Genomic DNA, 55,885 nt, shown 5'->3' on the forward strand with positions numbered 1-55,885 from the left:
CGCCGGTTTCGTGCGGGACATCTGATCGCGTTGTGCAGCCTCGACGCGCCCGGGCAGCGTGGCGGCAATCGCCGCCGTCACCTCGTCCTGGATGGCGAAGATGTCGTCCAGCCTGCGATCGTAGCGGTCGGCCCAGACATGGGCATCGTTGATCGCATCGACGAGCTGGACCGTCACGCGCACCCGGTCGCCGATCTTGCGGACGCTTCCCTCCACCAGATATTGCGCCCCAAGCTTGCTCGCCACCTCGCGCATGTTAACCGGCTGGTTCTTGTAGACGAAACTGGAGTTGCGCGAGATGACGAAGAGCTCGTGGCGGCGGGACAGCTCGGTGATGATGTCTTCGGTCAGGCCGTCTGCGAAGAACTCCTGGTCGGGATGGCCGCTCATGTTGTTGAACGGCAGCACCACGATGGTGGGCTTGGAGACGGTGCGCTTCGCATCGGCGTCATCCGGAGCGTCCGGCAGGACGTTGCCTTCCAGGCCGATGCGGTAGAGCCGGACCGGGCGGCTGATGTTCTTCAGCATCTTCTCGCCCAGGTCCTCGATGGGGACCTCGAGGCGGTCGACGATCTGCGTCGCCACGGCCGCCGTTATGCAGACGCCGCCGACATCGGCGAGTTGCTCGATGCGCGCGGCGATGTTAACGCCGTCGCCGAAAATGTCGCCCTCGTCGAAAATGATGTCGCCGAGATTGATGCCGATGCGGAATTCGATCCGACGGTCGTCCGGCACGTCGGCATTGCGCCGCTTCATGCGCTGCTGCACCTCGATGGCGCATTTCACCGCGTCGGTGACGCTCTGGAACTCGACCAGCATGCCGTCGCCGGTGGTCTTGATGATCCGGCCCTTGTTCTTGGCAATGGCAGGATCGATCAATTCGATTCGATGCGTCCTGAGACGGGCGATCGTGCCGGCTTCGTCGGTCTCCATCAACCGGCTGTAACCTGCCATGTCGGCGGCCAGCACTGCTGCGAGTCTCTGCTCCATCGGCTTGCCAGAAAGAGAGTTGCTTTTGCGAAGGACCGGCAGGGTCCAGGGCGAGTCTAACCCAGCCCGGCTCGATCGCCTATATAATTTAGCCGAAACTAATGGAGTGGTGCCACACGGGTTTTAACCGTCCGGCCCCGCCGTTGCGGCCATCGAGCACGCAGGGCCGCCGCTCCGCCGCGGGCCTTCAGCGTGTCGCGCGCTGCCGTGCCGGGGCGGCCACGGAATTGCGCACCACGAGGTCGGGCCGAAGCAGGATCTCCGTCTCGGCCGGCGTCGCGTCCGACAGCATTTCCAGGAGCAATGCCATGGCGCGCTTGCCGATGGCGGTGCGCGGCTGGCGGACGGTCGTCAGCGACGGCGTCATGAAGCTCGCCTGCGGCACGTCGTCGAAGCCGGTGACGGAGAAGTCGCGGGGAATTTCGTAGCCGCGCGCCTTCAGTCCGATCATCACGCCGAGCGCGGTCTGGTCGTTGACGCACATGAAGGCGGTCGGCAGGTCGTCGCGCACAAAAAGCTGCTCGAGCGCCAGCCGGCCACTCTCGATCGTGCCGTCGCCTTCCATGACGATGCGGCCGCCCGGCGGAATCCCGGCCGCGTCCAGCCCGGCATGATAGCCCATCCGCCGGCGATTGTAGGCGAGCCGGGTGCGCGAATCGCCGACGAAGGCGATCTTGCGGTGCCCCTCGGCGATCAGCAGGTCGACGGCCTTGCGGGCCCCTTCAATGTCGTCCACGCCGACATACGGGATGCCGCCGTTGAAGACCGGCTCGAAGACGCCGACGCTGGGCGGCAGCCGCGCCGTCATCGCCTGGTGTCCGAAGGGCAGGATGCCGGTGAACAGGATCAGCCCGGCCGCCTGGCTGGAATTGAGGAACTTCAGGTATTCGAGGCCCCGCTGCGCGTCATTCTGGGTATGGCCGATCAGCACACCGTAGCCGTGGGCGCGGGCCTCGTTTTCCAGGCCGACGAGGATGTTGGAAAAGTTCGGATCGCCGATGTCGGGCGCCACCACCAGGATCATGTTGGAACGGCCGAGCCTGAGGCTGCGCGCCATGGCGTTGGTCGTATAGCCGGTGACCGCGATCGCCTGGTTGACCTTCAGCCGCGTCGACTTCGCCACCTTCTCCGGCGTGTGGATGGCCCGCGACACCGTCGCGATCGACACTTCGGCGATTCGGGCGACATCTTCGATGGTTGCGGGGGAGGAATTCGACACTGCGTCCTGCCTTGGGCTCAAGTTGCGGGGACACTACACAGACTTGTCCGGCGGTCAAACGCCGCCCTTGCAAAAATTCCAGGTACCGCACGATGTAAACCTTTACATTCGGCTCTGTAAAGGTTTACATCGTTCCAGATGCGGTCGGGAGAGCCGCAGGGGAGGACATCATGAATCCGGAGGCTGTCGACGGGGCGCCCGTCGTCCTGTCGGCGCGGCGCGTCAGCAAGTCGTTCAGCGGCGTGCAGGTGCTGTTCAGCGTGGATTTCGAGCTGCGCCAGGGCGAAATTCACGCGCTGATGGGCGAGAACGGCGCGGGCAAGTCGACGCTGGTTAAGATCCTTTCCGGCTTCGAGCAGCCGACCTCGGGCGAGATCCTCCTCGACGGCCAGCCGATCAAGTTGCCGCCGAACGGCGGCGCCGAAGCGCTCGGCATCGTCATCATCCACCAGGAACTGAACCTCGCCGAACACCTCACGGTGACGGAAAGCCTGTTCCTCGGCCGCGAGGTGACCCGCTTCGGCGTGCTCGACCGCAAGTTCATGCGCGCCGAGACGCGCCGCGTGCTCGACCTGCTCGGCTCCCACGTCGACGAGAACGCGCCGATCGCCTCGCTGTCCATTGCCGAAAAACAGATGGTCGAGATCGCCAAGGCGATCAGCCGCGACGCGCGCGTCGTCATCATGGACGAGCCGACGGCGGTGCTGTCGCGCGAGGAAACCGGCATCCTGTTCCGGCAGGTGCGCAAGCTGCGCGACAAGGGCACCAGCTTCATCTTCGTTTCGCACAAGCTCGACGAGGTGATGGAGCTGACCGACCGGGTCACGGTGCTGCGCGACGGCCAGTGGATCAAGACCTCGCCGACGGCGATCCTCGACGGCGAGGCGATCGCCCAGCTGATGGTCGGCCGCGAGCTCTCCAGTCTCTATCCGGCCAAGACGGAGCCGGACGTGGACGAGGCGATCGCGCTGCGGGTCGAGGCGGTTTCGACCGGCTACGTGCGCGACGCCAGCTTCGAGGTGCGCAAGGGCGAGATCCTCGGCTTTTCCGGCCTGATCGGCTCGGGGCGGACGGAACTGATGGAGGCGATCGTCGGCCTGCGCCCGCGGCTTTCCGGCGATGTCTTCGTCGAGGGGAAGGCTGTGCCTTCCGGCGACCTGCATGCGGCGAACCGGAGCGGACTTGCCTACATGACCAAGGACCGCAAGGCCAAGGGGCTGCTGCTCAACGCCGGCATGGCGGCCAACCTCACCCTGCAGTCGCTCGAGCGTCACAGCCGGCTCGGCTACCTCGACCCGGGCAGCGAGGCGGCGGCGCTTGCCAGGGCACGGCGGCGGTTCGACATCCGGGTGCGGGACGCCAACATCGTGGCAGGGCGCATGTCCGGCGGCAACCAGCAGAAGCTGCTGCTCGCCAAGGTGATGGAGACCGAGCCGCAGATCATCATCATCGACGAGCCGACCCGCGGCATCGACGTCGGCACCAAGCAGCAGATCTACCACTTCATCTCCGCACTTGCCCGCGACGGCCGGTCGATCATCGTCGTCTCGTCGGAGATGCCGGAGATCATCGGCCTGTGCACCCGGGTGGCGGTGATGCGCGAGGGCCAGATCGTCGGCATGCTCGAGGGCGACGAGATCAGCGAGCATGAGATCATGCGCTATGCCGCGGGGCTGAAAAAGAAGGCTGCCGCCTGACGGCAGACGCCGCAGACGTCGGCAAAAAAGGATGGTCCTCGCTGGAGCGGGACGGGAGGTTGGACTTGGATATGAGCGTGAACGAGGAAAGCAGCCAGAACGGAATTCGCCGCCGCAGTTGGCGCGATGTCGATCTCAGGGCCGTGGCGCCCTTTGCGGCGCTTGCCCTGCTCCTGATCATCGGGGCGATGGTCAATCCGAACTTCATCGGCGTCAACAACCTCGCCAATGTCGCCACACGCAGCGCCTTCATTGCCATCATCGCCGTCGGCGCGACCTTCGTGATCTCGGCCGGAGACCTCGACCTGTCGGTCGGGGCGATGGTGGCCTTCATCGCCAGCCTGATGATCCTGTTCATGAATTCCGGTGCCATCGCCGATCCGGCGCTGATGCTGGCGGCGGCAGTCGCCTTTGCGGTCGCCGCCGGTGCCGCCTGCGGGCTTGCCAACGGGCTGATCACCACGGTCGGCCGGATCGAGCCCTTCATCGCCACGCTCGGCACGATGGGCATCTACCGCGGCCTCACCACCTGGCTCTCCCAGGGCGGCGCGATCACGCTGCGCGAGCCGCAACTGCAGGAGATGTACCGGCCGGCCTATTTTGGCTCGATCCTCGGCATGCCGGTGCCGATCGTCGTCATCCTCGCCGTTACCGCGGTCGCCGCCTTCGTGCTCTACCGGACCCGCTACGGCCGGCACGTCGTTGCCGTCGGCTCCAACAGCGACGTGGCGCGCTACTCCGGCATCGCCGTCAACCGCGTGCGCACCATCGCCTTCGTCATCCAGGGCCTGTGCGTCGCCGTCGCGGTCCTTCTCTACGTGCCGCGCCTCGGCTCCACCTCGGCGACTACGGGCATCCTGTGGGAGCTGCAGGCGATCACCGCCGTCGTCGTCGGCGGCACGGCGCTGAAGGGCGGCGCGGGCCGCGTCTGGGGCACGATCTGCGGCGCCTTCATCCTCGAGCTCGTCGGCAACATCATGCTGCTGTCGAACTTCGTCAGCGAATACCTGATCGGCGCCATCCAGGGTGCGATCATCATCATTGCGATGCTCGTCCAGCGCTCGCTGGTGCGCAAGTCGTGAGCCAGGCAATTCCGGACAACCGTCCGGAATTGCGGCAAGCAAAGGAACGGAGCATGTCCGGTTCTCGGAGGGAAACGGAGATGCTCGGGCCGGGTCTGCAGGTCTCCCGGCATCGTGGACTGACCTGTTTTTTTGGGAGGTATTTATGCGCAAGAGATTTCTGGCTCTGACGGTTGCGGCCGTGGCAGCCTTCGCCGGCATCGGGCACGCCCAGGACAAGAATGTAACCATCGGCGTCTCGATTCCCGCCGCCGACCACGGCTGGACGGCCGGCGTCGTCTTCCATGCCGAACGCGTCGCCAAGCTCCTGATGGAGCGGCACCCCGGCCTCAACGTCATCGTCAAGACCTCGCCCGATCCGGCCAGCCAGGCCAACGCCGTGCAGGACCTCGAGACGCAGGGCATCGACGCGCTCGTCATCCTGCCGACTGACCCGGATCCGCTCGTCAACGCCATCAAGGAGGTCAAGGGCAAGGGCACGTTCGTCGCGCTCGTCGACCGCGCGCCGTCGGTCAACGACAACTCGGTGCGCGACCTCTACGTCGCCGGCAACAACCCGGCGCTCGGCCAGACCGCCGGCGAGTACATCAAGGCAACGACGCCGGACGCCGAAGTGGTCGTCATCCGCGGCCTGCCGATCCCGATCGACCAGCAGCGCCAGGACGGCTTCGACAAGGGCATCGAAGGCTCGAACGTCAAGGTTCTCGACCGCCAGTACGGTAACTGGAACCGCGACGACGCCTTCAAGGTCATGCAGGACTACCTGACCAAGTATCCGAAGATTGATGTGGTTTGGTGCCAGGACGACGACATGGCCGTCGGCGTGCTGCAGGCGATCGACCAGGCCAAGCGCACCGACATCCAGTATGTCGTTGCCGGCGCCGGCTCCAAGGAGATGATCAAGAAGGTCATGGACGGCGACAAGATGATCCCGGTCGACGTCCTCTATCCGCCGGCGATGGTCGGCACGGCGCTCGAGATGACCGCCGCCAACTTCTTCGGCCAGGTGCCGGTGCGCGGCGTCTACACGATCGACGCGACGCTGATCACCAAGGACAACGCCAAGGACTTCTACTTCCCGGAATCGCCGTTCTGATCCGGACCGGATGACCGCCGCCCGGGCGGAAACGCCCGGGCGATTCATACTCTCCGATCGTTCCCCATCGGGACGATCGGCGTTGCCCGGGAAACATCGTCAGCTTCAGCAGCGTTTCATGGGCGCGAAATCGGGCCTCACGCCCGCAGACGGAAAATTCAAGGCGCGGCACCCGCAAAGGCCCGCGATGGGAGGAAGCACGAGATGAAGACGATCAAGGGACCGGCGCTGTTTCTGGCGCAGTTCGCCGGCGACACGGCGCCGTTCAACTCCTGGGATTCGATCACCAAGTGGGCCGCCGACATCGGCTACAAGGGCGTGCAGGTACCGTCCTGGGACGGCCGGCTGATCGATCTCAAGAAGGCGGCGGAATCGAAGACCTACTGCGACGAGTTCGCCGGCAAGGCACGGGAGAACGGCGTCGAGGTGACCGAGCTCTCAACCCATCTCCAGGGCCAGCTCGTTGCCGTGCACCCGGCCTATGACGAGGCCTTCGACGGCTTTGCCGCCCCGGAGGTGCGCGGCAATCCCAAGGCGCGGCAGGCCTGGGCGGTCGAGCAGGTGAAGCTGGCGCTGACGGCGTCGAAGAACCTCGGCATCGGCGCACACGCGACGTTTTCCGGCGCGCTCGCCTGGCCCTTCGTCTATCCCTGGCCGCAGCGCCCGGCCGGCCTCGTCGAGACCGCCTTCGACGAGCTGGCCCGGCGCTGGAGGCCGATCCTCGACCATGCCGAGGACTGCGGCGTCGACGTCTGCTACGAGATCCATCCGGGCGAGGACCTGCACGACGGCATCACCTACGAGATGTTCCTGGAGCGCACCGGCAACCATACGCGGGCCTGCATGCTCTACGACCCGTCGCATTACGTGCTGCAGTGCCTCGACTATCTCGACAACATCGACATCTACAAGGACCGCATCCGGATGTTCCACGTCAAGGACGCGGAGTTCAACCCGACCGGCCGGCAGGGCGTCTATGGCGGCTATCAAGGCTGGGTGAACCGGGCAGGACGCTTCCGCTCGCTCGGCGACGGCCAGGTCGATTTCGGCGCGGTGTTCTCGAAGATGGCGGCGAACGATTTTGCCGGCTGGGCCGTCGTCGAGTGGGAATGCGCGTTGAAGCATCCCGAGGACGGCGCCCGCGAGGGGGCGGAGTTCGTCCGACACCACATCATCCGCGTGACGGAAAAAGCCTTCGACGACTTTGCCGGCGCCGGCACCGACGAGGCCGCCAACCGCCGCATGCTGGGGATTTGAGGCGTCAGGCGGCCCGGAGGGCAGCGAGATCGGCACGTTCGAGCGCAGCGATGTTGCGTTCGATCTTCGCCGCATCCCAGTCCCACCAGGCAATCTCGAGGAGGGCAGAGGTCACATCATCGTCGAAGCGCTTGCAGACGGGGGCGGCGGGATTGCCGGCAACGATCGTGTAGGGTTCGACGTCGCGCGTGACGACCGCGCCGGCGGCGATGATAGCGCCTGCACCGATCGTGACGCCGGGCATGACCAGCGCGCCATGGCCGAGCCAGACGTCGTGTCCGATCACGGTGTCCTTGAAGGGCAGGTCGGCATAGCCGCCGGTCGCGGCGAGATCGAAGATGCGGAAGGGATAGGTGGTCAAGCCGTCCATCGGATGGTTCGCCGAGCTGGTGACGAAGCGCACCCCGTGAGCGATCTGCACGAAGCGGCCGATCACGAGCTTCTCCCGGCTGAAGTCGAAGAGATAGGGGGCAAGCGTCGCGGCCCAGTCGTCGGGGCAGCTGAAGTCGCTGGCATAGGAATAGTCGCCGACCTCGATCCTGGGGTGGTCGATGACATTGCGGAGATAGACGGTGTTCCTGATGACCGTACCGTCAGGTGCCGTGATCGGGTGGGCAAGGATGGGGTTGAGCAAAGGCATGGAGAAGATCTCGCGGATGGAAGAATGGATGCGGCCGCCGCGGCGACCGCATTGATCCCGGATTGAACGGCCTGGAGGGAAGCCAGGTCCCGACCGCAGTCGGGCCGCTGCGACGACGTCAGCTCCCCCGTACCGGAGCCTGATTTGACCCAGGCGCATGATTGAAGATGATCCAGCCCCGCGCGGGGAAAGGCAAGGAGGAAACGGAATGGCAATTGAAGGAAGTGTTGTCGAGGCGCGGCAGCCGCGTATCCGGCTCGGCATGGTGGGCGGCGGCGCCGGCGCCTTCATCGGCGCGGTGCACCGCATCGCCGCCCGGCTCGACGATCACTATGAACTCGTGGCCGGCGCGCTGTCGTCGACGCCGGAAAAATCGATCGCCTCGGGCCGTGAGCTCGGGCTCGATCCGGCGCGTTGCTACGGCAGCTTCAAGGAGATGGCCATCCGCGAGGCAAGGCTGAAGAACGGCATCGAGGCGGTGGCGATCGTCACCCCCAACCACGTGCACTACGAGGCGGCGAAGGAATTCTTGAAGCGCGGCATCCATGTCATCTGCGACAAGCCGCTGACCTCGACACTGTCCGACGCAAGGAAGCTGAAGAAGCTCGCCGACGAAAGCGACGCGCTGTTCGTGCTGACCCACAACTACACCGGCTATCCGATGGTGCGCCAGGCGCGGCAGATGGTGCAGGACGGGGTGATCGGCCCGGTGCGGCTGGTGCAGATGGAATACCCGCAGGACTGGCTGACGGAGAACATCGAGCAGACCGGCCAGAAGCAGGCGGCCTGGCGCACCGATCCGGCAAGATCGGGTGCCGGCGGCTCGACCGGCGACATCGGCACCCATGCCTACAATCTCGGCTGCTTCGTCTCGGGCCTCGAGCTCGAGGAACTGGCCGCCGACCTCGACAGCTTCGTGCCCGGCCGCCAGCTCGACGACAATGCCCATGTGATGATGCGCTTTGCGGAGAAGGACGGCGTGCGCGCCAAGGGCATGCTCTGGTGCAGCCAGGTGGCGCCGGGCAACGAGAACGGCCTGAAAATCCGCGTCTACGGCACCAAGGGCGGCCTGGAATGGGTGCAGACCGACCCGAACTATCTCTGGCACAGCCCCTTCGGCGAACCGAAGCGGCTTTTGACCCGCAACGGCGCCGGCTCGGATGCGGCCGCCGGCCGCGTTTCCCGCATACCCTCCGGCCATCCGGAGGGCTACCTCGAGGGCTTTGCCAACATCTATACGGAAGCCGCCCGCGCCATCCTCGCCAAGCGGCAGGGCACGAAGGTCGATCCGGCCGTGTTCTATCCGACCGTCGATGATGGCCTGAAGGGCATGATCTTCGTCGAGGCCTGCGTGCAGTCTTCGAAGAGGAACGGCGCCTGGGTCAAGGTCTGATCGCCGGCGGGCGCGCCAGAGCGTAAGCGGCGTGGCGTTCAGAACCTGTCTCCCGAAGCGGGAACTGGTTCGGGATCCAAGACCTTCAGTGCAGAACGGCGGCGGCGCAGCGTTGCGCCTCCGCCGCCCGTCGCGCGATCGCTGTTTGCGAGCTGGGAGTGTTTTCAGGTTCTGTTCTTTGACCGTCTGGCCGACGGTTGCCGCTTTCCAGGGAGACATCGGGCAGGCACGCCGGCCGACCTGCTTCCGGAGCGTTTTGGCCCGCGGCGCCGCTCTGAGCTTCACCCCCGCCGCGCCGCCTCGATGGCGTCGACGTCAATTTTTTTCATCGTCATCATCGCATCGAACGCGCGTTTTGCTTCTGCGCCGCCGGCTGCCAGCGCCTCCATCAGGACGCGCGGCGTGATCTGCCAGGAAATCCCCCACTTGTCCTTGCACCAGCCGCACTCGCTCTCCTGGCCGCCGTTGCCGACGATGGCGTTCCAGTAGCGGTCGGTTTCCGCCTGATCGTCGGTGGAGATCTGGAACGAGAAGGCTTCGCTATGCGTAAAGGCGGGGCCGCCGTTCAGGCCAAGGCAGGGAATGCCGGCAACGGTGAATTCGACCGTCAGCACGTCGCCAGCCTTGCCAGAGGGGTAGTCGCTCGGCGCACGGTGTACGGCACTTACCTTGCTGTTCGGAAAAGTCTCGCAGTAGAAGCGGGCCGCAGCCTCGGCATCCTTGTCGAACCAGAGGCAGATCGTGTTCTTCGCCATCGCGTGTCCCTTTCGTTTCGAAGCCGGTCGGCCCTGTCCACAGCCGCTTTCCTTCGAAATAGGAAGCCGATCGCATTTCTCCACCCCTGATGTGTCCGTCTTGCCGGGGCGATCGAACGAGGCGTTGACGCCGCGGTCCCGGCAGCCACGCCTCCACACCGGCAGCGCGCGGCCGCGCCGCCTCGGCATGCAGTCGTCGTCGACAAGACGTGATTACAATTGCCGGCCCGGTAACCCGGCTACTTGCCGAGGTGCCGCTCGCCGCGCCGGCGGGCCAGGTCCATCTGCTTCTGCCTTTCGCGGAAGCGAATCCGGTCTTGCTCGGTGCGGCTGTCGTGGCAGTGCGGGCAGGAGACGCCGGCCTCGTAAGTCGGCGCGGCGACTTCCTCGGCGGTCAGGGGATGGCGGCAGGCGCGGCAGAGGGTGTGCTCGCCCTCCTCGAGGCCGTGGGTGACGGAGACACGCTCGTCGAAGACGAAGCAGGCGCCCTCCCACAGGCTTTCTTCCGGCGGCACCTCCTCCAGATATTTCAGGATGCCGCCCTTCAGGTGATAGACCTCGTCGAAGCCTTGCTCCTTCATGAAGGCCGTCGCCTTCTCGCAGCGGATGCCGCCGGTGCAGTACATGGCGATCTTCGGCTTGTTGTGCAGCCCGGTGTGGTTGCGCACCCATTCGGGGAATTCCCGGAACGTCTTGGTCTGCGGATCGACGGCGCCCTTGAAGATGCCGATCGCCGTCTCGTAGTCGTTGCGCGTGTCGATGACGATCGTGTCCGGATCGGAGATCAGCGCATTCCAGTCCTTCGGCGCGACATAGGTGCCCACCACCCGGTTGGGGTCGATGTCCTCCACCCCCATGGTGACGATTTCCTTCTTGAGCCGCACCTTCATGCGCAGGAACGGCATTTCAGCGGCGCCGCTTTCCTTGTGCTCGAGGCTTGCGAACTCCGGTTGCGCGCGCAGGAAGGACAGCACGGCCCGCACCCCGGCCTCCGGGCCGGCGATCGTCCCGTTGATGCCTTCATGGGCGAGCAGCAGCGTGCCGCGCACGCCGTTTTCCTCGCACAACGCCTGCAGCGGTGCCCGCAGGTCGGCAAAGCGGGGCACGGAGACGAAGTGGTAGAGGGCGGCGACGAGGTACGCTGCCTCGTTCGGGCTCGGATCGGCGGTCGGGATCTTGATCATGGCGGCTGGAATACAGCTTTGCGAACGCAGGCGCAATCGGCCGGTTCGCGGCAGGCCGAGGCTCAGCCGGCGTGCCGCCACAGCAGCGCGATCCGTTCGGCATCCTGCCTGGCGTCGTCCGGAAAGAGCGTGGCGGCAAGGGGCAGGGCTTCCTCGCGCAGCCGGGTCTGTTCGGTGCTCATGACGGCGACCAGGTGCGCCAGGTCCTTCGGGCCGATTCCGTCGGGGTCGGTAGCCGTGAAATTGCTCAACAGGGCGATGTCCTGGTTCTCGCCGAGAAGCTTGACCAGTCGGCCGGCCTGGGTGCGTGTGCCCAGCAGTGCCACCGGCCAGGCCTCGGCCAGGAAACGGCAATGCACCCAGCGATCCTGCGTCCGCTTGCGCAGATCGTGAAAACGCTGCGCCGCACCGGATTCACGCGCAAGCCTGAGGGCGAGCGCGGCCCGCTTTCCCGTCTTGTACCAGCCCCGGCCGAGGATCTCGGCGGCGCGCTTGTGGCCGTCGCCGAACCGGAAACGATCCAGCGCCTGTTCGGCTTCGTCGCAGGTGGTGATCGCCTGGCGGATGAGATCGTCGATCGCGGCGGTGGCCGCAAGGGCGTCACGCCGCTCGACCAGCCGCTGGTGGACGCGTTCGAGCGCCATGTGCTGTTGCGCCGTCGCGGCAGCCCCGGCCAGGCGGCGCGCCGTCTCGACGAGCGAGGTCGCGTCGCGGCTGGCGGAAAGGCTGCGCCCCATCGCGCCGATGCGCTCGTTCTCGGCTTTCTGAAAGGCCTTGTCGGCCGCCGCCACCAGACGGTAGAGGCTTCGGATGCGCTTGAACTGCTTGCGGGCGGTGTGGATCGCCTCGTGCGGCCCCTCCGGTTGGTCCTCGAGCTGGGATCTCGCCCGGCCGAGGTAGTGCGAGGCAATGCGCCGGACCTCGCTGTCGAGCGGTTCATCCGGTTTGATCGTGCGGCTCATCGGCGAATTGGCATGCTCCTTCGGACAGGGCCAGGGCCTGGTTGGAATAGCGTTCGTCACCTGTCACCTCGCGCCCGATCCATGCGGGGATGGCCGGGAGATCCGCTTCGCTCTCGAGTTCCACCTCCGCGACGACGAGACCGCTGTGGCGCCCTCCGTAGACGTCGATTTCCCAGGTGAATTCCTGCTGAACGACCTCGTAGCGAACCTTCGTGATCACTGTGCCGATCGACTGGCTCAGCATTTCCTCGGCGATCGCCGGATCGATGTCGAATTCGTATTCATCGCGGGCCATGGCCGTATGCCCGATCTTCAGCGTCAGGCAGGCGCGCCCGTCGCCATAGGCGCGAACCCGCAGCGACCGCTCGTCCGAGGCGATCAGATAGCCCTGCCGGATCGAAACGCCGGCGTTGGCAAGCCGCCGCCACGAGGTTCCCAATACCAGAAACTTTCTCTCGATTTCCTTGGCCATGCCCACTCGCTTTCGCATGGTGGAGGGTAGGCAATAAAATTCTACACGATGAGGCGGCCGTGACAAGGTGAGCGGAGGCGCAGCAGTCCCGATATTCATTAGCCGGATAAGGAGGTTTTCGCTCGACATGGCCGCGGGGAGGGAGTATTGCACCCGCACCATTTCAATCGTTTTAAGAGGTGCCGCGATGAACAGCAAAACCGAAAAGCTCTTGTCCGTGCTGAAGTTGCAGCCGGTGGTTCCGGTGCTCGTGGTCGACGACGCCGCAAGTGCGGTCCCGCTGGCACGCGCGCTCGTGGCGGGTGGGCTGAAGGCGATCGAGATCACCTTGCGCACGCCGGCGGCGCTGGAGGCGGTGCGGCGGGTGGCGAACGAGGTCGAGGGCGCCGTCGCGGGCGCCGGCACGATCCTGAATGCCGCGCAGTTCGACCAGGCTGTCGCGGCCGGAGCGCAGTTCATCGTCAGCCCCGGCAGCACGCCGGACTTGCTGGATGCCGCAGCCCTGTCGGCGGTGCCGCTGCTGCCGGGGGCGGCAACGGCCAGCGAGGCGATGGTGCTGCGCGAGCATGGCTACGAGGTTCTGAAGTTCTTTCCCGCCGAGCAGGCCGGCGGTGCTGCCTACCTCAAGGCGCTGTCCTCGCCGCTCGCCGGAACGCTGTTCTGCCCGACCGGCGGCATCTCGCTTGCCAACGCCAGGGACTATCTGACGCTGCCGAACGTCGTCTGCGTCGGCGGCTCGTGGGTCGCGCCAAAGGAACTCGTCGCCCGCGAGGACTGGGCCGGCATCACCCGGCTCGCCGCCGAGGCCGCCGCCCTGAAGGGCTGACGCGTCAGGCCGGCCGATGATCGCCGCCCCACCGGTGACAGGTGACAGGCGACCGCAATTCGGGCGGCGCGTTTGTATTCGGTTCGTCGCGTTCCTATGTCTCTTTCCGTTTCAACACACGGCTAGGAGAGATGCGATGTTTGATGCGAAGAAGTTGCTGGACCAGTTTCTCGGCTCGCAGATCCCCGGCGCCGGGGGCACGGTGCGCGATCGCGCCGGCCAGGTGGGGCAGATGGCCAAGGACAATCCGCTGGCCGCCAGTGCGATCGTGGGGGTCCTGCTCGGCACCAAGGGCGGCCGCGAGGTCGCGGGCTCCGCACTGAAGCTCGGCGGCCTGGCGGCGATCGCCGGCCTCGGCTACCAGGCCTACCAGAACTACAAGGCCGGACAGGCGCCGGCGGCCGAGCCCGCTGCCGCCGGGAAGCAGCCGGAGCTGCTGCCGCCGCCGGCAAATTCCGGCTTCGAAACCGAAGCCGTCAGCCACGACTTCGCGCTCGTGCTGGTGCGGGCGATGATCGCCGCCTCGCGCGCCGACGGCCACATCGACGACGCCGAGCGGGCGCACATCATGGACAAGCTGAAGGTGTCGGGCATCGGCGGCGATGCGGCCGCCTTCCTCGAACAGGAACTGGCCGCCCCGATCGATCTCGACAGCATCGTCGCGGCCGCCACCACGGAGGAGCAGCGCGTCGAGCTCTACACCGCCTCGCGGCTGACGATCGAGCCCGACAGCCGGGCCGAGCGCGGCTACCTCGACCTGCTTGCCGGCCGCCTCGGCTTGCCGGACGCGCTGGTCGAACACATCGAGGCTACGGTGGCGACGGCCAAGGCGCCGGCCAGTCCGCCAGCGCCTTCAGGCCCGTGGGCTTGATCGGTCCCATCACCACTTTGCATTTGTGTCGCTGCCGGCTCTGGCCTATGGCTGGGCCGGCGCCTTCCCGGACTTGACGGGGCGGGCGTCTTGCTTGCATGTTTGGGAGGAGGCACGATGCGCGACCTGAGCAACTGGAAACCCTGCCCGGCGCCGGCGCCGGTGAAGCTCGAGGGGCGCTTCGTCCGCATCGAACCCTACGAACGGGACAAGCACCTCGCAGCGCTCTGGAACGCCTTCGGCGGAATGGGCATCAACCCGCTTCTGAAATATTTCACGCAGGACGACTTTTCCGGCATCGAGGATTTCGATGCCTGGTCCGAGGCGGTGATCCGCTCCGGCTGGGTGCGTGAGGTGATCGTCGACAAGTCAAGCGGGGAGGTCGTCGGCATGGCGCACTACATGCGCCCGGACCCGGCCAACGGTGTCGTCGAGATCGGCGGCATCGCGCATGGGCCGGCCATGTCGGCAACGCCGCTGTCGACCGAAGCGCAATACCTGCTGGCACGGCACGTCTTCGAGGATCTCGGCTACCGCCGCTACGAATGGAAGTGCCACAACGACAACGAGGCCAGCAAGCGCACGGCGCGGCGCCTCGGCTTCACCTTCGAGGGCGTGTTCCGCCAGCACATGCTTTCCAAGCGCGCCAACCGCGATACCGCCTGGTTTTCGATGATCGACGGGGAATGGCCGTTGCTTGCCAAGGCGTTCGAGGCCTGGCTGGCGCACGACAATTTCGATGCGCAGGGACGGCAGAGGCGCCGATTGGAAGACATCCGCGCCGAACTCAAGGAGACGAGCGGGCAATGAGCGACCATGACCAGAAGGGCAGCCGGTCCGCCGCGATCGCCGCCGCCGTCATCCTGCTCGTCACCGGGCTCGCCTTCTTCGTTCTGCCTGATGTGATGATCGCGCTCGGCAACATCTCGCCGTGGCTCGCAGCCGCCGTGGGCGCGGCTCTGGTACTGGCTTTCTTCCTGCTGTTCTGGCTCAGGGCGCGCTACCAGCGCGGGCGCGAATAACGCGCCCGCGGGCCCTCAGGCCTGCAGCGAGGCGCCCAGCAGCACCAGTCCCAAGACTAGAACCAGCAGTGCGCCGAGGATCTCGATGGCATTGCCGACGCGAAGGGCGGCGCTGCCGCCGCCGGCAAAGCGCATGGCCGCTCCCTTGGCGGTCACGGCGAGCGTGGCGAGGATCGAGACGGTGATCGCGGTGCCGATCGACATGGCCAGCACCGACAGGATGCCGCCGAGATAGAGCCCGTTCAGGAGCGCGAAGGACAGCACGATCAGCGCGCCCGAGCAGGGCCGCAGGCCCACCGCGATAATGGCCGACCAGGCCTCGCGCAGGGCGAAGCGCTCGCCCTTCAAAAGCGCCGGATCCGGGGCGTGGGAATGGCCGCAGGTCGAGCATACCTCCCCGATCGCATGGGCGTGGCCATGATGGTGATCATGGTGATGGTCATGGTGGTGATGGTCGTGATCATGGCCGGCCTGGGCGTGGCGGCGGTCATGCCCCGCAGCTTCGCCGTGCCGGGCCATGGCATAGACCTCCACGGGCGCAAGGCGCCGGTTCCGGCTCCAGAGCTTGCAATAGAGCAGCCAGGCGCCGAAGGCGGCGATCAGCGCGTAACTGGCGGTCTCAAGCGCCCGGGTAGCCTCCGACATCGAGATGGCGGTACCGCGCAGCACCAGATAGGCTGCGCCGACGAGCAGGATTGCGACGACGCCCTGTAGCAGCGAGGAGAGGAAGGACAGCAGCACGCCGCGCTTCAGCTCGATCTCGTTCGCCAGCATGTAGGAGGAAATCACCGCCTTGCCATGGCCGGGACCGGCGGCATGGAAGACGCCATAGGCAAACGACAGTCCGACCAGCGTCGAGGCGGCCCAGGGATTGTCGCGCATGTTCTTCAGCGCGCCCGTCAGCATGCGGTAGAAGGCCTGCTGCTCGCTGTTGATCCAGGCAAAGAGGCCGCCGAGCATACCGCCGGTCGGCGCCAGGCCGGGCTCGGCGCTGCCGATGCCGAGCGGCGATTGGGCGTGCGCGATGCCGTATCCGGCAAGCGTCAGCAGCGCGGCCACCGCCGCAATGCGCCGTGCAGTCTGCCAGCTCAGCATGTCACCTCCAGCCGCGTCGCGAAGAGCTTGCTCATGTCGTTGCCCGTCGGGTCGTTCCAGAAATCCGCCGTGAGCGTCCCGCCGTTCTGCGAAAGGACCTCGTCCGGATCGGGGCGCACCACCTGGCGCTTGCAGGCGGCGAACTTCTCGCCGATGACGACGAGGTCGTCGTCGGTGGGGAAATCCATCGCGGCATACATGGTCGGGTCATAGACCCCGAACGTCAGCTTGCCCTTCAGCGGCATCGCCTGGCCGGGCTTGAGGGTGAAGAACATCAGCAGCTGGCCGTCCTGGTAGTCGACGTTGATCGCCTCCGGCTTGCCGACCTTAACGCTCTTTCCGTCTTCGGTGATGGAGGTGTAGTAGCTGAACTCCTCCAGCGACTCGAGCACGACCTGGCCGACCTCTGCCAGTTCGTCGGGATCGAGCTTGAGGTTGGAGTTGTTGTCGAAATCAAGGACGACGCTCGACGAGAACATCTCGTCGAAACGCCAGACGTTGCGCAGCTCGGTGATGGTGCCGTCGTCGCCGGCGACCACCTCGAGGCGCGCCTCGGCGAATATGTGCGGATGGGAGAGGGCGACACCCGGTGCAAGCCAGACGGTGCCTGCGAACAGGGGGCCTGCTAGCCGAAGGAGGGCGGGCTTCATGCGCGGGGGCTTCCTCTCGTGTCAGGCTGGCGGGATTCGCCAGGGAGCAGATTCGCCACCGAATGTATCGCAATTGGGCCGGATTTGGGATTTCGGCCGAGCGCGAATTGTCGCGCCCGGCGACGGTCAGTGCCGCGCCTCGGCGTCGTTGGCGTTCTTCTTGAACCAGGCATGCAGGAAATCGACGAAGGTGCGCACCTTGGCGGGCAGATAGCGGCGGTGCGGGTAGATGGCGTAGATGCCGCGATCCGAGGGCAGGTAGTCGTCGAGAATCGAGACGATCTTGCCGTTCTCGAGACCAGAGCGGGCGATGAACTCCGGCACCTGGGCGATGCCGAGGCCGCTGGCGGCGGCGCGCACGGCCGATGAGGGGCTGTTGACCTCGATCTGACCGGTCACCGGCACGCTGAAGCCCGTGCCCTTGGCGTCGACGAAGCGCCAGTTGCTGTGCGACTTGCCGTTGGTGTCGATGACGCAGGGCAGCCGCGACAGCTCCGAGGGGTGGGCGATCGGCCCGGTGCGCTCCAGAAAATCGGGCGAAACGCAGATCTTCAGGTGGAAATCGCCGAGCTTGCGGGCGATCAGCATGGAATCCTCCAGCCGCGTGATGCGGATGGCGACGTCGAAACCCTCCTCGACGAGGTCGACGAAACGGTCGTCGGAGACGATCTCCAGCAACAACTCCGGGTGCTCGCGACCGAAATCGATGAGCGACTGGCCGATTTCGGCGTCGACGAAGGTGCGCGGCGCCGAGATCTTCAGCCGGCCCTTCAGGTCGGTGTTGTTCTCGCGCACGAGGTCGGCGAGGTTGTCGATCTCCTTGAGGATTTCCGAGGCGGTCCGGTAGTAGGTGTGGCCGGCTTCCGTCATCGAGAACTGGCGCGTCGTGCGGTTGAGCAGCAGGGCGCCGAGTTCGTCCTCGAGCTCGCGCACGTACTTGGACAGGAGCGCCTTGGACTTGCCGACCTTGCGCGAGGCGGCTGAAAAACCTTCCGCATCCACGACGTCGATATAGGCGCGAATGCGGGTCAGCGTATCCATGTAAGTCCTGGTCCTTCCTTGCGGGCGCCCGGTCACGGCGGGGCGTGGGCCGAGGCAGCTGGAATGTCGTAGGCTGGCGAAAAAAATTCAATAGCGACAGCGAAAAACTCTTGATTGCGACGGGGAATCTCCCTATTTCCGCGCTTGCCCAAAGTCGCACGTGCCTGTGGGTGTCCGCCGACCCTCGATTTGGTGAGGATCATCGGTAAGGTACCTGGATCTAACCGCTCCAGTCGCTATTCCGGCCAACCGGGAAATGCGAGGACATCTTGAAGCAACGACGGTGCGGGCCTTTCTGGTGTCTGCCGGCTCTCCATCAGCCGGGGTTACTGAAGAGGCACACCTTCATTGCCGGAAGTGCGGTTGGGTCATCCCCTCCAATCCATGGCAGACAAAGCCGAATCCGAGCCTCGGCGGGCTCGGGTTCATCGTCTGGCGCATCGTGCGCATGCCTGGTTCCGGGGTCTCCACCGGCTGGATCCATAGCATGTTCGCGTCGCCCTTTGTCCTCCGGTTTTGCCGGAGCATCTGTTCACGGGGAACGGCAAGATGACCACTGCACGCATTATCGACTTCCTGAACACGCGACGACCGGACGGCCCCTGCCTCGTGGTCGACCTCGACGTGGTGCGCAACAATTTCACCGCCTTCCGTCATGCCCTGCCGGACAGCGCGATCTACTATGCCGTGAAGGCCAATCCGGCGCCGGAGATCCTGCGGCTTCTCGCAAACATGGGCTCCGCCTTCGATTGCGCCTCGGTCGCCGAGATCGAAATGGCGCTCGATGCCGGTGCGACGGCGGATCGCATCTCCTTTGGCAACACGATCAAGAAGGAGCGCGACATCGCCCGTGCCCACGCGCTCGGCGTCAAGCTCTTTGCCGTCGACAGCCATGAGGAAGTCGAGAAGATCTCCCGTGCCGCCCCCGGCGCGCGCGTCTTCTGCCGCGTCCTGACCGATGGCGAGGGGGCCGAGTGGCCGCTGTCGCGCAAGTTCGGCTGCGTGCCGCAGATGGCCGTCGACGTGCTCGTCTATGCCCACCAGCTCGGCCTCGTCTCCTATGGCGTCTCGTTCCATGTCGGTTCGCAGATGACCAAGGTCGACGCCTGGGATTCGGCGCTGGCCGATGCCAAGCGCGTCTTCGTGCAGCTTGCCAAGCAGGGCATCCAGCTGAAGATGGTCAACATGGGCGGTGGTTTCCCGGCGAAGTACCTGAAGGACGTGCCGACCGCCGAGGCCTACGGCCAGGCGATCTTCGGGGCGCTGAAGAAGCACTTCGGCAACCACATCCCCGAGACCATCATCGAGCCGGGCCGCGGCATGGTCGGCAATGCCGGGGTGATCAAGGCGGAGGTCGTGCTGGTGTCGAAGAAGTCCGACAACGACGCGCACCGCTGGGTGTTCCTCGACATCGGCAAGTTCGGCGGCCTCGCCGAGACGATGGACGAGGCGATCCGCTATCCGATCCGCACGGCGCGCGACCAGGACACGATGGAGCCCTGCGTGCTCGCCGGCCCCACCTGCGACTCGGCCGACGTGCTCTATGAGAAGAACATGTACCCGCTGCCGATCACCCTTTCGATCGGCGACGAGGTGCTGATCGAGGGCACCGGCGCCTACACGACGACCTACTCGGCCGTTGCCTTCAACGGCTTCGAGCCGCTGAAGGCCTTCGTGATCTGAACCGGTTGATCTGAACCGATCCAGGTAGCTCCCGCGACAGGCGGGAGCGCCAATCACAGCCAGTTTCGATGACCGCTTGTGGCGGCAATTGACGTTCGGGAGGCCGCAATGGCCACTGTTCTTGGCTCTGTTCGCGCCTTTTTCACAGAGACCGCCTTCACCATCGAGCCGGAAAATGCCGGCGACGTGGTCGCGCGCGAGCGCCTGCTCGACCGCGCCATGGGCGAGGGGCGGTTTCGCAAGTCCTCCGAGAAGCTCCGCTGCGGCCGGGTGCCGGCTGAGGGGCTGGCGCTCGTCGCCCGCGATCCGGACGGCCATGTCATCGGCACCGTCCGGCTGTGGAACGTCGAGGCGGGCGTCGACGCCTCGGGCAATTCGGTGCCGGCCCTGCTGCTCGGACCGCTTGCGGTCGACCCGGAGCACGAGGGCAAGGGCATCGGCTCGGCGCTGATGCGCGCCGCCGTCACCGAGGCTGCCGGCCGCGGCCATGGCGCCGTGCTTCTCGTCGGCGACGCTCCCTACTACGAGCGCTTCGGCTTCTTCGCGCAGAAGGCGTGCCACCTTGTCATGCCCGGCCCCTTCGAGCGCCATCGCTTCCTGGCACTTGAGCTGAAGGAGGGCTGGCTGAACGGGGCGGTCGGCATTGTCGTCGCCTCGGGTCGGCGGCTCGGGCGCGGCAAAGAGCGCCACGCGGCTTGACGTTCTGCAATTTTTTCGACGGTAACCAGCAGTTGCCGCGATGCATTTTTCCCCCGGCCTGTGATAACGTCGCCGGGCGGTGCGAGGGGCACCGTCGAAAAGGGGAAACGACATGATACGCAAACTTGACGACGCCTATATCGGCTGCGGGCTTCTGTGGCTCGTGTTCGGGATGGGTTATGGAATCTGGATGGGCGTGGCGATGCAGCTGAACTTTGCCAACTCGCATGCGCACGCCAACCTGGTCGGCTTTGTCGCCTCGGTGCTCTTCGGCTTGCTGCTGCGGGCCTATCCGTCCATGCGCGAAGCGCGGTTGGCCTTGCCGCAATTCGTCGTCTACCAGGCGGGCGCCGTGCTGCTGGTGCTTGGCAAGATGAGGGTGGATGCCGGCGGCGATCCAGGCCTCGCAAAGATCGGTGCGCTGGTGATCCTCATTGGCGCTCTCGGTATGGTCTGTCTCTTCGCCATGCGCCGCAATGCGCCGGCGCTGCTCGGGGCACAGTCCGCCAGCTGACGGTCGCGCGCCGGCTGAAGTTGCCTGCCGCCGGCGCAGTACCGGCGGCAGGCATGCGGGGATTGGCGGCGGTGTGCAGATGCGGGATTTGACAGCGGTGCCGCAATTTCATATCTGGTGGCCACGGGTGAGAGCCCCGGCCGTCCGCAAGCGCAAGCTTTGGTGAAGCTCTCGTATCTCGACACGGTTTTTCCAGCTTCGAAGCATGCGAACCGGTGGCAATGCGGACCCCTCCGAAAAAGGCGCATGCAGAGACCGGAGAAAACCATGCGTCCGTCGACGCCGCTTCCCTCCCTTGACGGCCTTAAGGATCAGGCCAGGCGCCTGCGGGCACGCCTTGCCGCCGAGGACCAGCCGATCAGTCACTCCCGCGCGCTCGAACTCGTCGCCGCGCAATACGGTTATCGCGACTGGAACACGCTGCATGCCGCTGTCGGCAATCGGCCGCCATTCGACCCCTGGCAACTCGGCTCGCGCGTGCACGGGCATTATCTCGGCCAGCCTTTCGACGCAAAGGTGCTGGGCGTGCAGGCTCTTACGACGGAGCCGGGACGCTATCGGCTGGTGCTGCATTTCGACGAGCCCGTCGACGTCGTCGCCTTCGAGAGTTTCTCCGCCTTCCGCCAGCGCGTGTCCTGCACGGTGGACGAGACGGGGCGCACGGCCGCCAAGACCTCGGACGGCAGGCCGCACCTGGAGCTGGAATGGTAGCAAGGCTCCACGTCCCAGGGTAGCGCCTTTGGCTCGGAGACAGTTTTGCCCCCGATCGCCGCCATCTGCGTTTGATCAACCGTGCGTCGCCCGGCGGGGTTTCGCCGGGCCAACGGGTTTTCGGGAGAGAGAGAGATGAGAAGATCCGTCCTTGGGATGGCCATGGGTGCCTTGGCGCTTTGCGCGCTCGTGGGTTTTCCGGCCCTTGCGGCCGAAAGTCCCATCCTGAGCGCCGCCAGGAAGGCCGAAACGGGCCTCCGCGCAAGGGTGGGCCTGGCCGTCGTCGACACGGCGAGCGGCAAAACCTGGCTGCACAATGCGGATCAGCGCTTTCCGTTGGCCAGCACGTTCAAGGCCCTGGCCTGCGCCGCGCTGCTCGACGCGGGGGCCGACACGCTGAACAAAATGGCGGCTATCGGCCAGGGTGAGCTCGTATCCCATTCACCCGTGACCAAGGCCATGACGGGCCGTGAGGTCCCCGCCGCAGGTCTCTGTGCAATCACCCTTCGCACCAGCGACAACACCGCGGCCAACAAGGTGCTGGAGGTGCTGGGAGGTCCTGCGGCAGTCACCGCCTTTCTCCGGTCCGTCGGGGATGACACGACGCGGCTCGACCGGATGGAACCGGAGTTGAATGAAGGCAGGCCGGGCGATCCGCGCGACACGACGACGCCCGCGGCGATGGCCGCCACCCTCCGCAAGCTTGTGCTGGGAGATGCTTTGGGCGAACCGGAGCGCCGGCAACTGACGGACTGGCTGGTTGCCAACGAGGTCTCAGGCTCTCTGCTGCGGTCCGGCATACCCAAAGACTGGCGCATTGCCGACCGGAGCGGGGCGGGCGGATTCGGGACGCGGGGGATCGTTGCGGTGATGTGGCCCCCGCATCGAAAGCCGATCGTTGCGGCAATCTACCTGACGGAAACCGGTGTATCGATGGAGGCGCGCAATGCCGCCATTGCCGAGATCGGCAGGGCAATCGCCGCCGAGTTCCCGGATTGAACCCTGGCGTGCGCGGCCTTCGGTCATCTCAGGTTCAGCTGCCAGGAGACGCCGAACCGGTCGTTGATCCAGGCAAACTCGCGGCTGAAGCCGTAGTTGCCGAGCGGCATCAACTCCTCACCGCGCTCGGACAAGGCGGCGTAGAGCGTGCGGATCTGCGCCTCGGACTGGCACTCGACGAAAAGCGAGAAGGCGGGCGTGAAGGAGAACGGGTGCTCGACCGGGCTGTCGATGCACAGGATCGATTGGTCGCCGATGTGAAAGCGCGCGGTGGCGATGCTGCCTTCGGCGCCCGGCTCGCCCGGGCCGTAGCGGGTGATCTCGTCGATCGCGCAGTCGGGGAAAAGCGAGGCGTAGAGGTTCATTGCCTCCTCCGCCTTTCCCTGGAACATCAGGGAGGGCTTGACCGACAGGTTCATGACGGCTGTTCCGCGCGTGATTGTCCTCACAATAGCAGATCAACCGTCCGGCCGCCGTCAATTTCGGCGGCGCGCGCCTGACGGGTCAGGCGCTGATGTCGACCACGCCGCAGTCGCCGGCGTCGGAAGCGAAGGCGAGCTGCCGACCGTTCCTGTTCCAGGCCATCGACGAGATCGCGCCCTTGCCCGGCCGACGCAACAGCACCTCGCGGCTGTCGGCGAAGCGGGCGGCGAGCACCATGCCGTCGGAGTAACCGATCGCCACCACGTCTTCGGCCGGATGGCAGGCGACGGACGTCACCATCACGTCGCCCCGCGTGCCGAGTTCCAGCGGCGCCTTGCCCATCGGCCCGTCCTTCGAGGCGAAGGGCCAAACGATCGCCGCCGGCGCGCCGGAGGAGGCGAGCCACTTGCCCTTGGCCGACCAGGAGAGCGACTTCACCTTGGCGGGGTAGCCGGTCATGCGCATGTGGCGGGCGTCGGCGCCGGGCTTGCTGTCGAGCTTCCAGCCGTGCAGGGCGTTCTCCTGCATGCTGGTGACGACGAAGCGCCCGTCCGGCGAGAAAGTGACGGCGGTGTGCGCCCCCTTCCATTCGAGATCGACCGGCTGACCGGCCGTCGCCACCCAGTGCATCGAGACGCCGTTGTAGCGGGCGACGGCAATGCGCAGGCCCTTCGGCGCAAACGCGATCCCCTCCACGGTGCGCTGCTCGGGAAATTCCTTCAGCGTCCCGTCGGCGAGACGCACCCGCGTCGTCCGGCCTTCGGCGAAGGCGACCGCCCCTTGCGGCCCGGCGGCCACGACGGAGATCCACTTGCGCGGCACTTCCGAAAGCAGCGTGGCCGTTCCATCCGCAGCCACACGGAAGACCTTGCCGTCCTCGCCGCCGGTGACGAGCGTGTCGCTCGTCTCGTCGTAGACGCAGGCGAGCAACCCGTCATTGGCCTCGGTCACCTTGTGGCCGTGGTCGAGCCGGTGGATCGCACCGATCGCGGTTGCGAAGAACGGCACGTCGCCCAGAAAGGCGGCCGCGACGACATGGCCGTCGAGGTCGAGGGGAGCAACTGTCGGCATCAGTTCGCCTTTGCTTCGCAGGCCTTGAAGGTGCGCTCGATCTTCTCGCGGTCGAGGTCGCGGCCGATGAACACCAGCCGGCTCTCGCGCTTCTCGCCGTCCTTCCAGGCACGCTGGTGGTCGCCTTCGACAATCATGTGCACGCCCTGCACGACATAGCGCTCCTCATCGCCGGCAAAGGCGATGATGCCCTTCAGGCGCAGAATGTTCGGCCCGTCCGTCTGGGTGATCTTCTGGATCCACGGGAAGAAGCGGTCCGGATTCATCTCGCCGCCGCGCAGCGAGATCGATTGTACCGTCACGTCGTGGATCGGCGAGGGGCCATGGTCGTGGTGATGATGGTCGTGATCATGGTCATGATGGTGGTGGTCATGATCGTGGTGGTGGTGATCGTGCCCGTGGTCATGGTCGCAATCGGGGCCGCAGACATGGTCCTCGTGGTCGTGGTCGAGGAAATGCGGATCGTTCTCCAGCGCGCGCTCCAGGTTGAAGGCGCCCTGGTCGAGCACCTTGGTCAGGTCGATGTCGGAACGGGTGGTGCGATAGATGCGGGCGCCCGGATTGATGGCGCGCACGGTCGCCTCGACCCGCTCCAGTTCCTCCGGGGTGACGAGGTCGGTCTTGTTGAGGAGCACGACGTCGGCAAAGGCGATCTGGTCCTCGGCCTCGCGCGAATCCTTCAGCCGCAGCGGCAGGTGCTTGGCGTCGACGAGGGCCACGACGGCGTCGAGCTCGGTCTTGGAGCGCACGTCATCGTCCATGAAGAAGGTCTGGGCAACCGGCACCGGGTCGGCAAGGCCGGTGGTCTCGACGATGATGGCGTCGAAGCGGCCGGGACGGCGCATCAGGCCCTCGACCACACGGATCAGGTCGCCGCGCACCGTGCAGCAGATGCAGCCGTTGTTCATCTCGTAGATCTCTTCATCGGACTCGACGATGAGGTCGTTGTCGATGCCGATCTCGCCGAATTCGTTGACGATGACGGCGTACTTCCGGCCGTGGTTCTCGGTGAGAATCCGGTTCAGGAGCGTGGTCTTTCCGGCGCCCAGATAGCCGGTGAGAACGGTGACGGGAACGGGCTTGTGCGCAGCGGTTTCGGTCATGGGAACCTCGAGGTCGGTCGGGGATGCCCGAGGGCATCGGATTGGGGTCTGATATAGGAGATCGAGGCCGGCAGCGCAAATGGCGTTGCCGTGCCGACGTGCACAATCTCGGCCCCGGAAAGGGCGGCGGTGCTAACGCAGCGTCGCCGCGTCGAAGGCATCGACGTCCTGCAGCAATTCGACGAGACCGGCCGTCGCATGGGCCAGCAATTGTTCGCCGCGTTCCGCTGTCGCGGCGGCGGCGTTGCCAGCGGCGCCCTGCGGGTTGAGGTCCGCCATCTTCCAGCCGAAGGCATGTGGGCCGTAGGCGCGCAGATGCTTGAAACGCCGGGCGAACTCGGCCTGCTGCGATGGAAAGCGGGCCGCCTTCTCCATATCGACGCGCTCGGGATGAACGGCCAGCACCACCGAGGTCTCGATGTCGCCGCCGTGGATGTCGACCGCCTTGTCCTCCGGCGCGATCCAGCCCTCCGGCTGGCCGAAGCGGGTCCAGCTGGTCGCGACCGCCAGCATGCCGAGGCGTACCCGCGCCTCGGTAGCGACGATCGTCATCAGCGGCGCGTTTCCGCCGTGGGCATTGAGCATGACGAACTTGCCGATGCCCTGCCGGGACAGGTCGGTTGCGATGCCGAGCCAGCGCTCGATCGCCTCGGCGTAGCCAAGCGATTTCGTGCCGGGCACGTCGAGATGCTCCGGCGAATAGCCGACCCGCTCGGTCGGCAGGAAGGTGACGGGAAGGTCTGCGGGCAGCGCCGCGATCAGACGCTCGACGATGGCGTCGCCGATCAGCCAGTCGGTCTCGAAGGGCAGGTGCGGGCCGTGGTATTCGTGGGCGCCGAGCGGCAGCACGGCGATCCAGCCGGCCCGCGCCGCCGGATCGAGCGCCGGATCGTTGTCCTGCCAGCGTCGTGCCGGTCTGGCGCTCGTCATTGCCTCATCCTCGCCTCAGCCTCACCTGGTCTTGTCGTCCACCGGTCGCCTCTGTCATACAGGGCGAGTGCGGCGAAACAAGATGGCGAGGACGCATGGGCAAGAAAAAGAAGGACGAGAAGAAGGACAAGGCGAGGAAGAAGGCCCATGGTCAGGTGGGGCCGGCCGACGTGTCCGCTGCGATCGTCCAGGCGGCCCGGTCGATCCGCACGGTGCTGTCGCGTAACCTTCTTTCCAGCGGGCTCTATGCCGGGCAGGACGGCGTGATGCTGGCGCTCGCCGCAAACGGCGGGCTGACGCCCGGCGCGCTGGCCGCCCGGCTCGGTGTGAAGGCGCCGACCATGACCCGAACGATCGGTCGGCTGGAGGCGCAGGGGTTCGTCGAGCGCAAGCCGGACGATATCGACGGGCGTCTGACGGTCGTGCAGTTGACGCAGGCGGGTCGCGACACCCTCGGGCTGATCACCGAAGCCTGCAGTGTCAGCGAGCAACAGGCGCTCGACGGACTGACCGACAAGGAGGTCCGGACCCTGCTGAAGCTGCTGCGCACCGTCGACGGCAACCTGCGCGGCACAGCGGCGCCGGCGGGCGAGAAGGCTGTTGCGGAGGAGATTTAAAGAGTTTAAATAAACGGTTTAAACGCAGCGTCCGGCGACGGGGAGGGGCATGGCGCAGAAGGTTAAACTGTCCACAATTGCAGAAACGCTCGGCGTTTCCACGGCAACCGTTTCACTGGCTTTACGGGACAGCCCGCTCGTCGCCGCGGTGACGCGCGACCGCATCAAGGAGCAGGCACGGGCGCTCGGCTATATCTACAATCGCCGCGCCGCCAGCCTGCGCACGTCGCGCTCCGGCATCATCGGGGTCGTCGTGCACGACATCATGAACCCGTTCTACGGCGAAATCCTCAAGGCGATCGAAAGCGAGCTCGACCGCGACCGGCAGACCTTCATCCTGTCCAACCACTACGACTCGGTCGAAAAGCAGCGCAACTTCATCGAGACGCTGCTGCAGCTCGGCGGCGACGGCGTGATCATGTCGCCGGCAATCGGCACGCCGCCCGAGGATATCCTGCTCGCCGAGGACAACGGCATGCCGGCGATCCTGATCGCGCGCTCGATCGAGGGGCTGGACGTGCCGATCTTCCGCGGCGACGACGCCTACGGCATTTCGCTGGCCACCAACCATCTGATCGGCCTCGGCCACCGGGTCATCGCCATGGTCGGCGGCACCGACCAGACCTCGACCGGGCGCGACCGCTACCAGGGTTACGTCAACGCGCTGCGCAAGGCCAACATCGAGGTCGATCCGGGCTTGCGCATTCCCGGGCCGCGCTCCAAGCAAGGCGGCTTCGAGGCGGCGGTGCACTTCCTGTCGCTGCCACAGAAGCCGACCGCCGCCGTCTGCTGGAACGATCTCGTCGCCATCGGCCTGATGAACGGCATCGCGCGTGCCGGCCTGGTGCCGGGCCGCGACGTTTCGGTGACCGGATATGACGATCTCGAGGAAGCCTCGATCGCCACGCCCTCGTTGACGACCGTGTGGAACGGCCAGTCCGAAGTCGGCCGCAGCGCCGCCCGCGCCCTGCTCGACAAGCTCGCGGGCAGCCACAAGCCGGACGGCATCCACCTGATCAAGCCCGAGATGCGCATCCGCCAGTCGACCGGTCCCCTCAAGATTAACGGTATCAACGGGCATAGCGGGCACGACGCCTGATCCGACGCACACACCACAGGAGGGAGCTGCCATGCAGGAAAAACCGAAGGTCCTCCTGGTCGGGAAGGTGCGCGAACGGATTGCCGAGCGATTGGAGGACGAGGCAGAGGTGGTGCGCTGCGTCGCGCCGCTCGTTCCGGGCGCGCTCGGCCCGGTGCTGGCTGCAGGCATCCGCGGCGTCGCGGTCTCCAACAATTTCGGCGCCCCGGCGATCGGTTGCCTGCCGAACCTGGAGATCATCGCCAATTTCGGGGTCGGCTACGACGGCATCGCGGTCGAAGCGGCGGCGGCAAGGGGCATCGTCGTGACCAACACGCCGGACGTTCTCAACGACGAGGTGGCCGATTCTGCGATCGGGCTGCTGCTGAACACCCTGCGCCGCTTTCCGGAAGCCGAAGCCTGGCTGCGCGACGGGCGCTGGGAACGGACCGGCGCATTTCCACTGTCGCCGCTGACCCTGCGCGGCCGTTCGATCGGCATCTACGGCCTCGGGCGCATCGGGCTTGCCATCGCCAGGCGGCTGGAGGGCTTCGGGGTGTCGATCAGCTATCATACGCGAACCGGCAAGCCCGACGCGCCCTATGTCTACCATCCGACGCTGCTCGGCATGGCCGAGGCGGTGGACACGCTGATCGCGATCGTGCCGAAGACGCCCGACACCTACAAGACGATCGACGCCACCGTGCTTTCGGCGCTGGGGCCGAACGGCGTGCTGATCAATGTCGGCCGGGGCTGGACCGTCGACGAGGACGCGCTGGCGAGGGCACTTGCGACCGGCACGATCGCGGCGGCCGGGCTCGACGTGTTCCAGGACGAGCCCCACGTGCCTGAAGCCTTGCTTGCCGCCCCCAACACCTGCCTGCTGCCGCACGTCGCTTCCGCATCGGTCGCGACCCGGGATGCGATGGCCGATCTCGTCGCCGACAACCTGCTCGCCTGGTTCCGCACCGGCAGTCCGTTGACGCCCGTACCCGAGACCCCGGTCATGCGGTCCTGAGCTGCCCGGTGCGCAGCCTCATTTGCCGGCTTCGTTAAGATCGTGGAAAGCATGCGGGCGCATGCTTGTTACGGATCGCGCGAACGTGGAGCAGGCCATGCGAAAACTGATCATCCCCGGCCTTGGTGCGTTCGCTCTTCTTGCCGGTCTCTGGTCGATCGGCATGGGCGCCGCACCGGATACGGACCCGGTCGTCTCCAGTTCGATTGGCGTAGCGGGTAAGCTGGCAGGCGGCGCGGCATTCACCGTCTCCAACATCGAAGCGGGAACCACCTGCCGCGTCGAGCGCGGTGAAAGACTGACCCACCGCCGCCTGCGGTTCACGGCCAGGGATTCCTGCGAGGACGTCTATGCCGGCCTGTCGCGCGCCGCGACCTGGACGGATACCGGCGACGGCACCGCCGTCGTGACCGATGCCTCAGGCGCAGTAATCCTGGCGTTCGTCCAGAGCGACGGCCTTGCCTACGAGGTGCTCGATCCGCCGAGTCCGGCGATCACCATGCGGGCGACGGATTGAGGTTTTAGCCGGCTGCCTGCCGCACCGGCTGGGGGTGCTTCGCCGCGGCATAGTCGCGGACGGCCTCGCCGAACGCCTTGAACAGCCGGTTCGAGGGCTCGTCCGAGCCGACCCAGTACTCCGGGTGCCATTGCACGCCCACCGCAAAGCCCTTCGCGCCGATCACGGAGACGGCCTCGATCGTGCCGTCCTCGGCCAGGGCCTCGACGGCCAGCCGCGGGGCGGTGGCCGAAATCGCCTGGCGGTGCAGCGAATTCACGCGCACGGTGCCGGCGCCGATGATCGAGGCGAGGCAGCTGCCTTCCTTGACGATGACGTCCTGGCGGATGCCGTAGGCGACGTCCAGGTCGGTCGTGTCTGGCTTGCGATGGTCCCAGTTTCCGGGAATTTCCTGGATTTCGTTGGCGAGCGTGCCGCCGAGAGCGACGTTCAGCTCCTGCAGGCCGCGGCAGATGGCCAAGAGCGGGATGCCGCGCTCCAGCGCGCGCTTGATCAGCGGAAGTGAGGTGGCGTCACGGGCCAGGTCGAACGGGCCGTCTGCCTCGGTTGCTTCCTGCCCCCAATGCGAGGGATGCACGTTGGTGCGCGAGCCGGTCACAAGCAGCCCGTCGACCCGGTCGAGGATCTCGTCGAAATCATGCCCGCTTTCGAACGCCGGCACCAGGAACGGAATGACGCCGGCGCCCTTGACGGCCGCCCGGACGTACTGGTTCGGGGTGGCCTGCCAGACATTGCCTTCGATTTCACGGATGTCCGCAGGGACGGCGACGACAGGTTTCGGCATACTGGATCTCCGATCGAATGGCGCATGTCCAGCGGCGCGGCGCATTGCGACCCGTTGTTTGGCGCTCGCTTCGACATGGCTTTGCCGTCAATTCGCAATCCAGTCAATCGCCAAGCAGCGCGCCCCGGCGGAAAAGTCGCAGTCGCGGTGCTGCGGAGCGAACCGCCTCGGTTACGATTGGATAACCATCCGGAAAGATAATCGGTCGGTGTGGATGACAACCGCGTGATGCTGGGTGCCCGGATGGGGACGCTCGCCAAGGCGCTGAATCCGCGGATTATGGCGATGTTTGGTTGCAGGTGCGCGGTTTTTGGGCGCCCCTTGCAATATTCGGTTGAGAGGAGCGGGGGAGAAAACGCGCTTGATCGGCGCAAATGCGCGTGAAAGCAGGTGATTTCGCGAAATCAATCATTAAAAGTTCGCCGGTAACCCTCTCCTGTCACTGGGAGCGCCGAGTCCATGAAGGATCGAGGTCATAGCCAGCTGCCGACCGACGTGTACCTGTCGTTCGTCAGTTCGCTGTACGGAAATCGCCAGACCCTGTTCGTCGGCATGATCTCTCATGTCGTCACCTTCACGTTCGTCTATGCCAAGACGGGCGACCCCTTCTATCTCGCATGCTGCGCTGCCGTCATCCTAGTCTGGGCGTTGCGTGCGCACGGCATGCGCCGTTTCGACCGTGTCGACCAGTCGAGGCTCGACGATGACGGGATCCGCTATTGGGAAAACTGGTACAATGCCGGGGCGGTGGGGACTACGCTGGCGCTTGGCATCGCCTGTGGCTACAGCCTTCTCGTCAGCCGGGACAGCTTTGCGGAACTTGCCTGTATAGCCGTGACGCTCGCCACCATGGTGTCGGTCGTCGGCCGAAACTGCGGTTCGAGCCGGGCGGTCGACTACATGTGCTTTTCCGCCTGCTTTCCGATGGTGGTCGGCTTCCTCGGCCTGCAGGAATTCTATCACGCCGTACTGGCGGTGCTGATCCTGCCGTTCATCCTGACGACCAGGATCATGGCCAACGGCGTGCGCAGCTTCCTGCACAAGGCGGCGCTTGCCACCCGGGAGATCGCGACGATTGCCGACCGTTTCGACGCGGCGCTCAACAACATGCCGCACGGGCTGTTCATGCTCGACGCCGAGCACCGGATCCTGGTCGCCAACCGCCGTGCCTGTGAGCTTCTGCAGCTCGGCGACAAGGAGCGGCTGAAGGATTGCCACCTTGACGTCGTGCTGCGCTATGGCGTGCGCAGCACCTTCATGAAGGCCGAGCAGAGCCGGGCGGTGCTGGAGAAGCTGAACGAACTGCTCGCGGGCAAGTGCTCGCGTGCGCTTGTGCAGGTAACCGACGACTTCTACCTGGAGTTTAGCGCCAGCCCGCGCGAGAACGGCGGCGCCGTGCTGATCTTCGAAGACGTCACGGCGCGCATGCGGGCGGAAAGCAAGATCCTCCACATGAACCGCTACAACAGCCTTACCGGGCTGCCGAACCGCGCCTATTTCGCCGATCTGGTGCAAGCGGCGCTGGCGGAGCGCCAGCGGCCAGGCACCGTCGGGTTCATGGTGCTCGACGTCGACGACTTCAAGCATGTCAACGACATGAAGGGCCACGTCACCGGCGACCGGCTGCTGTGCAAGGTCGCCGAGCGTTTGCGCAAGGTAGCCGGCGACAAGGCGGTCGCCGGTCATCTCATGGGCGACGAATTCATCCTGTTCTTCCCCAACGAGAACAACCGCAACGACCTCGAGGACCGGATGCGCCGGATGCATGCCCAGATGCGCGGCTCTTTCGATCTGGGCGAAACGTCCGTCCGGGTCTCGCTCAGCGCCGGCTGCGTGCTCTGCGAAAGCGACGAGTTCCGCATGGAGGACATGCAGATCAAGGCGGATCTGGCGCTGTTCGAGACGAAGTCGCGCGCCAAGGGCAGCCTCACCGTCTTCGAAGATGAAATGGATGCCCGCTACATCGAACGGCAAAAGCTGCAACAGGACCTGCGAGAGGCCGTGGCAAGGAACGAGCTGTCGGTCGCATACCAGCCGATGTTCCTGCCGGACGGCTCGCGGATCGAGTGCTGCGAGGCGCTGGCGCGCTGGACGCATGCCGAACACGGGCCCGTGTCGCCCACCGTGTTCATCCAGATCGCCGAGGAGATCGGGATCGTGTCCGAGATCACCCGGCGCGTCATCGAGCGGGCCTGCATCGATTGCGCGCGCTGGCCCGAGCACATGGGGGTTTCCGTCAACCTTTCGGTCCATGACCTGCGGAATTCCGAGATCGTCGGAGTCATTACGGATGCACTGGTCCGGTCCGACCTGAAGCCCTCGCGGCTCCATCTGGAAGTCACCGAAAGCTGTCTGATGGAGGAGACCGCCAATGTGCCGGCGGTGCTGCAGGAACTTCGCGCGCGTGGCATCACGATCGCCATCGACGATTTCGGCACCGGCTATTCCAGCCTCAGCTATCTCGACGCCCTGCCGCTCGACGTCATCAAGATCGACCGTTCGTTCGTCCGCAACATCGGCGAGTCGTCCCGCCGGTTCAAGTTGCTGCGCGGGACTGTCAACCTGTCGCGGGAGCTGGGACTTCGGATCGTGGTCGAAGGCGTGGAAACGCGCGAGCAACTCGAACTGATCAACAAGTACAACTGCGCCGATCTTGTTCAGGGCTATGTCTTCGCCGCTCCCATGTCGACGGCGGCGATCATGGACCTCACCGAAACGCTGGCCCGCAAGGCCGCGGTACACGCGTAAAGCGCGGCCAGACGGTCGTCCGCCCTCTTCGCCATCAAGTCTGAGTATATGCTAAAACGCTGATTTTATGTATGTCTTAAAATATTGTTAACGTTAATAACTAGCAATTTACACAAATTGTCCGAAATGGTTGAGTGTTCGTAAGCGGTGCAGCGGCCGTGGTCATTCAATCGGGGATTTGTGTTTTATGGCGAGTGCGCAGTCGACGTCCGAGCGTTTTTCCGAAAAGCTCATGCAGTTGCTCGACCGGGTGGAATATCGGCGGGTCGAGACCGGCGAAGACATGGAGGAGGTCGCCCGCATCCGCTACAAGGCCTACAAGGCCGGCAGCGTTATGCATCTGGGAGACGATTCGCCGCTCCTGATCGATGAAGTCGATTTCGACAGCCACGCCTATGTGTTTGGCATCTACTATGAAGAGCGGCTGATCTCGACCGTCCGGCTGCACCACGTGACGCCGGAGCACCGCGTCACCTCGTCCGGCAAGGTGTTTCCCGACGAAATCAACGCCTTTCTTGACGCGGGCATGTCGCTGATCGACCCGGTTCGCCTCGCCGCCGATCCGGAAGTCTGGAACGAGATGCCGGCGATCCCCTATCTGACGCTGCGGCTGGCGACGATGGCCACCGACTATTTCCAGGTCGACCGCTGTCTGCAAATGGTCAAGCCGGCGCACGCCGCTTTCTATAAGCGGGTGTTCGACGCAGACTTCGTTGCTTCGCCAAAGAGCAACCATGGCAAGTTCATCATTGACCTCATGCTGATGGCCACCCGCGTCAAGGAGGTGCTGCCGCGGCTCTACCAGCGCTTCCCGTTCTTCAAGTCCGAGGCGTTCGAGCGGCGGATGATGTTCGACCGCAGCGCCGAGATGAGCCCGCTGACGGTGCGGCCAACCGCCCGGCTCGCTCATTTCGGCTCGAGCCGGATCCAGATCGGACAGGCGGCGCGCGCAAGCTGATGGCAACAAGCGCGGCGCGTCGGCTCGGTCCGGTCGATATTTGCCGGATGCGACCTCCGGGCGCGTTGCGCTTTGTCAAGGCTTTGTGTATGGGCTGAAATCGTACGAATTGGCGCGATGGAGGCAACTTTCGCGCGCGCATCGGCGACGGGGCGGTCCTGACGGTTCAGGGCCGGACGCAGACAGGAGACGACAGCATGGCTGAACATCATACCGGACCGCTCGAGACGGGTGCTTCGATGGACTATCCCGAGCACGAGAAGACGTACAACCTGTTCCTGCACCTGATCAAGTATGGAACGATGTTCTGCGTCACGCTGCTGATCGCGATGGCTGCCGCCTTCTTCACCGCTGCCGGCTTCTTCTCGTCGCTCTTCCTTCTGATCGTCCTCAACATCGTCGGCTTCTTCATCCTGCGCTAGTTGTTCTGCGGCAGGATCATCGACTGCCGCGCCCTCTGAAGGGGGCGGGATGCACAGCGCGGCCTGACTGGGGGAGGATTGGCGTGTGAGTGGGATCGTATTCGTCGCACGGGAGACAGACCCTGCGGAAAGCCGCGTCGCGGCGTCGGTGGAAACCGTCAAGAAGATGAAGGCGCTCGGCTTCGACGTCGTCGTCGAAACCGGCGCGGGCCACGCCTCGCGCATCTCCGATGCCGATTTCGAAGGGGCAGGGGCGCGGATCGGCTCGGCCGCCGACGGCAAGAGCGCCGATGTGGTGCTCCGGGTGCGCCGTCCAACCGACAAGGATATCAAGTCCTACAAACCCGGCGCGATCGTGATCGCGATCATGGATCCCTACGGCAACGACAAGGCGCTTGCCGCCATGGCCAAGGCCGGGCTGACCGCGTTCGCCATGGAACTGATGCCGCGCATCACCCGCGCCCAGTCGATGGACGTGCTCTCGTCGCAGGCAAACCTCGCCGGCTACCAGGCGGTCATCGACGCCGCCGCCGAGTATGACCGGGCCATGCCGATGATGATGACGGCGGCGGGCACCGTACCGGCCGCCAAGGTGTTCGTGATGGGCGCCGGCGTCGCCGGCCTGCAGGCGATCGCCACCGCCCGCCGGCTTGGCGCTGCCGTGTCCGCCACCGACGTCCGCCCCGCCGCCAAGGAGCAGGTCGCCTCGCTCGGCGCAAAGTTCATCGCCGTCGAGGACGACGAGTTCAAGGCGGCCGAGACCGCCGGCGGCTATGCCAAGGAAATGTCGAAGGAATACCAGTCGAAGCAGGCGTCCCTCGTCGCCGACCACATCGCCAAGCAGGATATCGTCATCACCACCGCTCTCATCCCCGGCCGTCCGGCGCCGCGACTGGTCACGCGCGCCATGCTGAAGAGCATGAAGGCCGGCTCGATCGCCGTCGACCTCGCCGTCGAGCGAGGCGGCAACATCGAGGGCTCGGAAGCCGGCAAGGTCGTCGACGTCGACGGCGTCAAGGTGATTGGCTATCTCAACGTGCCCGGCCGCATCGCCGCCTCCGCATCGCTGCTCTACGCCAAGAACCTCGTCACCTTCCTGGAAACGCTGGTGAACAAGGAAGCAAAAACGCTCGCCGTCAACCCCGACGACGAACTGGTCAAGGCAACCATGCTCACCCATGCGGGCCAGGTCGTCCACCCGGCCTTTGCTGCCGCCCCGACCGAGGAGAACGCGTGATGGCCAACGAACTCCTGGACAAGGCACTCGCCGATCTCGAGCGCGCCGTCGAAGCGGTCCGCACCGCGGCCGAATATTCCCCCGATGCCGCCGGTGCCGTCGCGCACGGCGTCTCCGGCGGGGTGATTGACCCGTTCGTCTTCCGGCTGGCGATCTTCGTGCTGTCGATCTTTGTCGGCTACTACGTCGTCTGGTCGGTGACGCCGGCGCTGCACACGCCGCTGATGGCGGTGACCAACGCGATCTCGTCGGTCATCGTCGTCGGCGCACTGCTCGCCGTCGGCATCTCGCTGTCCGGCATCGCCACCGGGTTCGGCTTCGTCGCGCTCGTGCTTGCCTCGGTCAACATCTTCGGCGGCTTCCTCGTCACCCAGCGCATGCTGGCGATGTACAAGAAAAAAGAGAAGTGAGGGCCGGCTGATGTCTCAGAATCTCGCAGCCTTCCTCTATCTCGTCTCGGGCGTGCTGTTCATCATGGCGCTGCGCGGCCTGTCGCACCCGACCACCAGCCGGCGCGGCAACATGCTCGGCATGACCGGCATGGGCATTGCCATCGTCACGACGCTGATCCTGGCCGCGCCCTCTATCGGCGGGTTGCTGCTGATCGTCGTCGGCCTGGCGCTCGGCGGGGGTGCGGGCGCCTATATCGCCCGCTCGATCCCGATGACCTCGATGCCGCAACTCGTCGCCGGCTTCCACTCGCTGGTTGGTCTAGCCGCCGTGCTCGTGGCCGCCGCAGCGCTCTATTCGCCGGCCGCCTTCGGCATCGGCGAGGTCGGCTCGATCCACGGCCAGGCGCTGGTGGAAATGGCGCTCGGTGTCGCGATCGGCGCGATCACCTTCACCGGCTCGATCATCGCCTTCCTGAAACTCGACGGCCGCATGTCGGGCAAGCCGATCATGCTTCCCTCGCGGCACGTGATCAATGCCGCGCTGCTGGCGCTGATCGTCTTCTTCATCGTCGGGCTGGCGCTCACCGAGAGCCACTTCAACTTCTGGGCGATCGTGCTGCTGTCGCTGGTGCTCGGCGTGCTGATCATCATTCCGATCGGCGGCGCCGACATGCCCGTCGTCGTCTCGATGCTGAACTCTTATTCGGGTTGGGCGGCAGCCGGCATCGGCTTCACCCTCGGCAACCTGGCGCTGATCATCACCGGCGCGCTGGTCGGCTCGTCCGGTGCGATCCTGTCCTACATCATGTGCAAGGGCATGAACCGCTCATTCATCTCGGTCATCCTCGGCGGCTTCGGCGGCGAGACGGCGGCCGTGGTCGACGACGGCATCCAGCGCACCGTCAAGCAGGGCTCAGCCGACGACGCCGCCTTCCTGATGGCGAATGCCTCCAAGGTCATCATCGTGCCGGGCTACGGCATGGCGGTGGCCCAGGCGCAGCACGCGCTGCGCGAACTCGCCGACAAGCTGAAGGAGAACGGCGTCGAGGTGAAATACGCCATCCATCCGGTGGCAGGCCGGATGCCGGGGCACATGAACGTGCTGCTTGCCGAAGCGAACGTCCCCTATGACGAGGTGTTTGAACTCGAGGACATCAACTCCGAGTTCGCCCAGGCCGACGTCGCCTACGTCATCGGCGCCAACGACGTCACCAACCCGGCCGCCCGCGACGACAAGTCGTCGCCGATCTTCGGCATGCCGATCCTCGACGTCGACAAGGCCAAGACCTGCCTGTTCGTCAAGCGTTCGCTCGGCTCCGGCTATGCCGGCATCGACAATACGCTGTTCTACAAGGACGGCACGATGATGCTGCTCGGCGACGCCAAGAAGATGACGGAAGACATCGTCAAGGCGATGAACCACTGAGCCGACGCGATCGTCGGAATGCACAAGGCCCGCGAGACCATCGCGGGCCTTGGTGCTGATGCGCCTGATGCTAGCAGCGTGACCCGGCTCGTTTACTCCGTCACCCCGAACTTGATCCGGGGTCCGGCAGCGCCGCGTCTGCGGCGTAAAAAGAGTCTTTTGCGCTTAAAGGACTTGAGCGCGCTGGATGCCGGATCAATTCCGGCATGACGGAACCGTCGGCGCCGGTCGAAGTAATGTCCTGGTGGGGATTTTTTCAGCGGAGCCCGCGATCGGGTCGCGGGCTGACTTTCTGCATCGGGTGAGGCCGGGTTACGCCGCTCCGCCGCGGGTGCGCGCCAGGCCGTCCTTGGCCGGCTGGTACTTGGGGTCGAGCTGCAGCGCGTGCGAATAGGACTTGGCGGCCTTGGCCATGTCGCCGCGGCGCTCGTAGATCAGCGCCTGGTTGGCCCAGGACTCGGCCACCTTGCCGTCGAGCGTGATCGCGGTGTTGAAATCGGCGAACGCGTTGTCGTCGTCCCCTTGCGCGGCGTAGGAGAGGCCGCGGCCGTTATAGGGCTCGGGCGAGGTGGAAGAGAGCGAGATCGCCTTGGAGAAATCCTCGATCGCGGGGCCGTGCTGGCCACGCTTCTGGTAGATCAGGCCGCGGTTGTGAAAGGCGCGCGGGTCGGTGGTGTCGAGTTCGATCGCCTTGTTGAAGTCGGCGAAAGCGGCATCGACGCGGCCGGCCTGGCGGTACAGGTTGCCCCGGCCGATATAGGCGACGTCGTAGCTCGGGTTGATCTGCAGCGCGGCGTTGTAGTCGGCCGCCGCTTCGGCGAGGTTGCCGAGGTTGCGCTGGACGAGCGCGCGGTTGGCGTAGGCCTGGTAGAAGCGCGGGTTCAGCTGGATCGCCCTGTTGAAGTCCTCCAGCGCGTCGCGGAACCGTCCGGCGCGGCCATAGGCGGAGCCGCGGACGTTATAGCCTTCCGGATCCTGCGGATTGGCGGCAATGACGCTGGAAAGCGAGGAGATGTTCTCCGAGCTGCCCTGGGCGCGCTCGACCCGCATCAGGTCGGAGGTGGTGTTGCTCTGGCAGCCGGCCAGCAATCCCGCAGCGGCCAGGCCGACGAGGGCGGTGGCCAGCGGCCTTCGAAGACCGGCGATATGCGCGAGGCATTTCAGGGTGATGGTGGAATGCCCCGTGATAGCTGCCATTTCCAAGTTCTCGTCCCTCTCGCGGCGCCTTGCGCCATCTCCTGCTCCGGTCCCGCTGGCGGGGCGTCGCCACCCCTGTAGCCTGCCCGTCCGCCAGCGTCGCGGTAGTCCCCCGCTCGGCTGCCTGCGAAGCCGTCGCGCACCTCTGCGGCGGCGCGGAATCCGGCCCGCGGGCGATTACCCGACGCGCATCAAAAAAGGCGGCGGCGATTGCTTCGCCACCGCCAGATTGCATCTGAAAACGTCGAAAAAACGACGGATCAACGGGCCGTGCGGCCGGCGCTGATCAGGCCTTCGCGCTGGGCGCGCTTGCGGGCCAGCTTGCGGACGCGGCGGACGGCTTCTGCCTTCTCGCGGGCGCGCTTCTGCGACGGCTTTTCGTAATAGTCCCGCATCTTCATTTCGCGGAAGATACCTTCGCGCTGCATCTTCTTCTTGAGCGCGCGGAGCGCCTGATCGACGTTGTTATCGCGGACTAGTACCTGCACGTGTATCCCGTTCCTTCGGTTTGTGTTGAGCCTCGGGGATCCAGGTCGACGAGGCAAAAGCAAATATGGCTTCGCTGCCCACAGGGCGCGCGATTGGAGCGTCCGTTACCAGATCGCCGTGGCGAAGTCCATATGGGGCGACCAAAAGCGGTGGAAAATTGAATGGCCGCCGGCCGCGCACGGGACGACGCCTTTGCGGCCGGGGCGCCGCCTTTGCAGCCAGGGCAATGTCGCATCGAGGCATAAGGGGCGGTCGAATGCGTCGCAAAGAAACCGTTGCGTCCCGTCGGGATTTGCTTTCTATCGGCGATGAAATCGACCCGACATACGGAGTAGAGGCGGATGCGCAAATATTCGGTCTTTGCCGTCGCACGCGAGGCGTTGCGCGGCCACACGGGATGGGAGCCGCAATGGGCGTCGCCCGAGCCGCGCAAGGAGTATGATGTCATCATCATCGGCGCGGGCGGCCATGGTCTCGGGACCGCCTACTATCTGGCCAAGGAGCACGGCATCACCAATATCGCCGTGCTCGAGAAGGGCTGGCTCGGCGGCGGCAACACCGGCCGCAACACCACCATCATCCGCTCGAACTATCTCTATGACGAGAGTGCGGCGCTCTATAACCATGCGCTGAAGCTGTGGGACGGCCTTTCCCAGGAGCTGAACTACAACGTCATGTTCTCGCCGCGCGGCGTGATGATGCTGGCCCATAACATCCATGACATGCAGGGCTTCAAGCGCACCATCCATGCCAACCGTCTGAACGGCGTCGACAACGAATGGCTGACGCCGGAGCAGGCCAAGGAATACTGCCCGCCGCTCGATATTTCCCGGTCCGCCCGCTACCCCATCGTCGGCGCGGCGCTGCAGCGCAAGGGCGGCACCGCCCGTCACGACGCCGTCGCCTGGGGCTACGCCCGCGGCGCCTCCGATCGCGGTGTCCACATCATCCAGAACTGCGAGGTCACCGGCATCCGCCGCAATCCGGACGGTTCCGTCGCCGGCGTCGAGACGACGCGCGGGCCGATCAACGCCAAGAAGGTCGGCGTGGTTGCTGCCGGGCACACCTCTGTGGTCATGCAGATGGCCGATATCCGCATGCCGCTCCTCAGCTTTCCGCTGCAGGCGATGGTCTCCGAGCCGGTCAAGCCGATCTTCCCCTGCGTCGTCATGTCGAACACGGTGCACGCCTATATCTCGCAGTCGGACAAGGGCGAGCTGGTGATCGGTGCCGGCACCGACCAGTACCAGTCCTACTCGCAGACCGGCGGCCTGCATATCATCACCCACACGCTGGATGCGATCTGCGAACTGTTCCCGATGTTCACCCGCATGAAGATGATGCGCTCCTGGGGCGGCATCGTCGACGTGACGCCGGACCGCTCGCCGATCCTGGCCAAGACGCCGGTCAAGGGCCTCTACGTCAACTGCGGCTGGGGCACCGGCGGCTTCAAGGCGACGCCCGGCTCCGCCCATGTCTTCGCCCACACGATCGCCCGCGACGAGCCGCATCCGATCAACGCGCCCTTCACGATGGAGCGGTTCCGCACCGGCCGCCTGATCGACGAGGCTGCCGCCGCCGCCGTGGCTCACTAACCTTCTTAAATCGCCTGCGCACTCCACAAAGGAGGTGCGGCAGGCAGGAGACGACAAGATGCTGCTGATCCATTGCCCCTACTGCGAGGAAGAGCGCCCGGAACTGGAGTTCCGCGGCGCCGGCGACGCCCATATCCTGCGTCCGACCAACATCGCCGACATCTCGGATGAAGAGTTCGAGGCCTTCTTTTTCCTGCGCGACAACGTCAAGGGCCTCGTCTACGAGCGCTGGCGCCACATCCACGGTTGCGGCCGCTTCTTCAACGCCGCGCGCGACACCGTCAGCGACAAGTTCGTGACGACCTACAAGGCTGGCCTGCCGCGGCCGGACCTGTCGCCGGCACCCAAAGCGACGGAAACGACCGTCGAAACCTATGAAGCTACGGAAGGAGTGGCAGGATGAGCGGGGCCAATCGTATCGCAGGCGCTGGCCGCCTGACCCCGGCCCGCACGGCGCGGTTCACCTTCGACGGCAAGAGCTACGAGGCGCTGGAGGGTGACACCGTCGCCTCGGCGCTGCTGGCCAACGGCGTCCATCTCGTCGGCCGATCGTTCAAGTACCACCGTCCGCGCGGCATCCTGTCGGCCGGCGCCGAGGAGCCGAATGCGCTGATCGACGTCGAGCGCGACGCCGCCCGCAAGCAGCCGAACGTGCGGGCGACCGTGCAGGAGGTGTTCGACGGCGCGACGATCTCGTCGCAGAATCGCTGGCCGTCGCTCGCCTTCGACGTCGGTGGCATCAACAACCTGCTGTCGCCTTTCTTCGCGGCGGGCTTCTACTACAAGACCTTCATGTGGCCGAAAGCCGCCTGGGAGAAGTTCTACGAGCCGCGCATCCGCGCCGCTGCCGGCCTCGGCGTCGCGCCGACGCAAGCCGACACCGACCATTACACGAACCGCTTCGCCCATTGCGACGTGCTCGTCGTCGGTGCAGGTGTCGCCGGTCTTTCGGCGGCCCTTGCCGCAGCCGAGACCGGTGCCCGCGTGATCCTCTGCGACGAGCAGCCGGAAGTCGGCGGTGCGCTGCACTATGACAAGTCGGTCAAGATCGACGGCCAGGACGGCTTTGCCTGGGCGCAGGCGACCGCGGCCCGGCTCGCGGCGATGGACAACGTCACCGTCCTCACCCGCACGACCGCCTTCGGCTACTATGCGCAGAACTTCGTGGTGCTGGCGGAACGGGTCACCGAGCACCTTGCCCGTCCGGACCGCAAGCTGCCGCGCGAGCGGATGTGGCAGGTGCGCGCCAAGCGCGTCGTCCTGGCGACCGGCGCGATCGAGCGTCACATGGTGTTTGCCAACAACGATCGCCCCGGCGTCATGCTGGCATCGGCGGCGCGCACCTACCTCAACCACTTCGGCGTGGCCGTCGGCAAGAAGGTGGGCGTCTACACCGCCAACGATTCGGCCTATGAGGCCGCCTTCGACCTGCATCGGGCCGGTGTCCGGATCGCTGCGATCGTCGACAACCGCGCCAAGCCGGGCGAGGGCGTTCTCGCCGAAGCCCGCAGCCTCGGCATCGAGGTGCTGACCGGCCATTCGGTGATCGACACCAAGGGACACCGCCGCGTCAATTCCATGACGATCGCCCGCAACGGCGGCGGCGGAAAGCGCACCATCGCGATCGACGCGCTGATCATGTCGGCCGGCTGGACGCCGTCCGTGCATCTGTTCTCGCAGTCGCGCGGCAAGGTCGCCTACAATGCCGAGACCGGCCAGTTCCTGCCGGGCACCTATGCGCAGGACTGCCTGTCGGTCGGCGCATGCAACGGCACCAACGGCCTACAGGCGACCGTCGAGGAAGCGCTCGCCGCCGGCGAACTGATGGCGCGTGCGACCGGCAGCAAAGCCGGCGGCAAGGTCGAGATCCGCGCCGAGAACGCCTTCGAGTGGACCGGCGGCATGGCCGGTGCCGCCGAAGGGGCGGGCGCCAACGACAACGTCAAGGCGTTCATCGACTTCCAGAATGACGTCTGCGCCAAGGACATCCGCCTTGCGGTGCGCGAGGGCATGCACTCTATCGAGCACATCAAGCGCTTCACCACAAACGGCATGGCGACCGACCAGGGCAAGCTGTCCAACATCCATGGCCTTGCGATCGCCGCCGAGACGTTGGGCCGCGACATCCCGAAGGTTGGCCTGACCACCTTCCGCGCGCCCTACACGCCGGTGACCTACGGGACGATCATCAACCACTCGCGCGGCGAGTTGTTCGATCCGACCCGCAAGACGCCGATGCATGCCTGGGAAGAGGCGCATGGCGCCGTGTTCGAGGACGTCGGCCAGTGGAAGCGCGCCTGGTACTATCCGCGCGCCGGCGAGACCATGCATGAGGCGGTCAGCCGCGAGTGCAAGACGGTTCGCGACGTCGCCGGCGTGTTCGACGCCTCGACGCTCGGCAAGATCGAGGTGGTCGGCCCGGATGCGGCCGAGTTCCTGAACCTGATGTACACCAACGCCTGGGACACGCTGAAGCCCGGCCGCTGCCGCTACGGCATCATGCTGCGCGAGGACGGCTACGTCTATGACGACGGCGTCGTCGGCCGCATCGCCGAGGACCGCTTCCACGTCACCACCACGACCGGTGGCGCGCCGCGGGTGATGAACCACATGGAGGACTACCTCCAGACCGAGTTCCCGCACCTGAAGGTGTGGCTGACCTCGACGACGGAGCAGTGGGCGGTGATCGCCGTGCAGGGGCCGAAGGCGCGCGAGATCATCGCGCCGCTCGTCGAGGGTATCGATATCTCGAACGAGGCGTTCCCGCACATGAGCGTGCGCGAGGGCAAGATCTGCGGCGTGCCGACCCGGTTGTTCCGCATGTCGTTCACCGGCGAGACCGGCTTCGAAGTCAACGTCCCGGCCGACTACGGCCAGGCCGTCTGGGAAGCGATCTGGGCCCGGGCCGAGCCGATGGGCGCCTGCGCCTACGGCACCGAGACGATGCACGTCCTGCGCGCCGAAAAGGGCTACATCATCGTCGGCCAGGACACCGACGGCACGGTGACGCCCTTCGACGCGGGCGTCGGCTGGGCGGTCTCGAAGAAGAAGACCGATTTCGTCGGCATTCGCGGCCTGAAGCGCCCGGACCTCGTCGCCGAGGGCCGCAAGCAACTGGTCGGGCTGAAGACCAAGGACCCGACGGTGGTGCTGGAGGAGGGCGCGCATATTGTCGCCGATCCGAACCAGCCGATCCCGATGAAGATGCTCGGCCACGTCACCTCGTCCTACTGGTCGTCGAATTGCGGCCATTCGATTGCGCTGGCGCTCGTCGCCGGCGGCCAGGCCCGCATGGGCCAGACGCTCTACGTGCCGATGCCCGACCGCACGATCGCGGTCGAGGTCACCGACATGGTCTTCATCGACAAGGAAGGAGCCCGCCTCAATGGCTGAGCAAGCACTTCGCAAAGCGCCGCTCGGCGGCTTCAACGGCGGCTCCGCCGCCGCCCACGTCAGCGCGGCCGCGCCGGCCACGCGCCTATCGCTGCGGGCAGCACCCGACGCGGTCGCAGCCCTCTCCAAGGCGCTTGGGCTCGACCTGCCGACCAGGCCGAAAACCTCGGCCTCGGCCAAGGGCCAGCACGCGCTCTGGCTCGGCCCGGACGAATGGCTGCTGATCGACGAGCAGGGGGCCGACCTGGCTGCGGTTGCCGCGAAATCGGGCGTGCTGCATTCGGCGGTCGACGTCTCGCATCGCAACACCGCGATCCTCGTCGCCGGACCGAAGGCCGCGCAGGCGATCGCGAGCGCCAGCCCGCACGACCTGTCGGCCTCCGCCTTCCCGGTCGGCGCCTGCGCGCGCACCGTGCTCGGCAAGATCGAGGTGGTCATCTACCGCGCCGGCGAGCAGGAATACCGGGTCGAATGCTGGCGCTCGTTCTCGCCCTATGCGTTCGGGGTCCTGGCCGAAGGGGCGGAAGACGCGGCGCATTGAGGGCCGCTTCAAGACCGTCGCCTAATGCGATACAATGTAGCGAACATCGCTACATTGTATCGGCTGGCCATGTCTGCACCGTTTTCACTTCGCCTTGATTCCGAGCTGAAAGCCCGCCTCGAGGCCGAGGCGCGCAATCAGGACCGCTCCGCGTCTCACGTGGCGGCAAAGGCAATCGAGATGTTTCTCGATGCGCAGGATGCCAAGCGACTGGCAATCGAAAGAGCATTGGAGCAGGCCGACGCCGGCGCCTTTGTCTCCGCCGACGCCGTTCATCGCTGGATGAACAGCTGGGACAGCGACCAGGAGCTACCCGAACCACAGCCCGATCGCCTGAAAGAGCCTTGATCGATGGAGATCGTCTACCTGCCGAGCGCGGTGGCCGATCTCCAATGGATGCGCCTCTACTATTCGCGTGTCTTCCCTCAAGGCGCCAGGCGTGCGAGGCAACATCTGCTCGCCACAGAACGCCTCCTGGCAGACAACCCTTATGCGGGTGAAGCGACGGGCATCGCCGACGTGCGGGAGTTTCCAATCCGGCGCACGCCCTTTTCCATCATCTATCGCGTGCGCTCCCGCCGGCTGGAGATCCTGCGGGTCTGGGATCAGCGCGGCGACCCGCACAAACTTGGATTTTGATTGGAACCAGGGCCGCCCGCCTACGCGTCCTCCGGCCGATCCTTTGGATCGAACTGGATGATCGTCAGCCAGTTGGCGGTCAGCGCCGGCTTGCGCTCGTCCTCGATCTCCACCGTGACGTCATAGGTGCACATCAGCATGCCGGCGCCGCGAAAGCGCGCATCGGCCATGGTGAAGCGGCCGCGCACGCGCGCGCCGCTCTTCACCGGCGTCATGAAGCGGACCTTGTCGAAGCCGTAGTTGATGCCCATCGTCTGCTCGATCACCTTCGGCAGGCAGTCGTAGTTCATCGCCGACAACAGCGACAGCGACAGGAAACCGTGGGCGATCGTGCCGCCGAAGGGCGTCTCCTGCGCGGCGCGGACCGGATCGGTATGGATGAACTGGTGGTCCTCCGTGGCCTGCGCGAAACGATCGATCATCGTCTGGTCGACCGTGAACCACCGTGAGAGGCCGATCTCCTTACCCACCAGGTCCTTGACGTCAGTGAGGTGGATTTCGCGGGGCATGGACGGTCCTTTCGTTCGTATCCGGCAGCCGAGTCGGCTGCGTTTCTAGCGCAAGTCTTCCGATCGTGTGTAACGGTTTCGGGACAAAGACGTGCGTGGGAACAAAAACTTAAAGCAGGTGGCGACGTTTTTCCGCGCGACCTGCTTTAGCGCATGGATTGCCGAATGGTAACCGTTTTTTCGCAGGATTTCCGATGGAAAGGGGCATCCCTCGCAACGGAACTCCGCCGTAACCGTCAGGCCTGCTCGATCAGAAAAGTGACGCTGCGCGGCGCCAGTTCTGCCGCCTGCTCAGTAGCGAGGAACTCCAGCCAGATCTTGCCGTTCGCTGCCGGAAGTTTGAGCGCAACCGGTTCGCTCGTGCGGTTGAACCCGACCGCCAGGCGCACCGTCTCGCCGGTATCGACCTCCTTGCTTGCCAGCACCATCACCAGCGTGCCGGCAAAGGGACTGTCCCAGTCCTCGACCCGCATCGGGCGGCCGTCGGGCCGCAGCCATTCGACGTTGCCGCCGTCGAAGAAGGCGGTATCCGAAAAGATACTGAAGCGCTTCCGGATGCCGCCCAGGGCCGCCGTGTGGGCAACCAGTTCCTCGTCGAACCGGCTCCAGTCGAGCCAGATGATCGCGTTGTCCTGGCAATAGGCGTTGTTGTTGCCGCGCTGGCTGCGCCCGCCTTCGTCGCCCGCGGTCAGCAGCACCGTTCCCTTGGACGCGAATAGGCTGGAGAGCAGTGCTTTGACGTCGCGCTTGCGGGCCGAGAGCACGGCCGCATCTTGCGTCTCGCCCTCGACGCCGTTGTTCCAGGAGTGGTTCTCGCCGTGGCCGTCGCGATTATCCTCGCCGTTCGCCTCGTTGTGCTTGCCGGCATAGGAGACGAGGTCCTTCAACGTGAAGCCGTCATGGGCGGCGACGAAGTTGACGCTGCGCGTTCGTTTGGTGCCGCTGCGCTGGAAGATGTCGGCGGAGCCGGAGAGCCGGGTGGCAAAGGCCCCGAGCCGGCCCGGATCGCCGCGCCAGAACAGCCGGGTGTCGTCGCGGAAACGGTCGTTCCATTCGAGGAAGGGCGCGGGGAAATTGCCGAGCTGGTAACCGCCGGGGCCGATGTCCCACGGCTCGGCAATGATAACATGGTCGCAGAGCAGCGGATCGACCTGCATCTCGGCGAAGAGGGCGGCCTGCGGGTCGAAGCCCTTGCCATTGCGGCCGAGGACCGAGGCGAGATCGAACCGGAATCCATCGACGCCGGCATTTCGGACGAAATGGCGCATCGAATCGAGTATCAGCCGGCGTACGACCGGGTGCTCGCAGGCGATGGTGTTGCCGCAGCCGGTGTCGTTGACGAGATCGCCGGGGCGGCCGGCGACGTGCCGGTAATAGGTGAGGTTGTCCAGCCCGCGCATCGACAGCGTGGTGCCGAAGCGATCGCTCTCGCCCGAATGGTTGAAGACCAGGTCGAGGATGACGCCGATGCCCTCGGCGCGAAGGGCTGCCACGGTCGCAGCAAGTTCCGCCATGCCGCCCGGCGCCAGCCGCGGGTCCAGCGCCATCAGCGCGATCGGATTGTAGCCCCAGCTGTTGTGCAGGCCGAGCGGCGGAAGGTGGCGCTCGTCGATCCAGGCGACGATCGGCATCAGTTCGACCGCATCGACTCCGATGCGCTTCAGGTGCGAGACGACCGCCGGATGGGCGAGCGCGGCGATCGTGCCGCGCATGTTCTCCGGAATGTCGGGGTGCAGCATGGTGAAGCCGCGCACGGCGACCTCGTAGATGACGCCGCCGGGGCGAAACAGCGGCGGGGCGACCGGCACCGGCCGGTCGATCGTCACGATCGCCTTCGGCACGAGGTCGGCGGTTTCCTCGCCCTGCTGCGTCAGGCGATTGTCGTGGACGAAACGGCGGTCGAGTTCCTTCGCGTAGGGATCGACCAGCAGCTTGGCGGGGTCGAACCAGAGACCGTGGTCAGGTGAATAGATGCCCTCGGCCCGGAAGCCGTAGCGCGTGCCGGGGCCGATCCCTTCGACGAACGCCCGATGCAGGCCCGTGTCGTCGCGCTGCATCGGAACGCGGCGGGTCTCGCGCCGGCCGTGTTCGTCGAACAGGCAAAGATCGATGCGGGCTGCGTCGCGGGAATGGACGGCGAAGGAGACGCCGCCCTCCACGACTGTCGCGCCGAGAGGTTCCGCGGTCCTCGGCTCGATGGCGGAGACCGGGTCTATTTCTGTCATCCTCAGGTAATCACGCTCGGGGCGCTGCGGCCGGTGCGGCCCTTGATGCCGGCGATCTCGTCGGCGACCGCGATGAGATCGGCGAGCGCCTTCTGAGTCTCGATGTCATGGCGCGAGGTGTCCGGCTCGAAGCGCTCGATATAGACGCGCAGCGTGGCGCCGGAGGTACCGGTGCCGGACAGGCGGAAGACGATGCGCGAGCCGCCGGCAAACAGGATGCGGATGCCCTGGTGCTCGCTGACAGAGTGGTCGACCGGGTCGTGATAGGCGAAGTCGTCGGCCTTCTCGACCGTGAGCGCGCCGAAGGTCTTGCTGGGAAGGTCGGCGAGACGGTCGCGCAGCGCGGAAATCAGCCCGTTGGCGGCGTCCGTGTCGACTTCCTCGTAGTCGTGGCGCGAGTAGTAGTTGCGGCCGTAGGTGGCCCAATGCGCCCTGACGATGTCGATGACGCTTTCCTTGCGCACCGCGAGAATATTCAGCCAGAGCAGCACCGCCCAGAGGCCGTCCTTCTCGCGGACGTGGTCGGAGCCGGTTCCGGCGCTCTCCTCGCCGCAGATCGTCACCTTGCCGGCGTCGAGCAGGTTGCCGAAGAACTTCCAGCCGGTCGGCGTCTCGTACATGCCGATGCCGAGCTTGTCCGCCACCCGGTCGGCGGCGCCGCTGGTCGGCATGGAACGGGCGATGCCGGCGAGCCCCTTACTGTAGCCCGGCGCCAGATGGGCATTGGCCGCGAGCAGCGCCAGGCTGTCGGACGGCGTCACGAAGATGCCGCGGCCGATGATCAGGTTGCGGTCGCCGTCGCCGTCCGAGGCGGCGCCGAAGTCGGGCGCGTCGTCGGCCATCATCGTGTCGTAGAGGGCGCGGGCATAGACGAGGTTCGGATCAGGATGGTGGCCGCCGAAATCCGGCAGCGGCATGAAGTTCAGCACCGATCCCTTCGGCGCGCCGAGGCGGTTCTCGAGAATCTCCTTGGCGTAGGGGCCCGTCACCGCGCTCATGGCGTCGAACACCACACGGAATCCGCCGGCGAACATGCGGCGGATGGCGGGGAAGTCGAACAGCTGCTCCATCAGATCGGCATAATCCGTCACCGGGTCGACGACGGTCACGGTCATGCCTTCGACGGTCTGCGTCCCTTCGAGGTCGATATTGATGTCGGCGGCGTCGGCAATCTTGTAGCTGTCAATCACCTTCGAGCGGGCGAAGATCGCGTCGGTAATCTTCTCCGGCGCCGGTCCGCCATTGCCGACATTGTACTTGATGCCGAAATCCTCGGTCGGTCCGCCCGGATTGTGGCTCGCCGACAGGATGATGCCGCCGAAGGCGCCGTATTTGCGGATGAGGTGCGAGGCGGCCGGCGTCGACAGGATGCCGCCGCGGCCGACCAGCACCTGCCCGAAGCCGTTCGCCGCCGCCATCTTGATGGCGATCTGGATCACCTCGCGGTTGTAGTAGCGACCGTCGCCGCCGATCACCAGCGTCTGCCCGGAAAAGCCCTCCAGCGAATCGAAGATCGACTGGATGAAGTTCTCGGCGTAGTTCGGTTGCTGGAAGACGGGCACCTTCTTGCGCAGGCCGGACGTGCCGGGCTTCTGGTCGTCATACGGCTTGGTGGATACGGTCTTGATCATGGCTGGCTCGGAACTCTTGGAATTATGGATGCCGTGCAGCGGAATGCGCGCCTGACAAGAAGGCAAGGATGCAGGAAATGCGGGGCACTTTCAAATCATTCCGATGCGCGTAAGAGGCGAAACGGTCGCGGGGATCGGGGCGGTTGGTCCGGGCCGGTGAGCGCCTGTCAGGCTCTCTCCAGGAGGCTGTCGTAAAGGCGTGCATAGCGTTCAGCGCTCCTTTCCCAAGATACGTCGGACTTCATGCCCTGATTCTGCAACCGGCCCCAGACCTTTGGCTCCCGAAATGCGGTGAAAGCGCGGCGAAGCGCCTGGCGCAGGCCATCGGCACTGACCGGCGCGAATTGGAAGCCGGTGGCGACGCGGGCGTGCAGGGCCGCCTCGTTGGCGTCGATCACCGTGTCCGCAAGGCCGCCGGTCCGCGCTACGATCGGCACGCAGCCGTAGCGCAGGCCGTAGAGCTGGGTGAGGCCGCAAGGCTCGAAGCGCGACGGCACCAAAATCGCGTCGGCGCCGGCCTGCATCAGATGGGAGAGCGGTTCGTCGTAGCCGATGACGACGCCGATGCGGCTGCGGTGGCGGGAGGCGGCGGCCAGGAGCGCCCCTTCCAGCCCCTGGTCGCCGGCGCCGAGAACGGCGAGCTTGCCGCCCTCGGCAACGATCCAGTCGGCGACCTCGGCGATCAGGTCGATGCCCTTCTGCCAGGTGAGGCGCGAGACGACGCAGAAGATCGGTCCGTCGTCTTCCCCCAGTCCGAAGCGCTCTGCGAGCGCGGCGCGGTTCTTCGAGCGGGCGCGAAGGGCGCCGGGGCCATAATTGGCGGCGATGTGCCGATCGGTCCTCGGATCCCACACCGCGGTGTCGATGCCGTTGACGATCCCGATCAGCTCGCCGGCCCGGGCATTGATCAGGCCCTCCAGCCCCATGCCGAACTCGGGCGTGCGGATCTCCTGCGCATAGGTGGGGCTGACGGTGGTGACCTCCCAGGCGGTGCGCAGCCCGCCCTTGAGGAAGCTGACGTCGCCGTAATATTCGAGCCCGTCGAAGCTGAAGGCCGACGCCGGCAGGCCGAGTTGCGGGAAAATGTCGGGGCCGAACTGCCCCTGGAAGGCGAGGTTGTGCACGGTGATCAGGCTGGGCACATGCTCCAGGCCCGTGTAGCGCATGTAGACCGGCGTCATCGCCGCCTGCCAGTCGTGGGCGTGGACGAGGTCCGGCGTCCAGTCCGGGAGGATGCCGCGGGCGATCTCGGCGCCGGCCTGCGACAGTGCCGCGAAACGTTTCCAGTTGTCGGGGTAGTCCTTGCCCGTGGAGTCCACATAGGGGCCGCCGTTGCGGTTGTAGTAGGCGGGCGCGTCAAGGACGAGCAGGTCGAGACCGGCGTGCTGGACGGCGAGAAGGCGCATCTCGTCGCCGAACACGCTCAGAAGTGTCGCGACCTTGCGGGGCTTGGCAATCTGCTCCATCACCGCGGGATAGCCGGGCACCAGCACGCGCATCCGCACGCCGTTGCCGGCAAGGGCGAGCGGCAGGGCGCCGACGACGTCGGCGAGGCCGCCGGTCTTGACGAGCGGGAAGACTTCGGACGACACCGAAAGAACATTCATGGGAGATCCTGGCTAGAGTTCGAGTCTGTCGATCATTGCCTGGGTGATCAGGCATATTCCGTTCTCCGAGCGACGAAAGCGGCTCGCGTCGAGGTCCGGGTCCTCGCCGACGATCAGGCCCTCCGGGATGATCACGCCGCGGTCGATGACGACGTTGCGCAACTGCGCGTGCCGTCCGATCGTCACGTCCGGCAGTACGACGGCACCCTCCAGCCGCGAATAGGAATTGGCGCGCACGCCGGTGAAGAGCAGGCTGCGGTGCAGCGCCGAGCCGGAAATGATGCAGTTGCCGGACACCAGCGAGGAAATTGCCGAGCCGCGGCGGTTCTCGTCGTCGTGGACGAATTTCGCCGGCGGCGAGATCTCGGCGAAGGTCCAGATCGGCCAGGTGCTGTCATAGATGTCGAGTTCGGGCGTGACGTCGGTCAGGTCGATATTGGCCTGCCAGTAGGCGTCCACCGTGCCGACGTCGCGCCAATAGGCCTGGCGCTCGAAGTCGGAGCGCACGCAGGAGGCATTGAAGCGGTGGGCGACCGCCTTGCCGTGCTCGACCACGTAGGGGATGATGTCCTTGCCGAAGTCGCGGGTGGAATCGGGCTCGGCGGCGTCGCGTCGCAGCAGTTCCATCAGGAATTTCGTGTGAAAGACGTAGATGCCCATCGAGGCGAGCGCCATGTCCGGATTGCCCGGGATGCCGGGCGGGTCGGCGGGCTTTTCGACGAAGTCGACGATCTGGTCCTTGTCGTCGACATGCATCACCCCGAAGCCGGTCGCCTCCATGCGCGGCACCTCGAGGCAGCCGACGGTCACCTCCGCGCCGGAGTCGACGTGCTGCTGCAGCATCAGCTCGTAGTCCATCTTGTAGACGTGGTCGCCGGCCAGGATGACCATGTATTCGACGCCGTAGTCCTCGATGATGTCGATGTTCTGGTAGACGGCGTCGGCGGTGCCGTCGTACCACTGGGTCTCGGAGACGCGCTGGCTGGCGGGCAGGATATCGAAGCTCTCGTTGCGCTCGGGGCGGAAGAAGTTCCAGCCGCGCTGCAGGTGGCGGATCAGCGAATGGGCCTTGTACTGGGTGGCGACGCCGATGCGACGGATGCCTGAATTAAGCGCGTTGGACAGGGCGAAATCGATGATGCGGGCCTTGCCGCCGAAATAGACCGCCGGCTTGGCGCGGCGGTCGGTCAGTTCCTTCAGGCGGCTGCCCCGTCCACCCGCCAGCACATAGGCCATCGCGTCGCGCGCGAGGGGATGAGTCCGTTTCTGATCCATGGTGTCCTCCCGAAAGCTAAGCATCCTGTTCCAGCATCAGGGTCGCCAGCGGCGGCAGCGTGATCGCAGCAGAGACGTTCCCCTTGTCGTCCCTTACCGCTTCGACGGCGCCGCCATTTCCCTTGCCCGACCCGCCGTAGATTTCGGCGTCGGTGTTCAGGATCTCCCTCCATCGTCCCTCGACCGGCAGTTTCACGCGATAGTTCTCGCGGTAGACCGGCGTGAAACTGGTGACGACGGCGATCAGCTTCTCGCCCGGCGCCTTGCGCAGCCAGGCGAAGACCGAATTGTCCCGGTCGTCGGCGATCAGCCATTCGAAACCCTCGGGCTCGCAGTCGCGCCCGTGCAGCGCCGGCTTGGAGCGGTAGGTGCCGTTGAGGTCGCGCACCAGCCGGCGCATGCCCTCGTGCAGCGGATACTCCAGCAGGTTCCAGTCGAGCGCCCGGTTCTCGTCCCACTCCCGCCACTGGGCGAATTCCTGGCCCATGAACAAGAGCTTCTTGCCCGGATAGCCCCACATGAAGCCGTAGTAGGCCCGCAGCGTCGCGAACTTCTGCCAGTCGTCGCCGGCCATCTTGGCGATCAGCGAGCCCTTGCCGTGCACGACCTCGTCATGGGAGAGCGGCAGGACGAAGTTCTCGGTAAAGGCGTAGAGCAGGCCGAAGGTGATGTCGTTGTGATGGAACTTGCGGTGCACGGCCTCGCGCTTCAGATAGGCGAGCGTGTCGTGCATGAAGCCCATGTTCCACTTGAAGCCGAAGCCCAGGCCGCCCTCGTGCACGGGATGGGAAACCTTCGGCCAGGAGGTGGATTCCTCGGCGATCGTCAAAACGCCCCGGTGGGCGCCGTAGACGCTGGCGTTCATCGCCTGCAGGAAGCGGACCGCCTCGAGGTTCTCGTTGCCGCCGTACTCGTTCGGCAGCCACTCGCCGTGCTTGCGCGAATAGTCGAGGTAGAGCATCGAGGCGACCGCATCGACGCGCAAGCCATCGATATGGAACTTCTCCGCCCAGTAGAGCGCATTGTTGATGAGATAGGCGAGAACTTCCTGGCGGCCGAAATTGTAGATCGCCGTGTTCCAGTCCGGATGGAAGCCCTTGCGGGGGTCGGCATGCTCGTAGAGGGCCGTGCCGTCGAACCAGCGAAGGCCGTGCTCGTCGGTCGGAAAATGCGCCGGCACCCAGTCGAGGATGACGCCGAGGCCGACCTTGTGGGCACCGTTGACGAAGCGGGAAAAACCCTCCGGCTCGCCGAAGCGGGCCGTCGGCGCGTAAAGCCCGGTCGTCTGGTAGCCCCACGACGGGTCGTACGGGTACTCCGAGATCGGCAGGAACTCGATGTGGGTGAAACCCATGTCGACGCAATAGGGGATCAGCCGATCGGCAAGCTCGTCCCAGGACAGCATCTCGCCATTGTCGCGCCGCTGCCAGGAGCCGGCATGCACTTCGTAGATGGAGATCGGCTGGCGGCGCGGATCGGCGTCGGACCAGAAGGCCCGATGGGCGTCGTCTTCCCAGGCCTGCTCGATCTCGCCGGTCGTCATCGAGGCGGTGCGCGGGCGCAGTTCGGAGCGTCGCGCGAACGGGTCCGCCTTCAGCGGCAAAAGCTCGCCGTTCTTGCCGACGATCTCGTACTTGTAGGCCTGGCCCGCCTCGACGCCAGGCAGGAAGATCTCCCAGATGCCGGTGTCGCGGCGCAGCCGCATGAGGTGGCGGCGACCGTCCCATTCGTTGAAGTCGCCGACCACCGAAACGCGCCGCGCGTTCGGGGCCCAGACGGCGAAGTGGAAGCCGTCGACCCCTTCGAGCGTCAGCGGATGAGCGCCCATCCGGTCGAACAGCCGAAGATGCGAGCCCTCGCGAATGTAGTAGTCGTCCATCGGCCCGAGCACCGGGCCGAAGGAGTAGGGATCGACCACGATCCACGCCCCGTCGGCGTTGCTGGCTCGGTAGCGGATCGGCTGCCGCATGCGGATGGCGACCGCGCCCTCGAAGATGCCGGCGGGATGGATCAGCGCCAGTTCGCCGATCGGCTTGCCGGCAAGCGTTTCGGCTGTGACTGTGTCTGCGCCCGGAATGAAGCAGCGGGCGACGAAGCCGTCGCCCGCCTGGTGGACGCCGAGCACCGAAAAAGGGTCCGCATGGCGGCTTCCCATGATGGCGTCGATATCGGCCTTGGCCAGGCCCGTCGATTGTTTTTCCAGCGGGCCCCCTCTCGCCATCAAGCGCCCCAGATCTCGGTTGCGTACTGACGGATCGTCCGGTCGGAAGAAAACCAGCCCATGCGGGCGGTGTTCAGGATGGTCTTGGTCTCCCAGCGCGACTTGTCCTTCCAGAGCCTGTCGACCTCCCGCTGCGCCTTCGCATAGGCGTCGAAATCGGCCGCGACCATGAACCAGTCGTGATCGTAGAGGCCCTCGATCAGGCCGGCATAGCGACTGCGGTCGTCGGGGGAGAAGACGCCTGACGAGATGGCGAGCAGCGCCTGGGCAAGTTCGGGCGAGTTTTCGATGACGGCACGCGGGCTGTGGCCCTCGGCGCGCACCCGCGCCACCTCGGCCGCGGTCATGCCGAAGATGACGATGTTGTCGGCACCGACATGGTCGCGCATCTCGACATTGGCGCCGTCAAGCGTGCCGATGGTCAGCGCGCCGTTCAGGGCGAACTTCATGTTGCCGGTGCCGGAGGCCTCCATGCCGGCGGTGGAAATCTGCTCGGAAAGGTCGGCGGCCGGGACCATCATCTCGGCCAGCGAGACGTTGTAGTTCGGCACGAACACCACCTTCAGGAGCCCGCGCACGGCCGGATCGTTGTTGATCACCCGGCCGACGTCGTTAGCGAGCTTGATGATCAGCTTGGCGTTGTGATAGCTCGGCGCCGCCTTGCCGGCGAACAGCTTGACGCGCGGCACCCAGTCCAGCTCCGGACGGGAGCGGATCTGGTCGTAGAGCGCAACCGCCTCGATGATGTTGAGAAGCTGGCGCTTGTATTCGTGGATGCGCTTGATCTGGATGTCGAACATCGCCTCGGGGTCGATGCGTATGCCGACCCGGGCCTGGACGAGCTGGGCGAGCTTGATCTTGTTCTGCCGCTTGATCGCGGCAAAGCGCTCCTGGAATGCGGCGTCGCCGGCGAAGACATCCAGTTGCTTCAGCCGCTCGGCATCTTCCTCGAAGGAGACGCCGATCGATTCGCAGATCAGA

54 protein-coding genes (2 of these 54 only partly in view) are annotated in these 55,885 nt (G+C 65.7%); 30 read left to right on the forward strand and 24 right to left on the reverse strand.

Going from position 1 to position 55,885, the window contains the following annotated elements; all coding sequences use genetic code 11:
• Together C7449_RS13690 and C7449_RS13695 are read right to left on the reverse strand one after the other, a co-directional pair.
• Positions 1-990, reverse strand: the 5' portion of a protein-coding gene (locus tag C7449_RS13690; protein WP_108003364.1) for an adenylate/guanylate cyclase domain-containing protein. It extends 813 nt beyond the left edge of the window; the window shows 990 of its 1,803 coding nt (coding positions 1-990); its start codon is at positions 988-990; the stop codon falls past the left edge of the window.
• Between the two features lie 187 nt (positions 991-1,177).
• Positions 1,178-2,209, reverse strand: a complete 1,032-nt coding sequence (locus C7449_RS13695) for a LacI family DNA-binding transcriptional regulator (RefSeq protein ID WP_108003365.1) — start codon at positions 2,207-2,209, stop codon at positions 1,178-1,180.
• 170 nt (positions 2,210-2,379) lie between these two features.
• Here C7449_RS13695 and C7449_RS13700 point away from each other — a divergent pair, with 170 nt between their 5' ends.
• The 4 genes from C7449_RS13700 (at position 2,380) to C7449_RS13715 (ending at position 7,341) form a co-directional block, all read left to right on the forward strand.
• Positions 2,380-3,906, forward strand: a complete 1,527-nt coding sequence (locus tag C7449_RS13700; RefSeq protein WP_108003366.1) for a sugar ABC transporter ATP-binding protein — start codon at positions 2,380-2,382, stop codon at positions 3,904-3,906.
• A 71-nt stretch (positions 3,907-3,977) separates the two neighbouring features.
• A complete protein-coding gene (locus C7449_RS13705; RefSeq protein WP_108003367.1) occupies positions 3,978-4,988 on the forward strand; it encodes an ABC transporter permease in 1,011 nt (336 codons plus the stop codon).
• 145 nt (positions 4,989-5,133) lie between these two features.
• Complete coding sequence (locus tag C7449_RS13710) at positions 5,134-6,084, forward strand: substrate-binding domain-containing protein (RefSeq protein WP_108003368.1); 951 nt, start codon at positions 5,134-5,136, stop codon at positions 6,082-6,084.
• A 204-nt stretch (positions 6,085-6,288) separates the two neighbouring features.
• Positions 6,289-7,341 (forward strand): sugar phosphate isomerase/epimerase family protein, encoded by a 1,053-nt coding sequence (locus C7449_RS13715; protein WP_108003369.1) that lies wholly within the window; start codon positions 6,289-6,291, stop codon positions 7,339-7,341.
• Positions 7,342-7,345: 4 nt separating this feature from the next.
• Here C7449_RS13715 and C7449_RS13720 read toward each other — a convergent pair whose 3' ends face one another.
• Positions 7,346-7,981: a CatB-related O-acetyltransferase gene (locus C7449_RS13720; protein WP_108003370.1), complete on the reverse strand. Its 636-nt coding sequence runs from the start codon at positions 7,979-7,981 to the stop codon at positions 7,346-7,348.
• Between the two features lie 208 nt (positions 7,982-8,189).
• Here C7449_RS13720 and C7449_RS13725 point away from each other — a divergent pair, with 208 nt between their 5' ends.
• Complete coding sequence (locus C7449_RS13725) at positions 8,190-9,374, forward strand: Gfo/Idh/MocA family protein (RefSeq protein WP_108003371.1); 1,185 nt, start codon at positions 8,190-8,192, stop codon at positions 9,372-9,374.
• A 281-nt stretch (positions 9,375-9,655) separates the two neighbouring features.
• Here C7449_RS13725 and C7449_RS13730 read toward each other — a convergent pair whose 3' ends face one another.
• From C7449_RS13730 to C7449_RS13745, 4 genes are all read right to left on the reverse strand, one after another.
• The gene (locus C7449_RS13730) at positions 9,656-10,129 is read right to left on the reverse strand and encodes a VOC family protein (protein WP_108003372.1); all 474 of its coding nucleotides are present in this window, start codon (positions 10,127-10,129) and stop codon (positions 9,656-9,658) included.
• 239 nt (positions 10,130-10,368) lie between these two features.
• On the reverse strand, positions 10,369-11,313 hold the full coding sequence (gene trhO / locus C7449_RS13735) for an oxygen-dependent tRNA uridine(34) hydroxylase TrhO (RefSeq protein ID WP_108003373.1): 945 nt from the start codon (positions 11,311-11,313) through the stop codon (positions 10,369-10,371).
• Positions 11,314-11,375: 62 nt separating this feature from the next.
• On the reverse strand, positions 11,376-12,275 hold the full coding sequence (locus C7449_RS13740) for a CHAD domain-containing protein (protein ID WP_108003374.1): 900 nt from the start codon (positions 12,273-12,275) through the stop codon (positions 11,376-11,378).
• Positions 12,250-12,747, reverse strand: a complete 498-nt coding sequence (locus C7449_RS13745; RefSeq protein WP_108003375.1) for a CYTH domain-containing protein — start codon at positions 12,745-12,747, stop codon at positions 12,250-12,252. Before C7449_RS13745 ends, C7449_RS13740 begins: the two co-directional genes overlap by 26 nt.
• Positions 12,748-12,934: 187 nt before the next feature.
• On the opposite strand from C7449_RS13745, the gene C7449_RS13750 reads away from it, so the two are divergent.
• From C7449_RS13750 to C7449_RS13765, 4 genes are all read left to right on the forward strand, one after another.
• Positions 12,935-13,573: a 2-dehydro-3-deoxy-phosphogluconate aldolase gene (locus C7449_RS13750; protein WP_108003376.1), complete on the forward strand. Its 639-nt coding sequence runs from the start codon at positions 12,935-12,937 to the stop codon at positions 13,571-13,573.
• Positions 13,574-13,709: 136 nt separating this feature from the next.
• Entirely contained in the window at positions 13,710-14,444 is a 735-nt protein-coding gene (locus C7449_RS13755; protein WP_108003377.1) for a tellurite resistance TerB family protein, read from the forward strand.
• 117 nt (positions 14,445-14,561) lie between these two features.
• On the forward strand, positions 14,562-15,254 hold the full coding sequence (locus C7449_RS13760) for a GNAT family N-acetyltransferase (RefSeq protein ID WP_108003378.1): 693 nt from the start codon (positions 14,562-14,564) through the stop codon (positions 15,252-15,254).
• A complete protein-coding gene (locus tag C7449_RS13765; protein WP_108003379.1) occupies positions 15,251-15,466 on the forward strand; it encodes a hypothetical protein in 216 nt (71 codons plus the stop codon). Before C7449_RS13760 ends, C7449_RS13765 begins: the two co-directional genes overlap by 4 nt.
• A gap of 15 nt (positions 15,467-15,481) precedes the next feature.
• Here C7449_RS13765 and C7449_RS13770 read toward each other — a convergent pair whose 3' ends face one another.
• The 3 genes from C7449_RS13770 to C7449_RS13780 form a co-directional block, all read right to left on the reverse strand.
• Complete coding sequence (locus C7449_RS13770; RefSeq protein ID WP_108003380.1) at positions 15,482-16,561, reverse strand: nickel/cobalt transporter; 1,080 nt, start codon at positions 16,559-16,561, stop codon at positions 15,482-15,484.
• Complete coding sequence (locus C7449_RS13775) at positions 16,555-17,211, reverse strand: DUF1007 family protein (protein ID WP_108003381.1); 657 nt, start codon at positions 17,209-17,211, stop codon at positions 16,555-16,557. Before C7449_RS13775 ends, C7449_RS13770 begins: the two co-directional genes overlap by 7 nt.
• Before the next feature lie 126 nt (positions 17,212-17,337).
• Entirely contained in the window at positions 17,338-18,252 is a 915-nt protein-coding gene (locus C7449_RS13780; protein ID WP_108003382.1) for a LysR family transcriptional regulator, read from the reverse strand.
• A 549-nt stretch (positions 18,253-18,801) separates the two neighbouring features.
• Here C7449_RS13780 and odc2 point away from each other — a divergent pair.
• The 5 genes from odc2 to bla all read left to right on the forward strand — a co-directional run bounded on the left by odc2 (position 18,802) and on the right by bla (position 22,858).
• Positions 18,802-19,935, forward strand: a complete 1,134-nt coding sequence (odc2, locus tag C7449_RS13790) for an ornithine/lysine decarboxylase (protein WP_108003384.1) — start codon at positions 18,802-18,804, stop codon at positions 19,933-19,935.
• A 108-nt stretch (positions 19,936-20,043) separates the two neighbouring features.
• The gene (locus tag C7449_RS13795) at positions 20,044-20,634 is read left to right on the forward strand and encodes a GNAT family N-acetyltransferase (protein ID WP_108003385.1); all 591 of its coding nucleotides are present in this window, start codon (positions 20,044-20,046) and stop codon (positions 20,632-20,634) included.
• Positions 20,635-20,746: 112 nt separating this feature from the next.
• Positions 20,747-21,148 (forward strand): hypothetical protein, encoded by a 402-nt coding sequence (locus tag C7449_RS13800; protein ID WP_108003386.1) that lies wholly within the window; start codon positions 20,747-20,749, stop codon positions 21,146-21,148.
• A 267-nt stretch (positions 21,149-21,415) separates the two neighbouring features.
• Positions 21,416-21,859 (forward strand): glyoxalase superfamily protein, encoded by a 444-nt coding sequence (locus C7449_RS13805; RefSeq protein WP_108003387.1) that lies wholly within the window; start codon positions 21,416-21,418, stop codon positions 21,857-21,859.
• A gap of 135 nt (positions 21,860-21,994) precedes the next feature.
• Positions 21,995-22,858, forward strand: coding sequence for a class A beta-lactamase (gene bla / locus C7449_RS13810; RefSeq protein WP_108003388.1), 864 nt, complete (start codon positions 21,995-21,997; stop codon positions 22,856-22,858).
• A gap of 23 nt (positions 22,859-22,881) precedes the next feature.
• Here bla and C7449_RS13815 read toward each other — a convergent pair whose 3' ends face one another.
• The 4 genes from C7449_RS13815 to C7449_RS13830 form a co-directional block, all read right to left on the reverse strand.
• Positions 22,882-23,277: a VOC family protein gene (locus C7449_RS13815; protein ID WP_108003389.1), complete on the reverse strand. Its 396-nt coding sequence runs from the start codon at positions 23,275-23,277 to the stop codon at positions 22,882-22,884.
• A gap of 85 nt (positions 23,278-23,362) precedes the next feature.
• Positions 23,363-24,352, reverse strand: coding sequence for a WD40 repeat domain-containing protein (locus tag C7449_RS13820; RefSeq protein WP_108003390.1), 990 nt, complete (start codon positions 24,350-24,352; stop codon positions 23,363-23,365).
• Positions 24,352-25,455 carry a CobW family GTP-binding protein gene (locus C7449_RS13825; RefSeq protein ID WP_108003391.1) on the reverse strand — a complete coding sequence of 368 codons (1,104 nt, stop codon included), beginning with the start codon at positions 25,453-25,455 and terminating at the stop codon, positions 24,352-24,354. The genes C7449_RS13820 and C7449_RS13825 overlap by 1 nt, the downstream gene beginning before the upstream one ends.
• Positions 25,456-25,587: 132 nt before the next feature.
• Entirely contained in the window at positions 25,588-26,385 is a 798-nt protein-coding gene (locus C7449_RS13830) for a creatininase family protein (protein ID WP_108003392.1), read from the reverse strand.
• A 95-nt stretch (positions 26,386-26,480) separates the two neighbouring features.
• On the opposite strand from C7449_RS13830, the gene C7449_RS13835 reads away from it, so the two are divergent.
• From C7449_RS13835 to C7449_RS13850, 4 genes are all read left to right on the forward strand, one after another.
• Entirely contained in the window at positions 26,481-27,002 is a 522-nt protein-coding gene (locus C7449_RS13835; RefSeq protein ID WP_108003393.1) for a MarR family winged helix-turn-helix transcriptional regulator, read from the forward strand.
• A gap of 49 nt (positions 27,003-27,051) precedes the next feature.
• Positions 27,052-28,101, forward strand: coding sequence for a LacI family DNA-binding transcriptional regulator (locus C7449_RS13840; RefSeq protein WP_108003394.1), 1,050 nt, complete (start codon positions 27,052-27,054; stop codon positions 28,099-28,101).
• 31 nt (positions 28,102-28,132) lie between these two features.
• Entirely contained in the window at positions 28,133-29,098 is a 966-nt protein-coding gene (locus C7449_RS13845; protein WP_108003395.1) for a 2-hydroxyacid dehydrogenase, read from the forward strand.
• Positions 29,099-29,195: 97 nt separating this feature from the next.
• Entirely contained in the window at positions 29,196-29,615 is a 420-nt protein-coding gene (locus C7449_RS13850; RefSeq protein ID WP_146165084.1) for a hypothetical protein, read from the forward strand.
• A gap of 4 nt (positions 29,616-29,619) precedes the next feature.
• Here C7449_RS13850 and C7449_RS13855 read toward each other — a convergent pair whose 3' ends face one another.
• A complete protein-coding gene (locus C7449_RS13855; protein WP_108003397.1) occupies positions 29,620-30,399 on the reverse strand; it encodes a gamma-glutamyl-gamma-aminobutyrate hydrolase family protein in 780 nt (259 codons plus the stop codon).
• Positions 30,400-30,858: 459 nt separating this feature from the next.
• Here C7449_RS13855 and C7449_RS13860 point away from each other — a divergent pair, with 459 nt between their 5' ends.
• The 6 genes from C7449_RS13860 to C7449_RS13885 all read left to right on the forward strand — a co-directional run bounded on the left by C7449_RS13860 (position 30,859) and on the right by C7449_RS13885 (position 37,582).
• Positions 30,859-33,147 carry a putative bifunctional diguanylate cyclase/phosphodiesterase gene (locus tag C7449_RS13860; protein ID WP_108003398.1) on the forward strand — a complete coding sequence of 763 codons (2,289 nt, stop codon included), beginning with the start codon at positions 30,859-30,861 and terminating at the stop codon, positions 33,145-33,147.
• 187 nt (positions 33,148-33,334) lie between these two features.
• Complete coding sequence (locus C7449_RS13865; RefSeq protein WP_108003399.1) at positions 33,335-34,105, forward strand: N-acyl amino acid synthase FeeM domain-containing protein; 771 nt, start codon at positions 33,335-33,337, stop codon at positions 34,103-34,105.
• A gap of 197 nt (positions 34,106-34,302) precedes the next feature.
• Complete coding sequence (locus C7449_RS13870; RefSeq protein ID WP_108003400.1) at positions 34,303-34,527, forward strand: aa3-type cytochrome c oxidase subunit IV; 225 nt, start codon at positions 34,303-34,305, stop codon at positions 34,525-34,527.
• An 85-nt stretch (positions 34,528-34,612) separates the two neighbouring features.
• Positions 34,613-35,764 (forward strand): Re/Si-specific NAD(P)(+) transhydrogenase subunit alpha, encoded by a 1,152-nt coding sequence (locus C7449_RS13875; protein WP_108003401.1) that lies wholly within the window; start codon positions 34,613-34,615, stop codon positions 35,762-35,764.
• Complete coding sequence (locus C7449_RS13880) at positions 35,764-36,174, forward strand: NAD(P) transhydrogenase subunit alpha (RefSeq protein ID WP_108003402.1); 411 nt, start codon at positions 35,764-35,766, stop codon at positions 36,172-36,174. Before C7449_RS13875 ends, C7449_RS13880 begins: the two co-directional genes overlap by 1 nt.
• 10 nt (positions 36,175-36,184) lie before the next feature.
• On the forward strand, positions 36,185-37,582 hold the full coding sequence (locus C7449_RS13885) for an NAD(P)(+) transhydrogenase (Re/Si-specific) subunit beta (RefSeq protein ID WP_108003403.1): 1,398 nt from the start codon (positions 36,185-36,187) through the stop codon (positions 37,580-37,582).
• A gap of 312 nt (positions 37,583-37,894) precedes the next feature.
• Here C7449_RS13885 and C7449_RS13890 read toward each other — a convergent pair whose 3' ends face one another.
• Both C7449_RS13890 and rpsU read right to left on the reverse strand, forming a co-directional pair.
• The gene (locus C7449_RS13890) at positions 37,895-38,779 is read right to left on the reverse strand and encodes a tetratricopeptide repeat protein (RefSeq protein WP_108003404.1); all 885 of its coding nucleotides are present in this window, start codon (positions 38,777-38,779) and stop codon (positions 37,895-37,897) included.
• Positions 38,780-39,039: 260 nt separating this feature from the next.
• The gene (rpsU, locus tag C7449_RS13895) at positions 39,040-39,267 is read right to left on the reverse strand and encodes a 30S ribosomal protein S21 (RefSeq protein ID WP_108003405.1); all 228 of its coding nucleotides are present in this window, start codon (positions 39,265-39,267) and stop codon (positions 39,040-39,042) included.
• A gap of 342 nt (positions 39,268-39,609) precedes the next feature.
• On the opposite strand from rpsU, the gene C7449_RS13900 reads away from it, so the two are divergent.
• Genes C7449_RS13900 through C7449_RS13925 form a run of 6 tightly spaced genes read left to right on the forward strand, consistent with a single transcriptional unit; the run spans position 39,610 to position 45,436 of the window.
• Positions 39,610-40,863, forward strand: a complete 1,254-nt coding sequence (locus C7449_RS13900; RefSeq protein ID WP_108003406.1) for a sarcosine oxidase subunit beta — start codon at positions 39,610-39,612, stop codon at positions 40,861-40,863.
• A 58-nt stretch (positions 40,864-40,921) separates the two neighbouring features.
• The gene (locus C7449_RS13905) at positions 40,922-41,266 is read left to right on the forward strand and encodes a sarcosine oxidase subunit delta (protein WP_108003407.1); all 345 of its coding nucleotides are present in this window, start codon (positions 40,922-40,924) and stop codon (positions 41,264-41,266) included.
• Positions 41,263-44,256, forward strand: coding sequence for a sarcosine oxidase subunit alpha (locus C7449_RS13910; RefSeq protein ID WP_108003408.1), 2,994 nt, complete (start codon positions 41,263-41,265; stop codon positions 44,254-44,256). Before C7449_RS13905 ends, C7449_RS13910 begins: the two co-directional genes overlap by 4 nt.
• Entirely contained in the window at positions 44,249-44,797 is a 549-nt protein-coding gene (gene soxG / locus C7449_RS13915; protein ID WP_108003409.1) for a sarcosine oxidase subunit gamma family protein, read from the forward strand. The genes C7449_RS13910 and soxG overlap by 8 nt, the downstream gene beginning before the upstream one ends.
• Positions 44,798-44,851: 54 nt before the next feature.
• Entirely contained in the window at positions 44,852-45,145 is a 294-nt protein-coding gene (locus C7449_RS13920; protein ID WP_108003410.1) for a CopG family ribbon-helix-helix protein, read from the forward strand.
• 3 nt (positions 45,146-45,148) lie between these two features.
• A complete protein-coding gene (locus C7449_RS13925; RefSeq protein ID WP_108003411.1) occupies positions 45,149-45,436 on the forward strand; it encodes a type II toxin-antitoxin system RelE/ParE family toxin in 288 nt (95 codons plus the stop codon).
• 20 nt (positions 45,437-45,456) lie between these two features.
• Here C7449_RS13925 and C7449_RS13930 read toward each other — a convergent pair whose 3' ends face one another.
• The 7 genes from C7449_RS13930 to C7449_RS13960 all read right to left on the reverse strand — a co-directional run.
• Positions 45,457-45,945, reverse strand: coding sequence for a MaoC family dehydratase (locus C7449_RS13930; RefSeq protein ID WP_108003412.1), 489 nt, complete (start codon positions 45,943-45,945; stop codon positions 45,457-45,459).
• Between the two features lie 236 nt (positions 45,946-46,181).
• Positions 46,182-48,170, reverse strand: a complete 1,989-nt coding sequence (glgX, locus tag C7449_RS13935; protein WP_108003413.1) for a glycogen debranching protein GlgX — start codon at positions 48,168-48,170, stop codon at positions 46,182-46,184.
• 2 nt (positions 48,171-48,172) lie between these two features.
• On the reverse strand, positions 48,173-49,801 hold the full coding sequence (locus C7449_RS13940; RefSeq protein ID WP_108003414.1) for an alpha-D-glucose phosphate-specific phosphoglucomutase: 1,629 nt from the start codon (positions 49,799-49,801) through the stop codon (positions 48,173-48,175).
• Between the two features lie 167 nt (positions 49,802-49,968).
• Positions 49,969-51,408: a glycogen synthase GlgA gene (gene glgA, locus C7449_RS13945; RefSeq protein WP_108003415.1), complete on the reverse strand. Its 1,440-nt coding sequence runs from the start codon at positions 51,406-51,408 to the stop codon at positions 49,969-49,971.
• A 12-nt stretch (positions 51,409-51,420) separates the two neighbouring features.
• Positions 51,421-52,683: a glucose-1-phosphate adenylyltransferase gene (glgC, locus tag C7449_RS13950; protein ID WP_108003416.1), complete on the reverse strand. Its 1,263-nt coding sequence runs from the start codon at positions 52,681-52,683 to the stop codon at positions 51,421-51,423.
• A 16-nt stretch (positions 52,684-52,699) separates the two neighbouring features.
• Positions 52,700-54,904: a 1,4-alpha-glucan branching protein GlgB gene (gene glgB, locus C7449_RS13955; RefSeq protein ID WP_108003417.1), complete on the reverse strand. Its 2,205-nt coding sequence runs from the start codon at positions 54,902-54,904 to the stop codon at positions 52,700-52,702.
• Positions 54,904-55,885: the end of a glycogen/starch/alpha-glucan phosphorylase gene (locus C7449_RS13960; protein ID WP_170115901.1), read on the reverse strand. 1,478 nt of this gene lie beyond the right edge of the window; 982 of the gene's 2,460 nt are visible here — the last part of the coding sequence; the start codon falls outside the window, past its right edge; its stop codon occupies positions 54,904-54,906. The genes glgB and C7449_RS13960 overlap by 1 nt, the downstream gene beginning before the upstream one ends.

Source organism: Mycoplana dimorpha (assembly GCF_003046475.1).
Taxonomy (GTDB): domain Bacteria; phylum Pseudomonadota; class Alphaproteobacteria; order Rhizobiales; family Rhizobiaceae; genus Mycoplana; species Mycoplana dimorpha.

Coding starts and splice junctions, on each gene's coding strand:
- C7449_RS13700 (WP_108003366.1), top strand. CDS start 2,380: ATGAATCCGGAGGCTGTCGACGGGGCGCCCGTCGTCCTGTCGGCGCGG.
- C7449_RS13705 (WP_108003367.1), top strand. CDS start 3,978: ATGAGCGTGAACGAGGAAAGCAGCCAGAACGGAATTCGCCGCCGCAGT.
- C7449_RS13710 (WP_108003368.1), top strand. CDS start 5,134: ATGCGCAAGAGATTTCTGGCTCTGACGGTTGCGGCCGTGGCAGCCTTC.
- C7449_RS13715 (WP_108003369.1), top strand. CDS start 6,289: ATGAAGACGATCAAGGGACCGGCGCTGTTTCTGGCGCAGTTCGCCGGC.
- C7449_RS13720 (WP_108003370.1), bottom strand. CDS start 7,981: ATGCCTTTGCTCAACCCCATCCTTGCCCACCCGATCACGGCACCTGAC.
- C7449_RS13725 (WP_108003371.1), top strand. CDS start 8,190: ATGGCAATTGAAGGAAGTGTTGTCGAGGCGCGGCAGCCGCGTATCCGG.
- C7449_RS13730 (WP_108003372.1), bottom strand. CDS start 10,129: ATGGCGAAGAACACGATCTGCCTCTGGTTCGACAAGGATGCCGAGGCT.
- trhO (WP_108003373.1), bottom strand. CDS start 11,313: ATGATCAAGATCCCGACCGCCGATCCGAGCCCGAACGAGGCAGCGTAC.
- C7449_RS13740 (WP_108003374.1), bottom strand. CDS start 12,275: ATGAGCCGCACGATCAAACCGGATGAACCGCTCGACAGCGAGGTCCGG.
- C7449_RS13745 (WP_108003375.1), bottom strand. CDS start 12,747: ATGGCCAAGGAAATCGAGAGAAAGTTTCTGGTATTGGGAACCTCGTGG.
- C7449_RS13750 (WP_108003376.1), top strand. CDS start 12,935: ATGAACAGCAAAACCGAAAAGCTCTTGTCCGTGCTGAAGTTGCAGCCG.
- C7449_RS13755 (WP_108003377.1), top strand. CDS start 13,710: ATGTTTGATGCGAAGAAGTTGCTGGACCAGTTTCTCGGCTCGCAGATC.
- C7449_RS13760 (WP_108003378.1), top strand. CDS start 14,562: ATGCGCGACCTGAGCAACTGGAAACCCTGCCCGGCGCCGGCGCCGGTG.
- C7449_RS13765 (WP_108003379.1), top strand. CDS start 15,251: ATGAGCGACCATGACCAGAAGGGCAGCCGGTCCGCCGCGATCGCCGCC.
- C7449_RS13770 (WP_108003380.1), bottom strand. CDS start 16,561: ATGCTGAGCTGGCAGACTGCACGGCGCATTGCGGCGGTGGCCGCGCTG.
- C7449_RS13775 (WP_108003381.1), bottom strand. CDS start 17,211: ATGAAGCCCGCCCTCCTTCGGCTAGCAGGCCCCCTGTTCGCAGGCACC.
- C7449_RS13780 (WP_108003382.1), bottom strand. CDS start 18,252: ATGGATACGCTGACCCGCATTCGCGCCTATATCGACGTCGTGGATGCG.
- odc2 (WP_108003384.1), top strand. CDS start 18,802: ATGACCACTGCACGCATTATCGACTTCCTGAACACGCGACGACCGGAC.
- C7449_RS13795 (WP_108003385.1), top strand. CDS start 20,044: ATGGCCACTGTTCTTGGCTCTGTTCGCGCCTTTTTCACAGAGACCGCC.
- C7449_RS13800 (WP_108003386.1), top strand. CDS start 20,747: ATGATACGCAAACTTGACGACGCCTATATCGGCTGCGGGCTTCTGTGG.
- C7449_RS13805 (WP_108003387.1), top strand. CDS start 21,416: ATGCGTCCGTCGACGCCGCTTCCCTCCCTTGACGGCCTTAAGGATCAG.
- bla (WP_108003388.1), top strand. CDS start 21,995: ATGAGAAGATCCGTCCTTGGGATGGCCATGGGTGCCTTGGCGCTTTGC.
- C7449_RS13815 (WP_108003389.1), bottom strand. CDS start 23,277: ATGAACCTGTCGGTCAAGCCCTCCCTGATGTTCCAGGGAAAGGCGGAG.
- C7449_RS13820 (WP_108003390.1), bottom strand. CDS start 24,352: ATGCCGACAGTTGCTCCCCTCGACCTCGACGGCCATGTCGTCGCGGCC.
- C7449_RS13825 (WP_108003391.1), bottom strand. CDS start 25,455: ATGACCGAAACCGCTGCGCACAAGCCCGTTCCCGTCACCGTTCTCACC.
- C7449_RS13830 (WP_108003392.1), bottom strand. CDS start 26,385: ATGACGAGCGCCAGACCGGCACGACGCTGGCAGGACAACGATCCGGCG.
- C7449_RS13835 (WP_108003393.1), top strand. CDS start 26,481: ATGGGCAAGAAAAAGAAGGACGAGAAGAAGGACAAGGCGAGGAAGAAG.
- C7449_RS13840 (WP_108003394.1), top strand. CDS start 27,052: ATGGCGCAGAAGGTTAAACTGTCCACAATTGCAGAAACGCTCGGCGTT.
- C7449_RS13845 (WP_108003395.1), top strand. CDS start 28,133: ATGCAGGAAAAACCGAAGGTCCTCCTGGTCGGGAAGGTGCGCGAACGG.
- C7449_RS13850 (WP_146165084.1), top strand. CDS start 29,196: ATGCGAAAACTGATCATCCCCGGCCTTGGTGCGTTCGCTCTTCTTGCC.
- C7449_RS13855 (WP_108003397.1), bottom strand. CDS start 30,399: ATGCCGAAACCTGTCGTCGCCGTCCCTGCGGACATCCGTGAAATCGAA.
- C7449_RS13860 (WP_108003398.1), top strand. CDS start 30,859: ATGAAGGATCGAGGTCATAGCCAGCTGCCGACCGACGTGTACCTGTCG.
- C7449_RS13865 (WP_108003399.1), top strand. CDS start 33,335: ATGGCGAGTGCGCAGTCGACGTCCGAGCGTTTTTCCGAAAAGCTCATG.
- C7449_RS13870 (WP_108003400.1), top strand. CDS start 34,303: ATGGCTGAACATCATACCGGACCGCTCGAGACGGGTGCTTCGATGGAC.
- C7449_RS13880 (WP_108003402.1), top strand. CDS start 35,764: ATGGCCAACGAACTCCTGGACAAGGCACTCGCCGATCTCGAGCGCGCC.
- C7449_RS13885 (WP_108003403.1), top strand. CDS start 36,185: ATGTCTCAGAATCTCGCAGCCTTCCTCTATCTCGTCTCGGGCGTGCTG.
- C7449_RS13890 (WP_108003404.1), bottom strand. CDS start 38,779: ATGGCAGCTATCACGGGGCATTCCACCATCACCCTGAAATGCCTCGCG.
- C7449_RS13900 (WP_108003406.1), top strand. CDS start 39,610: ATGCGCAAATATTCGGTCTTTGCCGTCGCACGCGAGGCGTTGCGCGGC.
- C7449_RS13905 (WP_108003407.1), top strand. CDS start 40,922: ATGCTGCTGATCCATTGCCCCTACTGCGAGGAAGAGCGCCCGGAACTG.
- C7449_RS13910 (WP_108003408.1), top strand. CDS start 41,263: ATGAGCGGGGCCAATCGTATCGCAGGCGCTGGCCGCCTGACCCCGGCC.
- soxG (WP_108003409.1), top strand. CDS start 44,249: ATGGCTGAGCAAGCACTTCGCAAAGCGCCGCTCGGCGGCTTCAACGGC.
- C7449_RS13925 (WP_108003411.1), top strand. CDS start 45,149: ATGGAGATCGTCTACCTGCCGAGCGCGGTGGCCGATCTCCAATGGATG.
- C7449_RS13930 (WP_108003412.1), bottom strand. CDS start 45,945: ATGCCCCGCGAAATCCACCTCACTGACGTCAAGGACCTGGTGGGTAAG.
- glgX (WP_108003413.1), bottom strand. CDS start 48,170: ATGACAGAAATAGACCCGGTCTCCGCCATCGAGCCGAGGACCGCGGAA.
- C7449_RS13940 (WP_108003414.1), bottom strand. CDS start 49,801: ATGATCAAGACCGTATCCACCAAGCCGTATGACGACCAGAAGCCCGGC.
- glgA (WP_108003415.1), bottom strand. CDS start 51,408: ATGAATGTTCTTTCGGTGTCGTCCGAAGTCTTCCCGCTCGTCAAGACC.
- glgC (WP_108003416.1), bottom strand. CDS start 52,683: ATGGATCAGAAACGGACTCATCCCCTCGCGCGCGACGCGATGGCCTAT.
- glgB (WP_108003417.1), bottom strand. CDS start 54,904: ATGGCGAGAGGGGGCCCGCTGGAAAAACAATCGACGGGCCTGGCCAAG.